This is a genomic window from Rahnella sp. CJA17(1/100), from assembly GCF_963881615.1.
GTDB lineage: Bacteria > Pseudomonadota > Gammaproteobacteria > Enterobacterales > Enterobacteriaceae > Rahnella > Rahnella aceris.
The window spans coordinates 228,064-284,829 of sequence record NZ_CAWOJA010000011.1; the positions used below are offsets into that span (position 1 = coordinate 228,064).

Sequence of the window (56,766 nt, forward strand, 5' to 3'; positions counted from 1 at the left end):
CGACATGGCCGGACATTCTTCCGAAATTGAATCGCTCGCCGCCATTCCTGCCGGTGAATTGTATAACGGCGCGAAAGTCACCAAAGTGGAAGGTGACATCAAAAATCTGCTGGGCCGCTATGGCTATGCCTATCCGCATGTCACGACGCAAAGCGACATTAATGAAACGGATAAAACCGTGAAACTGCATATCAGCGTGGATACCGGCAACCGTTATTCGGTGCGCCGCATTCGTTTTGAAGGCAATGACACCTCGAAAGATGAAGTGCTGCGGCGCGAAATGCGCCAGATGGAGGGCGCGTGGCTGGGCAATGATCTGGTGCAGAAGGGCAAAGATCGCCTCAACCGTACCGGCTATTTCGAGTCGGTTGATGTGGATACCCAGCCGGTGCCCGGTTCAGCGGATCAGGTTGATGTGGTGTATAAAGTTAAAGAGCGTAACACCGGCACATTCAACGTGGGCCTGGGTTATGGCACCGACAGCGGCATCAGTTATCAGTTGGGCGTAACGCAGGACAACTGGCTGGGCAGTGGTAATACGGTCAGTTTCAGCGGCACGCGCAACTCTTATCAGACCTATGTCGAAGTCTCGGCCACCAACCCGTATTACACCGTTGATGGCATCAGCCTTGGCGGCAAAGTGTTCTACAACCATTACGACGCGGAAGATAACGATCTGGCGGCGTATAATCTGCAAAGTTACGGCACAGGCGTGAATCTTGGCCTGCCGGTCAGCGAAAACAATACGCTGAATCTGGGGCTGGATTACGTTCACAGTACGCTGAGTGATATGGAACCGCAGGTCGCGGTCTGGCGCTATCTCAATGCCAGCGGCGTACAGCCGGGGCTGGTAACGACGTCCACCAACAGCGATGCTCAACTGAGCACCAATGACTTCTTCGCCAGTGTCGGCTGGGCGTATAACGATCTTAACCGTGGCTTCTTCCCGTCATCCGGCACGCGCGCCAGCCTGGCGGCAAAAGTGACCACGCCTGGCTCGGACGACAGTTATTACAAAATCACCTTTGATGCCAACCATTACATTCCGCTGAGCGACAAATCGGACTGGGTATTAATGGGCCGCGCCAAAGCCGGTTACGCGGCAGGCATTGGCAGCAACGAAGTCCCGTTCTACGACAACTTCTACGCAGGTGGCTCCAGCTCGGTTCGCGGTTTCTCCTCCAACACCATCGGGCCGAAAGCGGCGTATTACAAATGCAGCAGCGCGGACAGCTCGTATTCCACCTGTCCGGTGACCAAATCGACTGATGCGGTGGGCGGTAATGCGATGGCGATTGCCAGCGCGGAACTGTATGTGCCGACGCCGTTCATCAGCGAGAAATACGCCAGTTCAGTGCGTACCTCATTATTTGTCGACTCCGGTACGGTGTGGGATACGAGATGGAAAAATACCTCAGCGACCGAAGCCGCGGGTATTCCGGATTACAGCGACCCGACACATATTCGTGTTTCCAGTGGTATTGCGCTGCAATGGCAATCCCCGCTCGGCCCGCTGGTATTCTCTTATGCGCAGCCGCTGGTGAAATATGAAGGGGACAGTGCGGAGCAATTCCAGTTTAATATCGGTAAGACGTGGTAATAATAACGCTGTCTTACAAAGTTATTACTTTTTACAGACGCAATGAGAATAGAAAATAAATCTGATTCAATTATAATGCCGGCATGATGTTTATTGAGCAACCCTTAGGGTAAAACATCATGCCATTATAATATTGTTGGAGTTCTTCCTTTTAAGGGCTGCCCCTGTGCGGCCCTTCTTTTTATTCGTTTATCACAGCAGAAATAAGCGATTATTCTGCTTTGTGGTAATTCCCTTGCGCATCGGCACTTTCAAAAATCATTGAAACGGAATTGACACAATGGCGCAGATTCTTCTCAGTTAAATATTCCCCCTCAAAGACATGCCCCAGATGTGCCTTGCAGTTGGCACACACAATTTCTGTTCTGCGGCCATCGGCATCCGGCACACGTTCAACCGCACCCGGAATTTCATCGTCGAAAGCGGGCCAGCCGCAATGGGATTCGAATTTGTGTTCTGAGGAATACAGCGGCGCAGAACATCTTTTACAGACGTAACGGCCCGGTGAAAAGTGGTCGTTATACTCACCGGTATTCGGGCGCTCTGTCCCTTTGTTTTCGATGACAAAACGTTCAAAATCATTCAGTTCTCTGTTCATTATCATTGCTCCTGGCAGGTGACATTGCAGCCTTATAGTGTAGCGCTATATTGGGGCGACATATCAAGCTGCAAGTGCCCTCCTGCCATAGTGTGCTATTTCACGCCGCCGCCCAGCGTCTGCCACAGGGTGATACGGTTTTCAAAATCAGTCTGTTGCAGGGCAATCAGGTCGGTCTGCGCCGACCACAGTGAACGCTGATCGGTAAGCACCGTCAGATAATCGCCCGCACCGGTTTCATAACTGCGGCGCGCCAAATCGTAACTGCGCTGTGCGGCCGCAACATATTGCTGCTGGGCATCCATCTGTTCACTGAGCGTGGCACGGCGGGCGAGGGCGTCCGACACATCTTTAAAGGCGCTCTGGATGGCTTTTTCATACGCGGCAATCAGCCCCTTTTTCTCCGCTTCAGCGTAGCGCAACTGCGCGGTATTACTGCCGCCGGTAAACAGAGGCAGGCTCAGGCTGGGCGCGAACGACCACACATTGCTGCCGTGGCTGAACAGGTTCGACAGCGAACTGCTGCCGACGCCTGCGCTGGCAGTCAGCGAGAGCGTCGGGAAGAAATTCGCCCGCGCTGCGCCGATATCCGCATTGGCACTTTTCAGGTTATGTTCCGCTTCCAGCACGTCCGGGCGGCGCAGTAATACCGACGACGAAATCCCGGCGGGCACCAGTTTGATGGCCTGCGGTGCCAGGCTTTCCAGCGTACCCGGCAACAGATTTTGCGCCACGGTGTCGCCTGCCAGCAGATTCAGGGCGTTGATGTCCTGCGCGACCAGCGTCTGGTAGCTGGCGACACTGGCGCGTGCCTGCTGATAAATCGCCATCGAAGAGCTGACGTCCGGCCCCGAGGCGACGCCTTCCTGTTGCCGCCGTTGCGTAATGCTCAGCGAATCCGCCGCGCTTTTCAGGGTGTCCTGCGCCAGTTTCAGATTGCTGTTGTCCGCCGCCAGTGTGATCCACGCGGTGCTGGTTTCTGAAATCAGCGTCAGGCGGGTGTTCTGCGCGGTCGATTCACTCGCCAGCCAGGTTTCTTTTGCCGCTGTGCTCAGGCTGCGGTTACGGCCAAACAGGTCGATTTCAAAACTGCTGACCGCACCGTCGGCGGTGGCGCTGCTGCTGACGCCTGCATCCTGCGTCCGGCTACGGGTTTGCGAAAGTTCCGCATCCAGCGTCGGGAACAGGCTGGCGCGTTGCTCGCCATACAGCGCTTTGGCGGCTTCAATATCAGCAATCGCTTCCTGCAAATCGCGGTTGCTGGTCAGCGCTTTGGCCACCACGGCATTCAGGCGCGCATCGGCCATGATGCCCTGCCAGTCGCTCAGCACCATGGTGGCCGCTGGCTGTGCGCCCTGCGCAGGCCAGACTGCAGGCACCGGCGCGGCAGGGCGCTGATAATCGGGATCCAGCGAGATACAGCCTGCCAGCAACATGGCCAGCGAAATAATACTCAGACGAAAAATCATGCTGACTCCTGCGCGTCTTTGTGACCGGTGAAGACTTTTTTCACCAGCACGAAGAACAGCGGAACAAAGAAAATAGCCAGTAAGGTGGCGGTCACGGTGCCGCCAATAATGCCGGTACCGATGGCGATGCGGCTGTTAGCCCCTGCGCCGGTTGCGACTGCCAGCGGCATCACCCCGGCGATAAAGGCCAGCGACGTCATCAGGATCGGGCGTAAACGGGTGCGGGCAGCGGAGAGCGCGGCAGCGGTCAGGGTGCTGCCTTGTTTGAGCGCTGCTTCGGCAAACTCAACTATCAGGATGGCGTTTTTCGACGACAGACCGATGGTAGTCAGCAGCGCCACCTGGAAGTAAACGTCGTTATTCAGGCCACGCAGTTCGGCGGCAAGGGATGCGCCAAGCAGACCGAGCGGGATCACCAGGATCACGGAGAACGGCACGGACCAGCTTTCGTACAGTGCGGCGAGACACAGGAATACCACCAGAATCGAGATGGCATACAGGCTGAGCGCCTGACCGCTGGCGAGCTTTTCCTGCAGAGAGAGTCCGCTCCATGCCCAGGTTGAACCGGCGGGTAATTTATCCGCCAGCGCTTCCATTTTTGCCATCGCCGCGCCGGAACTGTAGCCGTCGGTATTCTCGCCCTGGATCTCATAGGAAGTTGATCCGTTATAGCGCGCCAGACTTTCCGGGCCATAGGTCCAGTGGGTGGTGGCGAAGGCGGAGAACGGCGTCATGCTGGTACCGTCGCTGCTGCGCACAAACCATTTATTCAGATCCGCCGGTTTGGAACGAAACTCACTGTCGCCCTGGATATACACTTCCTTGACGCGACCACGGTCAATGAAATCATTGACGTAAGTGCCGCCCCACGCGCTGCTCAGGGTGGCAGTGACATCGCTGAGCGTCAGCCCGAGCGCCACGGCTTTGTTGTTGTCGATATCCACCTGCAACTGTGGCATTTGTGGCAAATCATTGGCGCGAACCGATTGCAGTTCCGGACTTTTGGCGGCCAGCGCCAGCAGTTCGGTGCGCAGTTTGAGTAAGTCCGCGCGGCTGGTGCCGCCGGTAGCCATCAGCTCAAAGGTGAAACCGTTGCTTTGCCCGAGCCCGTCCACGGAAGGCGGCGTCATGGCGATGACTTTTGCGTCGCGGATCACCGCCAGATCCCGCATCGCGCGACCGGCTACCGCCTGTGCGGTGTTTACGGCGCCCGGACGTTCATCCCAGTTCTTCAGTGACACAAACGCCATCCCGGCATTCTGACCGCTGCCGCTGAAGTTAAAGCCGGTGATGGTGAATATGACGTTGGTATTGGCTTTCTCTTTGCCGAGGAACCACTCTGTAACACGGGAATTGACGGCTTCGGTACGGTTCGCTGTCGCCCCGGCGGGCAGGGTGTATTGCACCATGACTTCGCCCTGATCTTCAGACGGCAGGAAGCTGGTCGGCAGTTGCCACATCAGCACACCCATCAGTGCGGCCATGGCGCCGTAAATCAGCGCCATCGCCACCGGACGGCGCTGCACATGCGTCACACCATTTTCGTAGCGTTGCTCAGTACGCGAATACAAACGGTTGAAGCCGCCGAAGAAACCACGGGTAGCCTGTGGTTTATGGCGCAGAAACGCGCCGCACAGCGCCGGTGTCAGGGTCAGCGCCACCACCACGGAAAGTATCATGGCGGAAATAATGGTGACGGAGAACTGGCGGTAAATCACGCCGGTTGAGCCGCCGAAAAACGCCATCGGCAGGAACACGGCAGAGAGCACCAGCGCAATCGCCACCAGCGCGCCGGAGATTTCTCCCATCGACTTCTCGGTGGCCTCGCGGGCGGGAAGCCCTTCATCACGCATGATGCGCTCAACGTTTTCCACCACCACGATAGCGTCATCCACCAGCAGGCCGATGGCCAGCACCATCGCGAACAGCGTCAGGGTGTTAATGGAATAGCCGAACAGCGCCAGTACGCCAAACGTGCCGAGCAGTACCACCGGCACCGCCAGCGCGGGGATCAGCGTGGCGCGCAGATTCTGCATAAACAGATACATCACCACGATGACCAGCACGATGGCTTCGATCAGCGTTTTAATGACGTCTTCCACCGACACTTTAATAAATTCGGTGCTGTCTTTCGGATAGGCGACGTCATAGCCTTTTGGCATGCTGCGCTGGTATTCGCTGATGGTGTTTTTCACCAGCGTGGCGGTATCGAGCGCGTTGGCGCCCGGCGATAACATCACCGCCATACCCGCCGCCGGATGACCGTTCAGTTGTGAAGACGCGGTGTAATCTTCGCTGCCCATTTCGACGCGGGCGATATCACTGATGCGCACCACCGCGCCGCCGGTATTGCCTTTAACAATGATGTTACGGAACTGCTCCGGCGTTTGCAGACGTGACTGGGCGCGCACCGTGGCGGTCAGTTGTTGTGAGGTGGAAGATGGCAGACCGCCAATTTTACCGGCGGAGATTTGCACGTTTTGCGCTTCGATGGCCGTTTCCACATCTGACGGCATCAGGTCATACGCCGCCAGTTTGGTGGGATCCAGCCAGATGCGCATGGCGTATTCCGCACCAAACACCTGCAAGCTGCCGACGCCGCTGACGCGCGCCAGCGGATCCTGCATATTACTGACCAGCCAGTCGGCGATATCCGAGCTGCTGGTTTTGTCGGTTTTATCGTACACCGCCATGATCAGCAGGAAACTGGACTGCGACTTGGTGACCGTCACCCCGGCTTCCTGTACTTCCGTCGGCAGGCGTGATTCCGCCTGCTGGACTTTGTTCTGCACCTGCACCTGCGCGGTATCGGCATTGGTGCCCTGTTTGAAGGTGACGGTGATATCCACCGAGCCGTCGGAACTGCTGCTGGAGCTGAAATACAGCAGATTATCCAGGCCGGTCAGTTGTTGTTCGATGACCTGCGTGACGCTGTTCTCCAGCGTTTCGGCGTTAGCCCCGGAATAGGTGGCTTTGATTTTCACTGAGGGAGGCGCGACGTCCGGATACTGCGCGACCGGCAGCGTGCGGATCGCCATAATCCCGGCCATCATGATCAGAATCGCAATCACCCAGGCAAAAACCGGGCGACGCACAAAGAAGCGGGAGAACATCAGGCGGCTCCTTCTGTGCTTTTCGCAGCGGCGGCGTTATTCACTTCAACCGGTTTCACCGTATCGCCCACCGTGACTTTGTCACTGCCTTCCACCAGCACGCGATCACCCGCCTGCAAGCCTTTGACAATCAGCCAGTGGGTTCCGGTAGCCTCGCCGGTTTCGATATGACGTTGTTCGACTTTGTTGTCGGCGGTAACCACCAGAGCGGTGGCATCGCCCTTGGCATCCCGTGTCACACCTTGTTGCGGTGCGAGCACGGCATTTTCGACGACGCCTTCATCCACGTCAGCGCGGATAAACATTCCCGGCAGTAAAACGTGTTGCGGATTCGGGAACACGGCGCGCAGCGTGACCGAACCGGTGGCTTCATCGACCGCCACTTCGGTCAGTTCCAGACGACCTTTTTCGGGGTAGGTTGAACCGTCTTCAAGGGTGAGCGTGACACTTAAAGCATCGCTGTTCGTTGCCAGTGCGCGTTTACGCAGACTGAGCAAATCGGCGCTGGAACGGGTGAGATCCACGTACATTGAATCGAGATTTCGTACCGTCGCCAGCGCGGTGTCCTGCGCGGCAGAGACCAGTGCGCCCGGTGTAACGGAGGAAATGCCGATACGACCGGCAATCGGCGATGTGACCCGCGTCCAGTCGAGATTGATTTTGGCCGATTCCAGCGATGCGGCTTTTTCATCAACGCTGGCGCGGTCTTCTGCACAGGCCGATTGCGCATCTTCCGCATCCTGCTGCGACACGCCTTGCTCTTTCACCAGTACGGCATAACGGCGGGCTTTCTGGCAATCCGAGAGCACCAGCGCTTTGGCGCTTTTCAGTGCAGCGGCAGCCTGATCATACGTCGCTTTATACGACGACGGATCAATCTGATACAGCGCCTGACCGGCTTTAACCCAGTCGCCTTCGGTGAATAAACGTTTTTGAATAATACCGCCGACCTGCGGCCGCACATCCGCCGTCAGTGTGGCGGTGGTCCGGCCGGTTAATTCGCTGACCAGATTGAACGATTGTGCTTTTAGCGTGACGACGCCCACTTCAGCGGGCGCGGCAGTGGGCTGAACCGGTGGTGAATTATCGCAACCACTCAGCGCGATAAGTATCAATAAGCAGGAGAATCTTAAAGGCATTTTGGTGTCCGTAAATAATAAATAATATAATTAAAGGCAAAGGAGTCCCGGCTGTTTTATCGAAATAAAACAGTCAGGATCCCGTTAAAATTATTTAAAGATGTGCCGTTGTTTATAAATCAGGAATCATAAATCATGAATTTTCTTCGTGACCTCATTAATGTATTTAACCATCTGCTGATATATTTCCGGCGTGACCTCACCGTTATAGGCTTTCGTCCGTACGGTGATTTTTAAATTCTCAATGGCGTAAATCATTTCAGGTGCGGGCGGCGGGTTATTTTCAATCACGCGCTTTTTCATTTTTTCTTCTATGGCGCGGATTTCGTTTCTTCTTGCCGCCAGATATTCAGAACCGGCCGGTGTCATGGAAAACTGTTTTTTCCCGCCTTCTATTTCTGCGGCGGTGGCAAAGCCGTTGTCAACAATATGCGCCAGGATCGGGTAAATCACGCCGGGGCTGGGGATGTACACCCCCATAGAATAGCCTTCGATGGTTTTGATAATTTCGTAGCCATGCACCGGGTTTATCTGGATCAGATGCAACACAAACAGCGCCAGTTCCTGACGGGTGAACAGTTTGCTTTTACGCCGTACAGCAGGTTCGGTTTCGCTCATGATTTTTCTCCTTCACTGATTCCCGACGACCTCAAGATATATCTTACAAGTTTGCAGGGCAAGACAGTGGCGGAGCGGGAAACTAACGTAAGGAAAGTGTTAATGTGTTGTTTTATAATGACTAAATCATGATGGCGCTCTCAGGTTCGCCCCTGTTGCTGACACTTCTTAACAGTTCAGAACAGGGGTAACTGATTGATCTTGAGATAAACGGCGGAAAGATGCCGTAAACCTATTTTTGCCGTGTAAGCATTGCGAAAAAGTCCGGTTTTCAGCGGCAGTGGCGGCTTTTTATGGCATCTGAAACATCGGCGGCCAGTGCCGCAATCAGTTTCTGTTGCGCGGTGATAAGTTCCGGCACACCACCCGTCACGGCAATCTGATGCTGTGAGCGACAGGTCAGCATTTTTTCATCTGCGCCAAAACGCAGTTGCCAGCGGGCTGTCAGGCTGGCGTGACGTTGCGGCCAGGCATCCAGTTGCTGCACGGTTACGCGCAGGGTGATAACCGGTTTATCGGGCGGCGGTGTCAATTCGCGGATGTCAATTGTACTCAGCGAGCGTTCAAGCTGCGCCGACAGCGCACTGCGTATTTCCTCCGGCAGCGGCGCGGCCCACAACGCGCTATCCGATATCACGATTTCGCCGTCACTTTTACGTATCACCAGTTGCGGCTGATTAAGCTGTTCAGGCACGGTCACCGGTTGTACGCGCAGCACAAATGCAGCCGGTGGTATCGCAGACGGCGCATTCTCCGCTGGTGTGATCAGGGTGTAATAATGAGGCGCAGGAGAGGCGCAACCGCTTAACCCCAGCAGGAGGCAAACCCCGGTTATCACGCGGATGACATTCATGGTTGCTCCTTATTTTCACTGTTTCTGCCAGCGATCAGCGCCTGTGGCTGGCGCGTGAGCAGGCCGGTGAGGGTGCGCAGGGAATATAATGTTCGCTGGAATTCGGCCAGCGTTTGCAACAGCGGGGAGTCCGCCGCCAGCAGGGTTTGTGCGCTGCCCATCGTCTGATCGAACTGGCGCAGGGTTTGCGTGGTTTGTGGCAGAACCTGACGGTTCACCTGAATCAGCGTCTGATTGAGGTTGCCCAGTGTGGCATTCAGATTGCTGCCAATCGACTCAATGGGCATTGTCGATAACTTGCCAATCAGTGTCGCGAGCTGTTCCTGCAGGTGATCAAAGCCGCCATTGAGTGTGGGGATCTGCAACGGACGCGCAGTCATATCAAAAGACACCGGCAGCGCCGAAGGCACAAAATCGAGCGAGATATACAACTGTCCGGTGAGCAGATTGCCGGTGCGCGCCTGCGCCCGCAGTCCGTGTTTCACCATGTCGCGCAGGAACGTGGCAGCCTGCTGCTGGCCGTCTTTTTCAGGTTTGGGCAGTTTCTCCTGCACATGCCCTAAGCGGTTCGGATACACCTCAATCGTCACCACCGAGATAAACCGTGAAGCGGCAGGGTCGTAATCGAGCTCAATCGCCGTGACTTTCCCGAGCTTCACGCTGGAAAACTCCACCGGCGCGCCGGTTTTCATGCCGCGCAGCGACTGCTGGAAGCGCAACTGCAACACCTGCGGCGTGCCGTCCGGCGGGGTCATTGCCGAGGCCTGATCGTCTGCCAGCGTATATACGCGGTGGCTGGCTGCCGGTTTTGCCGTGCTGTCGTCGGGCGGATTGGCAAACGCGATGCCCCCGGCAATCACCGATGCCATGGTCTGTGTTTTGATCTGCAAACCTTCAGAATCGAGCGATAAATCCACGCCGCTGGCATTCCAGAAACGGGTGGCGGAAGTGACGAACCGGTCATACGGCGCATCGATAAATACGTTCAGGCTGACGCCTTTGCCGTCAGGGCGCAGCGCATAGGAAGAGACCCGCCCGACCGGCACGCGGCGGTAATACACCGCCGAACCGATATCCAGTGAACCCAGATCGTCGGCCACCACTTCAAACTGTTTGCCGGGCATCCCGTTGATCACCGCCGGGGGTGATTCCAGTCCCTGAAAGTCACTGCCGGATTTCTGCGATGTGCCGGTATCAAGGCTGATATACGCGCCGGAAAGCAGGGTATCGATACCCGATACGCCGCCCATGCCGATGCGCGGACGCACGACCCAAAAACGGGTGTCCTCCCTGGGCAGATTTTCGGCGTTTTTCATCAGTGAAACGGTGACCAGCACGCGGCGGCTGTCGGGGCTGAGCGAAATCGATTTCACCCGCCCGACCGTGACGTCTTTGTATTTCACTTCGGTTTTACCGGCTTCTAATCCGCTGGCGGTCTGAAAAGTAATGGAGATTTCCGGGCCGGTATCCGCCCAGACCTGTAACAGCAAAAACAAACCCACTGATGCCGCTATGGCGGGCACCAGCCAGATCAGCGAGGGGCGAAAACGGCGCGGGACAATGTCCGGCGGGGGTGAAGCGTGTTCAGTCATTATTCTGATTTTCCCAGAGCAAACGCGGGTCGAACTTCAGGGCAGCCAGCAGGGTGAAGATCACCACTGCGCCAAAAAAAACAATACCGATGCGCGGTTCGGCAGTGCTGAGGCCGGGGAACTGCACCAGCGCTGCGATCATCGCGACCACCATCACATCGAGCATCGACCAGTAACCGATATGTTCCGTCAGGCGGAACAGGCGCGAGCGACGAAGCTGACCGGAAGCGGGACGTCGTTGTACCGCGATCAGCAGCCCGCCGAGGATCAGGAACTTGGCACACGGCACGACAACGCTGGCGGTAAAAATGATTGCTGCGATGATGTAATCACCGGCATTCCAGAACCCGGCAATACCGCCCAGAATGGTGCTTTCACTGCCGCGACCGGCAAAACTGTTGTACATCACCGGCAGTAAATTGGCGGGCAGATACAGCAACAGCCCGGTGAGCAGCAATGCCCATGACTGGCTGAGGCTGTCCGGCAATCGCGGATGCAGCGGCGCATGGCAGCGCGGACACGGCAACGCCCGCACGCCAGGCATCTGTTCGCAGGCCAGTCCGCAGACATGACAGCGCACGATGCCCTGCGTTAATGCGTGCGGAACCGGCGTCATTCGCGCTGGCCTTTCAGCGTTTTGAGGCTCCACAGCGGGTGGAAATCCTGATGGTTGATCACCGGTAATAACAGGCACAATCCGAGCAGCGCCCATGTGCCGGGGCCGGGGGTGATTTGCACCAGCCCCGAGAGTTTGATGGCGGCGATAAGAATGCTCAGCAACGCCACTTCTGCCATGCTCCAGGGCGCCAGCCCGGCCAGCAAACGCATCGCAGAAGCGAGCCCCGGCGCGGCTTTTTTCCGGCAGGCGTGCCATAACACCCAACCCAATAAGAGAATTTGCAGACACGGACAGACGATGATCAGCATGGCCAGCGGAATGGCCAGTGGCGATGCGTAGCTGTACGCCAGCGCCATCGCGGTTTGCCACAACGTTGCCGCCTGCACCTGACCATGAAACTGAATTTCCAGCACCGGAAAGGCATTGGCGATAATGAAAAACAGCGCGGCGGTGACCGTCAGCGCAAACCATTGTTCCAGACTCAGCCAGCTTCCCCGATACAGTACGGCACGGCAACGCTGGCAACGTGCGGCCTCGCCGGACCGCACAGGTTTTCGGGTATACAGACTGTCGCAATGTTTGCAAACGACCTGCTGCGGATAGATTTTCATGGTGATGTCCTGTGTCCTGCCGTCACTTATTTCAGTTGTGCCTGCAACTGTTCCGCGCCTTTATCCAGCCCGGTTTCGGCCGCACTCAGCGCACCCCAGGTCGCGCCAATGTTCAGCGAGTTCGGGTATTGCTTCGCGATATAAGCCTTCAGCAACTGATTGGAGGGGGCGTCATAAATTTCCACCGCATAACTCACGGAGCCGGTGAATGAACCCTGTTTGCCGCGCACTGACTGCACGATGTTGTACGGCCCGCCCATCAGATCAAAGCGGGTGAACGTGCCCAGAAACGCGGTGGTGGTTTGCGCGCCGGTGAGCGTCAGCCGGATGCGTAAGGTGCCGGGGGTAATAGCGTTGGTCAGCGGGAAACGCCCGCCGACACTTTTGCCGAACTGCTGCTGCATGTACGCCGCCAGTTGCTGTTTTTGCTCCGCCGTGACGTCATCAAACTGGGCATCCTTGCCCTGATAAATCACCACCGGATCGAGGATCGCGCGGCTGTATTTATTCCAGTCCGTCGGGGTGTTGTAGCTGTATGCGATATGGCCTGAATCGTCCTGGGTATCAGGTTTCATTTGTGGAGAAGAGGTGACCCCGGTGTAGGGCACAGGCTGGGTACTCGCGCACCCGGTGAGAAAACCCAAAGAAATCAAAGCCGCCAGAGAATAGCCGTAAACGGATGCAGACATTTTTCCTACCTTTTTAAGAATCGTCACGGGACGTCGGTTTCGGTTTATTTCAAAACCGTACGGTACGGTTCATTTATGGAGTAATAAAATTCCCATGTCAAGAAAATGTACAGGTGGGTTTAGTTTTGAGGAGAAGGTCACAAGGCGTAAAAAAGGCGTCATGTTTGCACATGACGCCTTTGATGTTGTCCGTTCGGGCGTTATCGGTTAGAAATCGACGTTCACGCCCAACTGGAAGCTGCGACCCGGCATCACGGCCAGCGCTTTGTTGTACTCATCCTGATTGGTGGTTTCGGTCAGGGTGCGGCTGCTCAGGTAATCCCAGTATTTGCGGTCGGTGATGTTATAAACGCCACCGCTGAGTTTCACGTTCTTCGCGACTTTCCAGTAGGCCGTTGCATCCACCATACCGTAGCCCGGCACATTCATGTATTCGGTGGTGGAACCCGTGATTGGCGTCCCGGCATTGGTGTAGCTCTGTCGGTTAGTCGCTTCGGCTTTTTTGCCTTTCACGAAGGTGGCGGTCAGGGCGGTGCCGTAGATGCCGGATGGCGCATCCCATGCCACGCCAGCCACAAACTTCATTGGCGGCACGCTGTCGAGGTCAACATATTTGTCGCCATCGTAGCTGGATTTCGATTCACCCTTGGCATAACCCAGTGCGAAGGTGGTGCTCAGGCCATCAACGCTGCTGAACCAGGTACCGTAGTTAATTTTGGTACTCAGATCGCCACCGTAGATAAAGGCTTCATCGCGGTTTTCTGCCTGATAAATCGTATAAATATTGGAGGGCACATTGGTGAACATACCCGGGCTGCCCGCGCGGGTGTAACGGGTGTTAGCAATGAAGTTTTTGTAGGTGTTATAGAAGAGGGAAGTCTTGAAGGTCACGCCTTCCGTGGCTTCGCCTTTCATGCCCCATTCAAAGTTATTGCTGGTTTCGGTTTTCAGATTAGTGTTACCGATCAGCGCGTACTGACCACGGCCTGCATAGTTAGAACCGAGGTTCCAGGAGCCGTAAAGCTGGCTGGCATCCGGGAACTGGGCACCGCGCTGGTACTGCAGGTAAGTCATCAGCTTAGGGGTGATGTCATAGGTGAAGGCCAGTGATGGCAGGGCCTGTGTATCGGAGTTGGCTTTACCGTACAGAGTGGAAACCTGATCTTCAGAAACAATGCTGTTGGACAAGTCTGACAGGTTTTCTGCCTTGGTATTCTGATACGCGACACGCACCGCAGGCACCACAGAGAAGTTATGGCCGTCGAGGTCAAACTTGATGGTGTCTTGCAGGAAGCCGCCGAGGATATACGTCCGGCTGTTAGCTTCCGGCTGCATGATAGTCGTGAAAGCACTTTGATCCGGGCTTTCGCGGAACGGACGTTCAGTGTTGGACACGCGGCCGTTGATACCGGCACTCAGCTCATGACGACCCAGCGTTTTTAGCCAGCTGGTCTCCGCGCCGTAGGTGTTCACGTCATAGTTTGAGTAGACGTTCATCATCTGCTTACTTTCGTTTGGCAGATAGGTGTTGTCGTGTGCCTGGGTGTACTGGTAATACACTTTCGAGACGATGGCATCCAGGTAATCGTTGAATGGCGTCCATTCATCTTTCAGGCTCGCGCCCCAGCGGCGGGTGTTACTTTGCTGTTGTGCGGTACCCAGAATCGCGCTGCCAGCATTGTTCCAGGTATCGTAATGGGTGTGGTTCACTTTCTCGTAGTAATCGAGGGTGCCGGTGACTTTATGTACATCATTCGGCTGCCAGATGACTGACGTCATAATGGCGTCAGAGTGCCAGTTGGCCGGATACGCATCGAGCGTATCGCTGTTGTTGCTGGTTTCCTGGCCGTCGCGGCGGCTGATGGCGATCAGGCCCCGCAGGGTTTCGTCACCGGCGGCAGCGGTGATGCCGTTGTGCCAGGAACGATCCGAAGAATCATAATCAGACTGGTAACCGAAATAGACTTCCTTGCCCGGACGCAGGTAATCGTCGGCAGATTTTGGCAGGAAGGAAACGGCACCGCCGATGGAGGTGTTGGCGCGATCGGCTGATGTGGCGCCGGATTCAATATCCACCTGACCGTAAATATACGGGTCGATGTAATCGCGGCCAATACCAAAGGTGTTCAGGCCCGCACGGCTGACGTAGCTGCGCCCGGTAGCGTTTGGCTGCGGTATACCGTCGACGTCAATACCGACGCGGTTGCTTTCCAGTCCACGGATGTTATAGCCGGTATAACCGCTGCGGTCGAAGCCGCTTTTGCCGTTGCCGGAGCCGCCACTCGCGCCGGTCGCGGTGATCAGCGGCTCATAACGCATGATAGTGCCGAAATCATTACCGCCTTTTCGCTGCATTTCTGCCGCCGTGATGGTGGTTTTCGAGCCTGGTTTTTTATCCGGCATCGTTTCGGTGACAGTCATGACTTCTTCATTGTTCTGCGCCAGATCCTGCGCGGTACGCACCGCCGGTTTTTTTTTGATGGCTTCAGAAGATTGCGTATTGCTTGCTGTGAGATCGGTATTGTCTTTAACGGCTTCCGCTGCATTTACGTTAAAGGTGGTGGTGAGAATCGTCCCCATGAAAATGACGTTTTTCACCAAACCCTGCTGTGTAAAGGATTTGAACATTTGTTATAAGTCCTGGACTAATTTTTTTAAGTTCTGCTCGCATTTACTGCCTTTCGACAAATCAGACGCGCTGGTCATCTGCATGCAATTCTTCCGTGAAAAGGCCATTGTCCTTATAAAATATGGGTTTATTTAACATCCGCACCCATTTCGGCTTCGTGAGAATGATAATGATACTGATAATTGTTATCAACAAAATGATAAAAAAAATGTAATTCTTAACGAAATCTTTGCAATTCGTCTTTCGAAACGGGCCAGGGGGGCGCGGCTTTACAAGCCGGAAAGGCATGGTTAGAGTGGGTACAAATAGAAACTGTACCGTACAGTTAAGGAGTGAAAATGAAAGTACGTACCGAGGCCAGAAGGGATGCGATTGTGGATGCCGCGGCGGAATTATTTCAGGAGTGCGGCTACGAGCGTGCTTCGATGAATGAGCTTGCCCGGCGGCTTGGCGGATCAAAAGCCACACTTTACAATTACTTTCCCTCCAAAGAATCGCTGCTGGTGGCGGTGGTTAAAGCCTACGCCACCGGGCATCTTTCCGATGCCGTTGACGGGCTTTCCGCCCCCTTGCCTGATCTGCCGCTTGAAACGGTGCTGACCCGTTTTGGTGAAAGAATGTTGCTGGTGCTGACCAACGACGGTACCGCGCTGGCGGTATACCGGATGGTGATTGCCGAAGCCGGGCGTTCTGACATCGGTATGTTGTTTCACGATGCCGGTCCGGGTGAAGCCATCGAATCACTGGCGGCATTTTTAGCGCTGGCGATGCAAAAAGGGCAACTCGGCAATGCCGATGCCGATTTGCGCGCCCGCCAGTTTCTGGCGCTGGTGACGGCGCAAACCAATATGCGTTTGTACCAGAGCGACCCTGCGCCACTGGACGTCATCGAGATCAAGCAACTGGTGAAAAACGCCGTCGAGATGTTCCTGTACGGCGCCGTGCGCTAGCCATTTTTCCTCCGGCCACTGCAATCCGAAGCCATCCACCGCGATGGCTTTTTTGTTTTTCCTTACACTTTCCGGGATTGCGGAAAACATGACTAAGATATATCTTTCAGCAAACCTTACCGCAAAAGAGAGAACGTGATGGCACAACATCGCACTGAAACCCCTGCCGCAAATCTGCCGGTTCGTGTCAAAAATGAACTGGTTTTCCGTCATATCACGGTAAAAAACAGTGAAACGATTTCCGGCTGTTTTAAACGCATTGTATTAAACGGCGACGAGCTGAGCGGGTTTACGTCACGCGGCTTCGATGACCACATCAAACTGTTTTTCCCGGCGAATCCGGGGGATGTCATTACACCACCCACTGCAACCGAAGAAGGGATCGTGTGGGGCGAAGGGCCGCGTCCGCTGAACCGCGAATACACGCCGCTGCATTACGATGCACAGACCAACGAACTGACGCTGGATTTCTATATTCACGACGGGGGTGTCGCCAGCGAATGGGCGGCGGGTGCGAAACCGGGCGATAAACTGATCATCGGCGGGCCACGTGGTTCACTGATCATCCCGACTACCTATAAATGGCAGTTGTATGTCTGCGATGAAACCGGTCTTCCGGCAGTGAAACGCCGTCTGCGCGAGCTGAAACAGGCGGCGTCTGACGCCAAAATCACCGTGCTGGTGAAAGTGAAAGACGTGAGTTGCATCAGCTATTTAGAGGATGAACAAGACTTCAACATCGAATGGATTGTCAGCGACGGGCACAACGGTTATCAGGAAGATGACGCGGCGGTTAAAAAACTGAAAAGCCTGCCGCTGCCAGAAAGTGATTACTACATCTGGGTCACCGGTGAAGGGAAATTCGTGAAAGGGCTGAATGATTATTTTGTGGAAACCCGTGGATTGGATGCGAACCTGGTGCGTTGTGTGGCCTATTGGCATAATAAATAACGATGATGAATCATAAACACCGCCGCGAAAGAATGTTCGAAACGGGGGATATCCGCCTGCTGATGCTGCATTTTTTGCAGCGGCGTTCCGCCCACGGTTATGAACTGATCAAGGCCATCGAAGAATTATCCAAAGGTGAATACAAGCCGAGCGCCAGTATCATTTATCCGAACCTGACCTTTTTAGAAGAACAGGGGTTGATTTCGGCCAGCCAGGAAGAGGGCGGTAAGAAGCAATATGCGATTACACCGGAAGGCGCACAGTCGCTGGCTGAACAGGGAGAACTGCTCGGCTCAGTGACGGAAAAATTGCATTCGCTGGCGATTTTATCCAACAATCGCAGCATTCCTGAAATGCAGCGCGCGATAAACAATATCCGCATGGCGCTTAACCTGCGGCTGGCGAAAGGCCCCATCGCACAGGAGACACTGTATAAAATCACCGATGCGTTAGACCGGGCAACAAAAGAAATCGAGCGCAGTTAGCCGTACCTCAGAAAGCAAAAAGCCTCCGGATGGAGGCTTTACTGTCCCGGTATTGTCACTTATCTTCCGGCCACGGGGTCAGTATTTCGTAGCCATCTTTCGTCACCGCAATCATATGTTCCCATTGTGCGGACAACGAATGATCTTTAGTCACCACGGTCCAGCCATCGGGCAGGACTTTGTTTTGTTTTTTACCGGCATTGAGCATCGGTTCGATGGTAAATAACATGCCTTCCTGCAATACCAGCCCGTGACCTTGCTCACCATAATGCAGCACCTGCGGATCTTCGTGATAGCCCATGCCGATGCCGTGGCCGCAATACTCTTCCACAATGGAAAACCCTTCGCGTTTCGCCACCGCAGCAATCGCAAAGCCGACGTCGCCGAGCGTTGCGCCGGGACGTACCACTGCAATACCGGCCATCATTGCTTCATAGGTGGTATCCACCAGACGGCGCGCCATAATGCCGGGTTCACCGGCGTAATACATACGGCTGGTATCGCCGTACCAGCCGTCTTTGATCAGCGCCACGTCGATGTTAACAATATCGCCTTTTTTCAGCGCCTTATCGGAAGGAATGCCGTGACAAATCACGTGGTTGACGGAGGTGCAGGTGGTTTTCTGATAGCCGTGATAACCGATATTGGCCGGGATCGCCTGCAATTCGTTGACGATAAAATCGTGGCAGATGCGGTCCAGTTCGTTAGTCGTAACGCCTGGCACTACGTACGGCGTGATCATATGCAACACGCGCGCCGCCAGTTTACCGGCGATACGGGCTTTATCGATGCCTTCCGGCGTTTTGATCATGCGGTTATTGTTGACGAAATACCTGCTGTCTAAACCATTATTCATTGCTTGCCTTCCTGTGTGTGCCACCCACGTTTAACAGCGTGCGGATACTTCCGGTGTTTTCTTCAGATTCCATGCTGCACTGCACCAGCAATTGCGAAATCTGGCTGTGCGTCATATCAGGATGGGTTTCCATCAGCATGCCAATCTTCATCCAGTGCTCGGCCTGTGCGTTCATCGAACGCGTATAAGCCATGCTGGCAATACGCAAATTCTCGTGCATCAGTTCTGAAATCTTAATGATACCCATGGGCTTGCCTCGGTAGTATACGAATCATATATGTTTTATATACTACGCAAAGCGAAAACGAAACTCAACCGGCGAGTTTCATGACACCTTTCGGAAAATGGCGTATATTGTGTTGATTTTTCAAGCTCTTATCCCAAATTTTAAATCCAAAAGGTTCACATGAAATCTACAAGTAAGTTACTTATCGGCCTTGTCTGTGTCATGGCGCTTTCTGGCTGCGCGCGTACCGAGCCGGTAACGACGCCGCATACCACGCTGGCAACCCATAATTCAGAAAGTCAGATCAGAACCGCTATTATCGACGCAGGGCAAAAACGTGGCTGGATAATGACGGATGGCGCACCGGGCGTGATTAACGGTCATCTGAATAACCGTGAACACAAAGCAGATATCCGTATTACCTATGACACCCGCGGCTACACCATTAATTATGTCGGCAGCACCAATCTGCTGGCCGGGAAAGGCGAGATTCACCGCAGTTACAACCATTGGGTGAATAATCTCGACAATGATATTCAGATTCGCCTGGCGTCCAGTGCCACAAAATAATTAAGTGTTAAGGGGCGGGTTATTGGCTCTTAACAGAAAGTAAAACGCCCCCGCTGAACAGACGGGGGCGTTTTCGCTATATGGCCGGGTTTAGTGGCGCTTACTGGCCCGAGGACTCTTTTTTCATCGCGTCTTTGGACATGGAATCTTTCGACATGCTGTCTTTCTTCATGTGATCTTTCGACATGCAGTCTTTGCCCATACTGTCTTTCGCCATGGTGTCTTTGCTCATACTGTCTTTTTTCATGCAGTCTTTTGACATATGGCCCATGGTGTCTTTCTTCGCCATTGCGTCAGCGGCATAGGTGGTGCTCACTGCGCCCATCATCAGACAAGCAGACATCATCATTATGGTTAACTTTTTCATGGTAAATCCTTCTCTTAGGTTTGATGTACAAAGGGTGTTGTGGAGAGTGTTCAGCTTCCGCCAAACCAGTTGTAGCCCTGATCTTCCCAGTAGCCACCGGTAAATTTATTGGTAATTTCAATCACTTCGATGTGTTTCGGATTCTTGTAGCCGAGTTTGGTCGGCATTCTCAGCTTCATCGGGAAGCCGTATTGTCGCGGCAAAATCTGGCCGTCGTAGGTCAGCGCCAGCAGGGTTTGCGGATGCAGTGCCGTCGCCATATCAATGCTGGTGTAATACTCGTCGGCGCATTTAAAACTGACATATTCCGCCGTGAGATCTGCCCCGATCAGGCGCAGAAAATCACCGAACGGCACACCGCCCCATTTACCAATCGCGCTCCAGCCTTCGACACAAATGTGTCGCGTCACCTGACTGACCTGCGCCATTTTGTACAGCGTCGGCAATGACCATTCGCGTTTATCCAGTGCCAGACCGGCGATTTTCAGGCGGTAAGTGTTGCCGTCGACTTGTGGCGCGTCGTCTTCGGCGTAAAAAGCGTTAAACGGAAACGGACGGGTGATCATCGATTCGGCATACACCGGCGCGAGGCGTGTTGAACCGAACAGCCAGCCCTGCACGCGGTCATTGAAACCGGAGATTTTGCCCAGCGCATTTTCCACGCTGGCGTTATCGCTGATATCGCAACCGGTCAGCATCGCCACGCCGCCGAGTGTCAGTCCGCGTTGTAAAAACAGGCGGCGGGAGGGCGCATCCAGTTCGCGGATAATCTGTTTTTTCGCTTCCTGTAAAATCGCTTCGCTGTCGGAAGGACTGAAAATCTGGCTGAGGGTTCTTTTAACGATGTTTTTCATCATGTCTTCCTTAACGCCCGCGGATCATGGCAATCAGGGTTTTCGGCACCAGCGCCACCATCACGATATGCAGCACCACGAATCCCACCAGTGAAGCCATCGCCAGAAAATGCACATAACGCGCGGTATCAAAGCCGCCCATCAGTTCGCGCAGCAGCGGGAATTGCACCGATTTCCACACCACCAGCCCGGAAAGCACCAGCACGATGCCGTCGAACATCACGAACACATACGCCGCACGTTGCACCATGTTGTAGTGCCGTAAATCGTCGTGTTTCAGCTTGCCACGCAGGGCAGCCCGCAAATCATTGAAGATGCCGCGTGGCGTCAGCGGCCAGAATTTCTGTTTCATCCGGCCGGTAAAAATGTTCATCAGCAGATAAAACAGACCGTTAAAACCGAACAACCACATACCGGCGAAATGCCACTGAATACCACCGCCGAGCCAGCCACCCAGTGTCACCGCTGGCGGGAAATCAAAATCAAACAGCGGTGATGCGTTATAAATCTGCCAGCCGCTGGTCACCATAATCAGCACCGCCAGCGCGTTCAGCCAGTGGGTCAGCCGCAGCCACAAAGGGTGCACCGTGGCCGGTTTGGATTTTGCCTGATGAGGTAATTCCGTGTGTATTGTCATAATGAAGTCCGGCTGTCCGCCCTGTGATGTAGCGAGTATTGAGCGGATTTGTTCCCCGAGACCTCACGCAAAGTTAAATAAAATGTGATAACTCGCAGACGGTTGCTTGTGTAGACTCAAACCATTAGGAAACGCCACGTTTTGGGATAACACATGGATAAGACGAAGAAGATCCTGATCGTTGAAGATGACGGGGATATCGCAGAACTGCTCAGCCTGCATCTGCGTGATGAAGGTTATGAGATTACCCACGCCGCCGACGGCAATCTGGGGGTGGCACATCTGGAGAAGGGCGGCTGGGACGCGCTGATCCTCGATCTGATGCTGCCGGGCGTCGATGGTCTGGAAATCTGCCGCCGCGCACGCAATATGACGCGGTATACGCCGATCATTATTATCAGCGCGCGTTCCAGCGAAGTACATCGCGTGCTCGGGCTGGAACTGGGCGCGGACGATTATCTGGCGAAACCGTTCTCTATGCTGGAACTGGTGGCGCGGGTCAAGGCGCTGTTCCGGCGGCAGGAAGCGATGAGCCGTAATCTGAAAATGGATGCCGGAACGCTGAGCTTTTCCGGGCTGGTGATCGACCCGATTGCGCGTGACGTGATGCTCAATCATCAGTCTGTCGAGCTGACGCCCCGCGAGTTTGACCTGTTGTATTTCTTTGCCAAAAATCCCGGCAAAGTGTTCTCGCGACTCAGCCTGTTAAACCAGGTCTGGGGCTATGAACACGAAGGGTATGAACATACGGTGAACACCCATATCAACCGGCTGCGCATCAAGATAGAGACCAATCCGGCCGAGCCGGAACGGATTCTGACCGTGTGGGGAAAAGGCTATAAATTCGTCTCCTCTTCTGAGGCGTCACAAGGGTAAATCATGAAAAATCTCACGCTGGCGCAAAGACTGACTCTGGTGTTTATGGTGCTGCTGATCGCCTGCTGCGCGCTTTCCGGCTATATGCAGGTGCGTTCCAGCAACCAGTACAGCCAGTCGGTGATCCAGCGTCTGTCGGCCAATCTGGCGACGCAGATCGCGGCGAATAATCCGCTGCTCAGCCAGGGCGACTGGGATCCGAAAGCGGTCCATACGCTGTTTGATCAGCTGATGGCGGTGAATCCGAGCGTTGAGGTGTATCTGCTCGACAAAGACGGCAATATCGTCGGCAATGCGGCGCCTCCGGGACGGTTGCAACAGCAGAAAATCGATTTAGCACCGGTGAATGCGCTGCTGCACGGCGCGAAAATGCCGGTATATGGCGACAATCCGCGTGACCCGCAAACCCGTCAGGTATTCAGCGCCGCGCCGTTGCAGGTAGACGGTGTGACCAAAGGCTATGTGTATATCGTGCTTCTCGGCGATGAATACACCGCACTGACCAGCGACGCGCAGTATCAGTCGGCGATTTCTCTGGCGCTGCGGTCTATGGGGCTGGTGGCACTGTTTGGCCTGCTGGCGGGTGCGCTGGCGTTCCGTTGGGTGACGCGCCCGGTGCGTAAACTCACGGCGCAGATTGCACAACTCGATTCCGGCGGCATGGACGCAATTCAGGCGCTGGCGAAAACGGATACTCCGGCCGGTGCCGCCCGCGATGAAGTCACACAGTTACAACAGGCGTTTGTCGCGCTGGCAAAACGTATCGACCAGCAATGGCAAAGTCTGATGGTGCAGGATCAACAGCGGCGGGAATTTATCGCCAATATTTCTCATGACCTGCGCACGCCGCTGACCTCCCTGCATGGCTATCTGGAAACGTTGTCGGTGAAAGCTGAACATCTGACCAACGAAGACCGGCAGCGTTATCTGAATATTGCCCTGACGCAAAGTAAAAAAGTCGGGCGGCTGGCGCAGGAATTATTTGAACTGGCGCGGCTGGAATATGGCGTGGTGAAACCGCAGAAAGAACCGTTCTCGCTGAGTGAACTGGTACAGGATGTTTTCCAGAAATTTGAACTGGCGACTGAAACGCGCGGGCAAAAATTACTGGCGGATATCACACCGGGTATTCCGCTGGTGAATGCCGATTTAGGCATGATTGAACGGGTGCTGACCAATCTGCTGGATAATGCGATTCGTTTTACCCCGGAAGGCGGCGTAATCGAAATAAAACTGTGGAAACAGGAAGGGCAGGTGATGGTACAACTGAAAGACAGCGGACCGGGCATTGCGCCGGAGCTGAAAGACAGCCTGTTTGTGCGTCCGTCGATCCTCAGTACCAATAAACACCGTGCCGGCGGGCTGGGGCTGATGATCGTGCGCCGCATTCTGCAACTCCACGGCAGCGATATCCGGCTGATTGAACAACCGAAACACGGTGCCTGTTTTCAGTTTTCCGTACCTGTTTAAATTCCTGATTTTTAATTTCCGTCAGGGTATGAATGCCGTGGCGGAAATAACGTAATGTTTCGTCATTAAGTTATTGTGATGTATTCATTAGTGTTAAATAATTATTATTTTTTTTGATATAAACCAAAAAGGTTTAGCGCGTGAATTTAAACGGTACTTTTTGATCTTCGGCAGTAAATATATATTCAATCTGGCGATGAAAATAATTTTCTCATTATGTGGAATATTTATTTACCTGGATAAAAATATGTCTAAGAAAGAAAGCCACCCTCAAAATAATAACGTGCATGACCTCCGGTCTGCGATTGCATTTTTAGAAAGCCTGCCAGGCGAAATGGTCAGTACCGATGTGGAAGTGGATCCGCATGCGGAACTCTCCGGCGTGTACCGCTATGTCGGTGCCGGGGGAACCTGTGAACGTCCGACCCGTAAAGGCCCGGCGATGATGTTTAACACCATCAAAGGTTTTCCGGGGGTGCGTGTGGTCACCGGTCTGATGTCTACCCGCGAACGTGTGGGCTATCTGCTGAACTGTGCGCCGGAAAAACTCGGTTTTCTGCTGAAAGATTCGGTGAAAAACGCCATCGCGCCCGTGGTTGTGGATCGCGGCACGGCACCCTGTCAGGAAGTGACGTACCTGGCGGATGATCCGAATTTTGACCTGCGCACCTTGCTGCCTGCACCGACCAATACCGAAGAAGATGCCGGTCCGTATTTCACCATGGGCATGTGCTATGCCTCTGATCCTGAAACCAAAGAATCCGACATTACCATTCACCGCCTGTGCATTCAGAGCCGCGACGAACTGTCGATGTGGCTGACCCCGGGTCGCCATATTGATGCTTTCCGCGAAAAAGCCGAGCGTGCGGGTAAACCGCTGCCGATTTCCATCAGCATCGGCGTTGATCCGGCGATTGAGATTGCCGCCTGCTTCGAGCCACCAACCACGCCGCTGGGCTTCAACGAACTGAGCATTGCCGGTGCATTGCGCGGGAAAGCGGTGGAACTGACGCACTGTGTTTCCATCGACGAAAAAGCCATTGCCCACGCCGAAATCGTGATTGAAGGCGAACTGCTGCCGGACGTGCGTGTCCGTGAAGATCAGAACACCAACACCGGCAAAGCGATGCCTGAATTCCCAGGCTATACCGGTGAAGCAAAAGCTGCGCTGCCGGTGATTAAGGTGAAAGCGGTGACGCATCGCTGCAATCCTATCCTGCAAACCACGCTTGGCCCGAGCGGTGAACACGTCAGCATGGCCGGTATTCCGACCGAAGCCAGTATTCTGGATATGATCGACCGCGCCATGCCGGGACGTGTGTTGAATGTGCATGCGCACACCTCCGGTGGCGGTAAGTTACTGGCGGTGCTGCAATTTAAAAAATCCTCACCGGTGGATGAAGGCCGTCAGAGACAAGCCGCGCTGCTGGCGTTTGCAGCCTTCTCCGAGCTGAAACACGTGATTCTGGTGGATGAAGATGTGGATATTTTCGATACCGATGACATCCTGTGGGCGATGCAAACCCGCTATCAGGGCGACGTGGATACCGTCACTATTCCGGGTGTGCGTTGCCATCCGCTGGATCCTTCGCAACATCCAGCCTACAGCCCAGGTATTTTGCAGGAAGGTATGTCATGCAAAACTATTTTCGACTGCACAGTGCCGTTTCATCTGAAAGCCCATTTCGAACGTTCCAAATTTAAAGACGCCGATGTGAAGAAATTCCTGCCTGATTTTAAATATTAATATTATGTGCCCTTCATACTTCGCATTGCAGTGCGAAGTATGAAGGGCGGAGAGGTGAAATGAAGAGAAGGCGGATAATTGTCGGCATCAGCGGGGCTTCGGGATTTCAGTATGGAATGAAGGCACTGGAAATATTGCGCGATATCGATATCGACGTGCACCTGATTATCAGTAAAGGTGCCGAAGTGACACGTAGTCTTGAAACCGATATCGGGCGGCAGGATGTGATCCGGCTGGCCGATGACGTGCATTCCATTAATAATCTTGGGGCGTCGGTATCCAGTGGTTCTTTTAAAACCATCGGGATGATTATCGCGCCGTGTTCGATGAACACTCTGGGGTCTGTTGCTCACGGACTCACCAGTAACTTACTGACACGCGCCGCAGATGTCGTATTAAAAGAGCGGCGCAGGTTAGTATTAATGGTCAGAGAAACGCCGTTGAATCTGTCGCATCTGAAAAATATGCAGGCGGTGACGGAAATGGGCGGGATTATTTTCCCGCCGGTTCCCGCCCTGTACCATAAACCTGAAAGCGTGGATGATATTATTCACCACAGCGTGGCACGTGCTCTGGATTTATTTGACCTGAATGTTGGCAATATTAAGCGCTGGGGCGAAGACCGATAAACAGCACAGAGCGAAATACCTTAAATTTGTGGAGTTAACATGTTAATTGGACCTGTTGTTAACAGCGGTGCCATTATTCTTGGCGGCCTGTTAGGGGGCTTTCTTGGCGTAAAAATGCCAGAGCGCTTGCGAACCTCGCTGCCCCAGACCTTCGGTTTGTGCTCAATGGCGCTCGGCGTCGTACTGCTGGTGAAAATGCACAGCATGCCGGTGGTGATTTTATCGGTGATCCTCGGTGCGGCTATCGGTGAACTGTTTTATCTCGAACGCTATATTGCCCGTCTTGGGAATATGGCACGCGGTATCGCTTCGAAATTTGCGCCGGATACCGGCATGGACCATAACGTTTTTACCGAGAAATTCGTGGCGATTATTGTGCTGTTTTGCGCCAGTGGCACCGGGATTATCGGGGCGATGACCGAAGGCATGACGCATGATCCGAACATCCTGTTCGTAAAAGCCATCATGGATTTATTCACAGCTGCGATTTTTGCTACGGTGCTGGGTTATGCCGTTGCACTAATTTTTATTCCGCAGTGGATTGTGCAGTTTCTTATCGCCTCGGCAGCGGTGTCTATTTTGCCGCTGACCAATGCTGAAATGATGGGTGATTTCACCGCAGCAGGCGGTTTTATTATGCTGGCGGCCGGTTTTCGCATCAGCGGAATTAAATCTATCGCAGTAGGAAATTTATTACCGGTGTTAATTCTGGTCATGCCCATTTCCCACTACTGGAGCCTGTTTATCCACTGACGGATGTCCGCACAAGCCACTTCCCCGTGAAGTGGCTTTTTGTATACTGGGCGTCACGCGGCCAGACTGACAGGAAGGGAAAGAAAGATGGATCTCAAAAGAATGCGCTATTTCTGTACTATCGCTGAGCAGGGCTCGATCAGCAAAGCGGCGAAAGTGCTGAATATCGCACAGCCTCCGCTCGGAAAACGCCTGCATGAGCTGGAAGAAGAAATCGGTTCGCCGCTGTTTATCCGCACCAGCAAACAAATGGTACTCACTGAAGCCGGACGCTTTCTGTATCGCAAAACCAGCGACATCCTCAATCAGGTTAACAGCGTCACCAGACAAGCCATCGATATCGCCTCGCAAAAAAAACGCCCGGTGCGTATCGGCGTTTCTTACCTTTATCTGCGCTATTTCAACACCGTTTTTCTTGAGCTGTACCGCAAAAACCCGGACTGGGATCCGAACATTTTAGTGTCCGAATCGACCAGTCTGGAAGAGCTGGTGATGAACAAAACGCTGGATATGGCGATGATCCAGACGCCAGCCGACGTGCGTTCTTTCTACGTGCGTGAATTCGAGCCGATAAAACTGGTCGCGGTGGTGTCCGGCGAACTGGCGAACACGCTGCCGGAACGTACGCTTTCTTTTGCTGATCTCTCCGGTTTCCCGCTGGTGATGCTGCACCGCATGGGCGGCGAGGGGACGTATGAAGTGCTGCTCAACCGACTGTATGAAGAAGTGAAAGACGTGAATGTGATCATGAAAGTGTCCGAACCCCGGATGGTGATCGAGATGTTCCGCGACGGTCTGGTCGGTGCGGCGCTGATGCCGGGATCTGAAGTGGGTGAGAGCCGTCACTTCCGCAGCTTTGAAATCGAACAGAAGGGGAAACTTTTCCGTCCGGCCATTATTACCCTGCACACTGAAAAAGATTCTTTTTTGCCCGAGGCGTAGATTTTGTAAAGTCAGGAAAGAGTGAACTATAATCCCCACTCTTCATGCTGACTGGACGACCAGAGACTCAGCCATACTGATGCAGGGACGACCTTGCGTGTTTTAAGGACATTTTATGGCCTGGGTTTATCTGCTTTTCGCCGGTATTTTCGAAGTGGTCTGGTCGACCGCGATGAAAGAATCTCACGGTTTCACCCGTCTCATTCCCAGTATGCTTACGGTCTTCTTCATGATACTCAGCGTTGTTTTGCTGGCGATTTCCATGAAAACGCTGCCCCTCGGCACGTCTTACACCGTCTGGGTAGGCATCGGCGCCATCGGCGCTTTCATTCTCGGTGTTGTGATGTTTGGCGAAAGCCTTAATCCGCTGCGCGTCATCGCCGTCCTGCTGATTTTTTCAGGCGTAATTTTGCTGAAAGTAGCGACGAAAGGATAGAAGCGGCAACGCGGAACATGACAAAGCCGCTCTGTAAAAGGAGCGGCTTTTTTTTACATCTTACTCACTGCGCTCAAAGAGAGTCCTGAATATCTGCTGAGAAACCGGCACCAGCCCGACTTTCAGGCCAAATGGTCTAAACAGTTTGTTGATGATGTCAGGCGTGTAATTTCCCTTATCATTTTCCACTTCTGATAGCGTCTTACGTGACACTGTCACTAGTTTCCCAAAGGCGTCTTGTTTTAACCCCAGCACCGTAATCCTCAGTGCTTTTAGTGCTTGTCCCTGCGTGATTTCACCCAAAAGTAACGCCCGCATGATGTCGAGCCGGGCTTGATTTCGGTCATTGGTGCTGACGGGTTTCGTCAGGTTCGACACTCTTCGCTGGGCTTGTTTTTTTCCCGTGGAAGATGTTTCTTCCTGAGCCAGCATTTGTCCGGCGTCACGCCGCACATGATTCGCCTCATTTTGTTTAGCCCGTATTTTATCAATGGTATTTCTCGCAGAGTTTGCGGCAATCTCTGGTTCTTTCATAACAACCCCCAGCGGCGTAACTTTTCAGGAATAAAACTGAAACTTATCGCGGGCATGTTCAAAATTTGCTGCGGTATGCCACGGGCTTCCAGCCGCTCTTTCAGTCCCGACAGTTGATGTGACGTGTTTTTAAGTGCCGAAAGTAATGTTTCTGCCGGGACAAGATCATCGAGTGATTGTGCAATGCCGGGATAATCGTATTCACCGCCGATTTCCAGCGGAGCCTTCCATTTCGTCGTTCTGGCAATACCTTCCGGATCGGCTTTCATCGGCGCAAAATCGTAGATTGGTGCAAGCCGGATGCTGCGTTCATCTTTCAGGAAAGAGGTGTTACGCCCATGATTATCGCTGTTACCAAAAATAATATTGAGCAGATCTCGTCGTACCCATTCAGTCACAAACCCCGGGATATCAAAATCAAAACCTTGTTCTGTCACCATATGACTGTGTGAAATCTTATCGATCAGTGCACGGAGGGTTTCTTCATGATACAGCGTCACACCGGGCGCTTTGCGCAGGAGTGAATAGACTGATTCCATTCCGAAACGTCTGATAAGTCCTTCCTCTTCAAAAGAAATATCAAAACGCGGAAGCCAGAGTGACGGATAAGTCAGCCCTTCTTCCAGCCGCATGTTTTGCGTCGGGATCGTGTCAAACCCCATGGCTTCAAGCTCATGGTAGAAATAGAATTCTGCCCGAAGAATATTGCAGTCTACCTCTGTTCTTGCGCCACGGGGATATTTGACCAAATAGGGAATGTCCCGGTTGGCAGTGTCATTCTGGTAGGTATCAATCCAGATTTGCTGTTCCTGACTACAACGCAGCAACAGCTTTGGTGCTTCGCCCCCGGCGCCTGTCGCGCCACCGGCAGCCGCACCGCGTTGTTGTGCGTAGTCCAGAAAGTCACCCGCCCGGTTTTTAACATCTTCTATAGTGAAGAAAAGTTTTTCAGCCAGCGGATTATATTCCGGTAATGATTCTTTTATGCGCAGATTGCCAACAGGGGACAAGGTGCCATGTTTGAGCAAAATGAAATTTTGCTGATCGGCTGTCAGTCCTTCGAGATCGAGATAGTTTGCCCAATAGCGGCGACTTGAACCGCTGGGAATAATATCATCAAGAAACTTCAGCCAACCCCGCTCATCGTCACCATCAAAAAACAAAGAGACGGGGTGATTCAACGATGCGGCATGGTTATCGTCACGATCAAGGTTATCAATAGCGTAATCCGAATGATAATTCAGTTCGGTCAGACGATAGTTATTCTGCTCACTGCCGGGAAAAGTGATGTTAGCAATATCAACCCAGGTATTATTGAGGAAAGCTTGTAACGTTAAAAATTCCATATGGGCTCCCATTAGTGTATGAGTGGTATATTACTCATTATCCAATGAGAGTCCATTTAATGTTACCTAAATCACTCATTAAATGTTTTTTAAAGCAATAATGAGTGATATCCCACTCATTATGTTTTTTACCCCAATGACAAAGCCGCTCTGTAAAAGGAGCGGCTTTTGTTTTTATCTCAGGACTTCAGCAAATCATTTGTACAACACGGCAGTGCCGTGAAGACGGTTCTGACCACCGGCTTCGATGATTTTATAAGAGGTTGCACCGGCGGCAGCGGCTTTGGCTGCGAAGGTGGATTCCAGACCCTCTAACGTATTGCCAGAAGCAGATACGGTGCCGATTTCAGCGGCGAAGCTACCGAAAGAAACCGTGGCGAGTGCAGCAGCAACAACGAAAGTTTTGATAGATTTCATGATGTCATTCCTTCTCAATGTTTGTTTGGGGAAGGCCGTGTGCCTTCGATGAGAAGAAGAATAACGCCGTGGGATTAGAATGAATAGCGAAGTGATTTGCTGATATTGGTTAAAATTTCTGAACAACATGTCCGGGGGCGAAATACCCCGTGTCCGGGGCATTTAATTCAGAACCGTTCTCCCTCCAGCGTAGCATCACACAGCGCAAACACTTTGCCCCAGCCATCGCCTGAGGCCAGCAGTTGCTGGATGTGCAGGGCGACATCGCTCCTGCGCACGCGGCCGTGAGCTTCGGTTTGGATCAGGTGCGCTTTGCCGGTCGCCTCACCGTTCATCAGGCCACCGGGACGAAGGATACATCCTTCGAGCGAGCTGGTTTGTAGCCAGCTTTCCGCCAGTGATTTCTCACGAACTGCCTGGCCGAACGCCTGTTTTGCCCGTGCGGATAACGTTGGCCAACTGTCGCCGCAACCGATAGACGTCACCAGCAACATCTGGCGGATGCCGGCTTGTTCTGCGGTATCAATGATCAGCCGGTTGGCAGTGTAATCGGCAAGTTTGCCACCCAGCGTTGACACGATTTGCGCGTCCGGACCGGCCATCTGGCAGGCCTGCAATACATCTGCGGAATTGAGTGCATCGCCTTCAATGACAGTCACGCCCTGTTCACGCAATACTGCGGCTTGTTCAGGGTTGCGGATCAGTGCCACTACCGGGCGATCCTGCGCAGTGAGCTTAACCAGTTCTGCGCCGACACCGCTGCCTGCGCCAAAAATCAGCAAAGTATTCAAGGTTGTTTCTCTCTCTCAGCCAGCATGGCGGGAAGGGCACGAAAAGCATTCAGCTGATCGGCAAGAAGCTGGCGATGGCTGTCGCGCCCGACGAAAACCTTGAGCATGGCATAACCGCAAGCGTTTAAAAACCAGACACTTGCTGTGCTCATTCCCATAAATGGCCGTTCAACCAGCGCAATATGCTGGCAGTGTGTGGCACGGATATGGCCGCTCATTCCGTGTGTGCCGCGCAAATTAAAGTAGCCGTGACGATGCGTGCCGGTAGGCAATTCGCCGTGGAATTCAAGGATCAGATCCTCGTTATTCACCAGCGTTGTGACCTCGCCCCATGCCGTGATGTTGTCCCAGACCGCATCAAAATGCGTGCCTGCAAACAGATAACTTCCCGGCAGATTGCGGATCACCTCCAGCGGCGTGATGGCATATTCCCGGGCGATATCTTCGACAGTGCCGTCGGGCTGCGTGGCTAAAAAGTCGATCAGGGACTGAAGGTTATCCGTGTGCATGTGCGTCATTCCGTAAGGTCAGTTGAGGGATCAGTGTTTGTAAGGCCTGCAACATATTGCTGGCCCAGAACCGCCCGGCAGGCGTGAGATTAAAGCGCGGGCCTTCGCTGTGCATCAGGCCGCACTGTTGCCATTGTTGTAACAGGGGTTCAAGCGGGTAGGGGTCTTCAACAATACGGCTGAGATCATAACGGCCCGCTTCGATGCCGCCCTGCAAATCCAGCCGCCAGCGGTGCTCGCGGGTCGTTGACGCTGTCATCATCATGATAGGTTTCAACCCGGCGTCCAGTTGCTGGTAATACGCTTCCAGACTGCGCGCCGTCATATACGACTGACCATCCAGATTGCCGCCCGCCCCGCTGCCAAAGGCCAGACAATCCGCGCCTTTTTTGATCAGCAAATTGTAGAGATTGCGTTCGCGGGTGTTGCGCGCCCAGTGACTGTTGCTGATCTGATGCCAGCCATCACGCGCCAGAAACGCCTCGCCTTCGAGATAAAAATCGCGGCGCATGCTGACATCCGGCAGTGTAGTGCGTTTATTCCCGACCGCTTTGCCCAGCGGTGTGGAAGGCAGCAGGTTCAGCGCGTAAAGATCAACGCCATCCAGCGGCAGGTCGCGGATAATCTGCAAATCTTCCCGCCAGCTCTCAGGCGTCTGCTCCGGCAATCCGAACATCAGGTCGCAGACCACGGCAGCCCGGTCACGTTCGCCGAGTTTACGCAGGAAACTGATGGCTTCGTCACGGTTCGCGCGGCGCCCCATTCGCTGGCGGATGCGCGTGTCAAAGGTCTGAATACCGATGGAAAAGCGGTTCGCACCGGCATCCAGACAGGCATCAATCCGTTCATCATCAAAGTTAAGAATGCGTCCTTCGACGGTGATTTCGCAGTCCGGCGCCAGGGGTAAACTGCGGCGCAGCGTGGTGATAATCCGGTGCAGTTGTTTCGCGCTGAGCGCGGTCGGCGTGCCGCCACCAAAGTACACGGCGTGGACAGGGGCGGACTGATGCAGCGGCGAACCGGCTTCCTGCTCAATTTCGCGGATCAGATAATCGCAGTATTGTTCTGTGGCTTGCGCTTCCAGCTTGTTCTGGTAGAACCCGCAGAATGTGCAGTGCGTGGCACAAAAAGGGATGTGCAGATAGACCAGGCGCTTATTGGCCGCAAGTGTGCGCATGCAGAGCGCCTGCCACTGAGCAGGGACATCCTGCGGGGCGACGGGCTGCTGAGGTCGCCATGGCATCACTGCCCGCCGGTCGGGAAATGGCAGCCCCTGATCAGCGGCATAAAAACGCGAGAGGTCTAAGCTCATAGGGTTCTTCTTCTCCTGAAGAATCAATCATTCCCGAGCATTAAACGATAATGATTATCATTCGATCAAACCTAACCCACGTTTTAGATGATCTGTATCAAGTTAAAAAGGATTACTGATCCAGTTCTGACTTACATTGATGCAACGCGGCATCCATATCCCGATACGCCCAGTCCTGAACGTTATGTGTACTTACTGAGCGGCCAATAGACCCCACAGTGGCTTTATCAATCCAGTAGATACCCGCTGTTTCTCCATTCTTACTTACGGTCATTTCTTTCATTATATTGGCTGCATCATTTTCGGGTGTTCCGGTTTGATAGCCTTTTTGATTCAGGTTCTGACGTAAACAATAAGCAATGTCCCAGGGATGATTATTAATATAATCCACTGAAAAATTCTTTTCACCCGCACATGCTGATATCAGAAATATCAGCGTGAGTAATATTGGTTTCCTGAGCATAGTTATTCTCATCTCATTTTGCATTAGAGCTATTCCGGTTATTGATTCTCTCTTTTACCGGGCATGATGATATTGCTGTGCATATACCTCTGCGGACGCCCGATAATGAATATTATCGCGTTCCGGTACGAACACCAACAATTTAAAATTAGAAAATATGTGCATGGATTCAGCGTAATGTACGCATAAAAAATTCTTTATCCGGATGTTAAAATATTAACATCATCCTTATTTTTCAGCATCCCGTTGTCAAAGCGTTGAATTTAAGGACAGTATGAACCCATAACATGAGCCACCAGAATACGCTTATGTGAAAGCGGGTGGTTAGAAAATAATGATATATTTATTAGCCTGATAGCGTGTTTTTCGGATATTTAGCGTTAAAATTCAACAGGAGTTATGATGAAAAAAGTATTAAGCGTAGTGGCTGTTATGGGCATCATGTTTGCTGTCAGTGCCTGTTCCAGTGACTATGTCATTTCAACCAATGACGGGCATATGATTACAACACATGGCAAGCCGGTGAAAGACAAAGATACCGGTCTGATCTCTTATAAAGATACTGATGGCAGTGTTCACCAGGTTCATCAGGGTGACGTAAAAGAGATTGTCGAAAAATAAGTGCGCTGGCACAGGAACCGCCATTAATATTATTAATGGCGTCATCTGCGGGGTAAAAATATATATCTCTTTCTCAGAAAGTTATAGCCGATTGCCAGCCCGAAACGTATAAATTTCCTTTTAGGGTCTGGTTTAAGGGGAAATAGAGCACGTTTGCTGACACCGCTGATGTTGCTCGACGAGCCGACCACCTATCTTGATATCAGCCATCAGGTTGAGCTGATGAACCTGCTGCGCAGTCAGAATCAGCAGGGGAAAACGCGGGTGGCGGTGCTGCACGATTTGAATCAGGCCAGCCGCTATTGTGATTATCTGGTGATGATGGCGGCGGGCAAAATTATCGCGCAGGGCACGCCGGAAGAGGTGATGACACCCGAATTACTGGCGCAGGTTTTTGATATCGATGCGCAAATCTACCCTGAACCGGCGTCGGGCAGGCCGATGTGTATTGTGCGGTGAAATGGGGTGTTATAGATTGTGGCGCGAGCGTCATGCTTTTTTGTCATTCAAACTTGTAAAATCTCGTGTTAAGTTAAATTTAAGGATGATGCTTCATGACCTTGCATGGAAAATTTGTCGTTAATGATGTGTGTTTTTTACCACTGAAGAGGTTCGGCGCAGGTACTTTCACCCTTCAGCATCGCAGTGATTTTATGGCTATTCGTCAGGCCTTGATGTCTACCCGGCAGACAGAATTACCCAATGGTTTAATGAGTTATGGAATGATAGAGGTGATCCTGAATGGGCAGGCGTCGTGTGACAACGGGATTTAGAATATTAATTGCAGTGGGCATTTACGTTCTGGTTTTTCTTATTCTGCGGCCTTCATACCCTGTGACTAAAGAACAATATATCTTCTGGAATGATACAGCCGCGTTATTTGGAGAACCAGACGTTGAAGGCTTTATCGGATTGACGCTATTTATTATTTGTCCTGTTATCACAGTTATTTTGTATCAGGTGATCGTCAGGCTTTTACACTGGCATCTGAACAAACCCGATAAATGATGAATCCGCGGACATTATCAACGCGGCGAGATTAAACCCGCCGCGCATTTTCAAGATTTCTCCTTCTTTCTACTCCCATGCTCTGCCGCGTAAAAATATGGTTTTTCGTTGCCATTGTTTTCTCTCAGGTTGTGTTTATCAGCTACACTTTTGACACCCCTACAGCGCCAATCAAAAGAGCGCAAGATAACGAGAAAACATCATGATCATTTCTGCATCAACGGATTACCGCGCCGCGGCAAAAAGTAAACTGCCGCCATTCCTGTTTCATTACATCGACGGCGGCGCTTACAACGAGCATACGCTCAGACGTAATACCGCCGATCTGGCCGACATCGCCTTGCGTCAGCGCATCCTCAAAAACATGTCCGATCTCAGTCTTGAGACACAACTGTTTGGCGAAAAACTGGCGATGCCCGTCGTGCTGGCACCGGTCGGTCTGACCGGTATGTACGCACGACGCGGCGAAGTGCAGGCTGCCCGCGCGGCGGCGAAAAAAGGCATTCCTTTCACGCTTTCCACCGTCTCTGTCTGTCCGATTGAAGAGGTTGCACCGGCCATCGACCGGCCGATGTGGTTCCAGCTTTATGTGTTGAAAGACCGGGGTTTCATGCGCAATGCGCTGGAACGCGCGCAGGCGGCGGGGGTTAAAACACTGGTGTTTACCGTGGATATGCCGACGCCCGGCGCACGTTATCGCGATGCGCATTCCGGCATGAGCGGTCCAAACGCCGCTGCACGCCGCATGTTGCAGGCGGTCATGCATCCGCAATGGGCCTGGGATGTGGGGCTGAATGGCAAACCGCATGATCTGGGTAATGTTTCCGCTTATCGCGGCAAACCCACCACGCTGGAGGATTATATCGGCTGGCTGGGCGCGAACTTCGACCCGTCGATTTCATGGAAAGATCTGGAATGGATCCGTGAGTTCTGGAAAGGCCCGATGATTATCAAAGGGATTCTGGATCCGGAAGATGCAAAAGACGCGGTGAAATTTGGTGCTGATGGCATTGTGGTCTCCAACCACGGCGGCCGTCAGCTTGACGGTGTGTTGTCCACCGCCCACGCACTGCCGGCTATTGCAGACGCGGTGAAAGGTGACATCACCATTCTCGCCGATTCCGGCATTCGCACCGGTCTGGACGTGGTCCGCATGATTGCGCTCGGTGCAGACAGCGTGCTGCTGGGCAGGGCGTTTGTGTATGCGCTGGCGGCGGCGGGCGAGGCTGGGGTCATTAATCTGCTGAACCTGATCGAAAAAGAAATGCGGGTAGCGATGACACTGACCGGGGCGAAATCCATTGCTGATATCAGTGGCGATTCGCTGGTTTACGGACGGAATCAGGTGCATCGCGCGACCTTGTAAAATGCAGAGGGCGCAACTTCCGTTTGAAGCCACGCCCTGTTTCATTCCCCCACGCAATAGCCGTTTCTGCCCGCATGTTTGGCGTCATACAGCGCACCGTCGGCACGTTTGAGTAATTCCAGCGAAGTCATGCCCGGCGACCATTGCATAATGCCCTGGCTGACCGTCACCGTGTCTGCCACCTGTGATAAGGCGTGCGGGATAGCCGCCTGCGTTACGCTTTGCCTGATGCGTTCCGCGACGACCTCCGCATCGTCGGCGGTGGCGCTGTGCAGCAGGATCACAAACTCCTCACCGCCATAACGGGCCACCAGATCGGCCGGTTGTCTTACGACCTGTTTGAAACACTCCGCGATGCCCACCAGACAAGTATCTCCGGCCTGATGGCCGTAATGGTCGTTGTATTTTTTGAAATAATCCACGTCAATCATGATCAGGGAAAAGGTGCCGCCCTGACGTTCCGTTTGCGCAATCAGTTGTTCAAGCTGATTATCAAGCTGGCGGCGGTTCGCTACGCCCGTCAGCGGATCATAATGCGCCAGATTATCCAGCTTGCTGACCAGCAACTGGTTGTCGCATTCCCGCCTGACAGAAAGGACAAACCAGCGGCTGAGCATAATACGCGCGCTTTCAAACAGGGCGCTGACGACAATCATCGCAGCGATTTCCAGAATCGGAATATCCTCTTTCAGCAGTACCAGATGAAAAAATAATGAAAACCACAGCGGTAATGTGAAGCTGTAAAGGATCGGCATGGTCGGGTACAGCGCAATCAGCGCCGTAAAAATCAGCATACAGAACAGCGGGAAGACCAGTTGTTGCTGCGTGTCACTGGCCAGCATGAAATGAAACACCACGGCCCAGAATAAACCGACCAGAAACGCCAGTATCATCGCGGGCGTACGTGAGCGTATGAAGCGCAGCACGGGCAAAAGAATGATAAAAAATACCAGGAAAATCAGGGCTAAATTATCCAGCACCGGACCGGAAACCGCCACGTCGGCGTTCGGATCCAGTAATACCCTGAACTGATGACGTCCGAATAAAAAAAGCACAAAACCAAGATTGGCGAGCAGCAACCAGATAGCGCTGATGCGCAGTGACGCTTTTTTATAGTGATCCAGCAGGGCGTTAAACGCTGTGTCTTGCCGCGTGTGAGTGGTTTTTTGCATGGTTTTCCTTAACGTCGTCTTCGTGGATAGTGTAGACGAAGAAGAGTTTTTACTCCTCCCCCTGCGGAGGCCGGGAGGGGTTTTAAGGACGAAACGATGGCCAAAGCAGACATCAACTTCTTGATTTTTTTATAATACCCCAACCCTCACCTTCGCAGGGGAAGGCGTTGTCCGGTGTTCCCAGACAGGCAGCCAGTTGTTCCGCAGTTACTCCCGCGATGATCATCTCATTCACGGGGGGCGCAAAGGCAAACTCCCCTAACCATTGCTGCCTCGCCGCTTCCAGCCTGTCAGCGGGCCGCGCGCTAAGCGATTCCCGCAACACGCAGCGCTTTTCTTCCAGTGCCTCCGGGGTAATGCCGTCAATGATGGCCGGGATCTGCGCGATAAACGTATGGATAAACCCCAGCAGTGTTTCTGCGCTATACGTCGGCGATTGTAATGCAAACAAAATGCCGGACTGGCGGGCGGTCTGATGGAAACGGCAACTCACTACGTATCCGACATTTTTTTCGACGCGCAATTGCTGGAAGAATTTGGGTTCGAGGAACGACGCTAAAATCTGCGTGGCGGCCAGGCATTCAGCGGTGTTTTCCGCCAGCGGACAGAATAGCAATACCGCAGCATCGTCTCCGGCGGTCGTGAATTCATGCACTCCGCCTGACGAGCTGCTGACCACTTCCGGCAGTTTTGCCAGCAGGGTGCGTATCGCGATATCCGATGCCAGCTGATGCTGTTCCTGCTCAAACAGCCGTTTGCCTTGTGCCAGCGCGGCGGGAGAAGGCGTGCGCAGCAGTTCGAGCGCCGTGGCGAGCGTGCGCGTCGCCCATGCCTGAGAGCCGCTAAGTTGTAATAATCCGTTGCCCTGCGCACAGGTAAACACCAGAGAATGACCTGCATGGGCAGATTGCGCGTAAAGGGCGCGCAGGCTGGCGCGGGCGATGCACGCCTGAAGTAAGGTGAGCGGGGCACCGGTGGTCAGGATGCTTTCCCCTGTTTTAAGCGTGATTCCGGCGGACGGGAGGTAAAACCTAAAAGGTGATTTCGTGACGTTGTCACATTGTGATTGCCATTCTTTAAAACTGACCGGCAGGGTGAAGCCTTTTACCGGGGTGTTTTGACCAGACACATCCGGCGCAATCCACAGCCGCGTCATGTTTTCCGGCTTTAACTCACTGAGCAATATCTGCCAGCCGTTATGCGCGGCGGGCGGGAAATCCAGGGTGCGGGCGCGCAGTTGATCCAGCGGCGTCAGGCGGCTGAAATCGCGATGCGCGAGGGCAGTGTAATGTTGCAAATCCCCGGTGCCTAAAGCATGAATCTGTTGCAGCCAGTGGCAGAACAGTGTTTCCACACGTGCACATAAAGCATGCGTGGTATCGCAGACGAGAAATTCAATACTGAGAATAGCGTCACGGGCGGATGCGTACGGCAGCGAAACCTGCACGCTGTCTGCCAGCGCCTGGGTTCGAAGTTGATCCAGCAAACTGCCCGGCGCTTCATCCGCCAGGAACTGACGCAATAACGTCAGCGCGGGCGAGGGCGTGACCGGGAACGAAAAACGCAGTCGTGGTGACCCGTCAAGACGCAATTGCAGATGGCGTTCGTCGCGCAATACCAGAGGCTGAGCAGGCGCTGGCTGAGAACCGTTGCAGGCAACAAAGGCATTGCCGTAACGCTCTGCCAGCGTGGTCAGTTCAGCGACAGATTGCGGCCCCTGTAACCACAACGTGAGCTGCCCTGCGGTGAAGAATTGCTGATGATAGTCCGTCAGTGCCTGTTGCAGAGCGGAAATATCCTCTCCGAAAGCGGTACGGTTACCGACGTGAAAATCATGCAGTTGTGCCGGAGCCGCAAAGGCCAGACTCAGGGCCGCATCACAAAGGGAATCCGCATGACCGGTCAGCATGCGGTATTCGGCGTCGATCACCGCCACTTCCTGCTGCACGGCCTCCGTTGCCAGCAAAGGTTGCGCCAGCATGTCCGTCAGACGCGCCAGACCGTCTGCAAACTTTGCCGGTGTCATATCGAAAAACCACGCCGTCGAGGTGGCGTGCGTGCTGGCGTTGAGTCGCGCCCCTTCGGACTGCGCCCACATCATCAGCCGGTCATCGCCCTGAAACTGATGGCTTCCGGCAAACACCACATGCTCAAACAGATGCGCCAGCCCGGGAAAGTGCTGCGGTTCGTGATGGCTTCCGGCATTGAGATGAACCAGCGCGGCGGCGCGGGAAGCCTGCGGGTCATGAAGAATATTGGCCCGCAATCCGTTAGCCAGTGTCAGGGTGTGTACGGCTGGCAGCATCAGACCCTCAGCCTTTAAAAATCAACTGCGAGTTCGCGCGGTTGCGGAACTGCAACTGATTGATCTGAATGTTGGTGCAGTTGGCCTGTTCGCGAGCTGCCAGAATTTTGCCATGATGTTCGGATTTGGAGCACACCGGATCGGCGTTGTCGGCGTTGCCGGTGAGCATAAACGCCTGACAGCGGCAGCCGCCGAAGTCTTTCTCTTTTTCAGAACAGGAACGGCAGGGTTCCGGCATCCAGTCGAAGCCGCGGTATTTGTTAAAGCCGAACGAGTCGTACCAGATTTCCTGCAAGGTATTTTCCAGTACAGACGGGAATTCGACCGGCAACTGACGCGCGCTGTGGCACGGCAGCGCCATACCTTCCGGCGTCACACTGAGGAATATCGCTCCCCAGCCGCCCATGCAGCCTTTCGGACGTTCTTCGTAATAATCGGGCGTCACAAACAGCAGGTTGGCCAGATTACCGGTGCCCGCCATTTTCTCGCGATACTGATGCACCACATTTTCGGCGCGGGCGATCTGCTCGCGGGTCGGCAATAGTCCTTCGCGATTAAGTTGTGCCCAGCCGTAAAACTGACAGGTCGCCAGCTCCACGTCATCGGCTTCCAGCTCGATACTCAGGTCGATAATCTTGTCGATCTGGTCGATGTTATGGCGGTGCAGCACGAAGTTCAGCACCATCGGATAACCGTGGGCTTTCACCGCTTTTGCCATCTCCAGTTTTTGCCGGAAGGCTTTGGCGTTACCCGCCAGTGCGGCGTTCAGCGTTTCGTCGCTGGCCTGAAAACTGATCTGAATATGATCCAGTCCGGCTTCGGCAAACGCATCGATTTTCTTCTCGGTCAGCCCGATACCGGACGTGATCAGGTTGGTGTAAAAACCGAGATCGCGGGCAGCGCGGATAAGCTCAGGCAAATCTTTACGCACCAATGGCTCGCCGCCGGAGAAACCGATTTGCACTGCGCCCATTTCCCGCGCTTCTTCGAACACTTTGATCCACTGTGCGGTGGTCAGCTCTTTTTCCTGTTTGGCGAAATCGAGCGGGTTCGAGCAATACGGACATTGCAACGGGCAGCGGTAGGTCAGTTCGGCCAGCAGCCACAACGGTGGTTTGACCGCAGGTTTAAGCAGGTTCACGGAAGGTAATCCACTTTTGAGCATGGGCCTGAGCGAAGAAATCTTTGACGTCATCATTCACGCCACCGGCTTCCGGGAAGCGGGCATTCAGCTCATCGATGATATTGGCAATCGTCCGCTCGCCGTCGACCAGTTGCAAAATGAAGGTCGCGCTGTCGTTAAGTTTCGCCATCCCTTCCGGATACAGAATCACGTGGCAGTCCTGCGTTTTCTCAAACTGCATGCGGTAGCCGCGACGGAACATCGGCGTGTAGTGTTCGGTAATGGTGATCACAGAAGTCGTCCTTTATGCCAGACCGCCTGTTGCGTCACGCTGTGGTACGGCGGGCGGTTCAGTTCGTAAGCCATGCTCATGGCATCGAGCATGCTCCACAGAATGTCGAGTTTGAATTGCAGGATTTCCAGCATGCGCTGCTGTTTTTCGACGGTATCGCAGTATTCCAGCGCCAGTTGCAGGCCGTGTTCCACGTCGCGATTCGCCTGGCTCAGACGGCTGCGGAAATAGCCATAACCTTCTTCCTCAATCCATTTGTAATGCTGCGGCCAGGTATCGAGACGAGCCTGATGGATTTGCGGGGCAAACAGTTCGGTCAGTGAGCTGCAGGCGGCTTCCTGCCAGACGGCGCGGCGGGCAAAGTTAACGTAAGCATCGACCGCAAAACGCACGCCCGGTAACACCCTTTCTTCTGAAAGCAGCACATCACGATCCAGACCGACCGCTTCCCCCAGTCGCAGCCAGGCTTCGATACCGCCTTCACTGCCGCCGTATCCGTCGTGATCGAGAATACGCTGTACCCATTTGCGTCGGGTTTGCGCATCCGGGCAATTGGCCATAATGGCCGCGTCTTTCAGCGGAATGCTGGTCTGATAATAGAACCGGTTCGCTACCCAGCCCTGAATTTGCTCGCGCGTCGCCTGACCGTTATGCATCGCAATATGGTACGGATGATGGATGTGATAAAACGCGCCTTTGGCCCGCAGCGCCTGTTCAAAAGCTTCCGGCGTCATCGGTGACGTCCGGTTTGAAGATGTCGTCATAATCGTTTTACCTAAAGTTCGATGCGCATCCCGTCCCAGCTGACTTCGATGTTTTGCTGCGTCAGTGCCTGCCGCTCGGCAGAGGCTTCATTGAGGATCGGGTTGGTATTATTAATATGGATGAGAATTTTGCGTTCTGCCGGAAGGGAAGACAGCAGGGCAATCAGCCCTTGTTCTTCGGCAAGGGCCAGATGGCCCATGTCTTTGCCGGTATTGCGGCCGACGCCGGTGGTCGCCAGCTCGTTGTCCTGCCACAGCGTGCCGTCAATCAGCAGGCAATCGGCTTTATGCAGCCACTTCAGCAGTTCATCATCTGGCTCGCCCAGACCCGGTGCGTACAGCAGCGAGGTGCCGGTTTTCGTGTCTTCAATAAACAGCGCGATATTGTGGCCGGGGAGCGGTTTGCCGCGGTATTTCGAATAAGGCGGCGCGTTACTCAGCAGCGGAATGGCCGTGAATGTCAGATTCGGGCACACGGCCACGGAGAAGCGCTTCTCCGGCGCGATAGCGTGGTGTTGCAGGCCGCCATTCCAGTGCGAAAGCATGGTGAAAATCGGGAAGCCGGTGGTGAGATCTTCATGCACTTCCGGCGTACACCACACCTGATGCGGGCAGCCTTCGCGTAAATTCAGCAGGCCGGTGCAGTGATCAATCTGGCTGTCGGTCAGGATGATGGAGCCGATGGCGGTGCCGCGTAAAACGTCGTGTTTTATCAGTTCCGGCGTGGCGGCAATCTGGTGGCAAATGTCCGGCGAGGCGTTACACAGCACCCAGTCGGTGCCATTGTCGCTGACGGCAATTGACGACTGGGTCCGCGGAGAGGTTTTCATGGTGCCGTTGCGAACGCCCTGACAGTTGCTGCAATTGCAGTTCCACTGAGGGAAGCCGCCGCCTGCCGCGGAACCAAGTACGATAATCTGCATGTGAGAACCAGGGGGAAAGGGAAGGAAGATGCCCACAGTTAACCGTGGGCACAAGGGCTTAGCGGTTAGAAATGTACAGCGTCACTTCTAAGCCTAAACGCAGGTCTTCGAAAGAAGGTTTAGTCCACATAATTACGTCCTCTTGGTGATTACAGTTTTAAGTTCACTGCCGCTTTAATTGCGGCAGGTGATCGGCTTATTGTCAAATATCGCTGGTTTGGCTAAGAAAATGTTGCGATGAGCTCAAACCGATATTGCCCTGTAAGCCACAGGGATTAGCGCAAAATGCCGGATGAAAAACTATTCACCCCACGTTTGCTTTAATACTTTCAGCCAGTTACGGCAGGCGATTTTTTCGATCAATACGTCGCCGTAACCCGCATCAGACATGGCCTGAATCAGTAACGGCAATCCGGCGACATCGCCGAGGACATCCGGCACGTTGATGCCGTCGAAATCCGAACCAAAACCGACATTTTCTTCGCCCAGTTTACCAAGAAGGTTATCAAGATGTTTAACAATTTCGGTGATTGGGGTGTCACCGTTACGTTTTCCATCTGCCCGCAGAAACGCTGTGCCGAAATTAACGCCAACAAAGCCGTCGCTTTCCGCGATGGCAGCCAGTTGTTTATCGGTCAGGTTTCGCGGTTGCGGGCATAGCGCATGCACATTTGAATGGGTGGCAACCAGCGGTGCATCGCTGAATTTTGCTGTCTGCCAGAAGGCCTTTTCGTTCATGTGCGAGACATCGAACAAGATCCTTTTCCGGTTACACTCACGCAGCAATCCAAGCCCGGCGGGCGTCAGGCCTTCACCGGTATCCGGCGAACCCGGAAAATCGCCTTTCACGCCGGTCCCAAACTGATTGGGTAAATTCCACAGAGGCCCGATACTGCGCAGCCCTTTTTCATACCAGAATTCCAGCCGCGAGAAGCCATCTCCCAGCGCTTCCGCGCCTTCAATATGCATCACCATTGCCAGCACGTCGTGAGCGATACACTGCGCAATTTCGGCGACCGTCCGGCAGATTTTTGCCCGCCCGGATGACTGTGTTTCGATCCGTTCCAGCAGTGAAATCTGTGCCTGTGTGATGGCTAACGCGTCATGAGGCACAGCCGGAGAATTTGGCTTCAGTTGTGGCATATACGAAGCAGGTGGTACGAAAATGGCAAATAAGCCACCCGCGAAGCCACCGAGGCGACAACGCCTGAGATCGAGATGTCCTTCCAGTGAGCCATCAAGAAACAGGGCAGCAGGATCTGCTGCATCATGCAGCCACAGGCGCAGTAACAGGTCGTTATGACCGTCGAAAACAGGGGGATGTGGAATGGTGTTCATGATGTTAATGGTACTTTATAAAAGCACGAAAATGTATGCGGAATATGTAATGGTTTGTTTGGGTGATGTTAAGTGATTTGACTGACTTGTTTTCATGTGGAGGTGAAAGAAAAATACGGCTTTGACCTTTTGTCTGCTGGTCAGGCAAATCTCAGTCAGCTCCCTCCCCTGCGAAGGGGAGGGTTGGGGTGGGGTATTAAGGTCAAAATCCAATAGTTAAAGTGTGCTTTTACAAAGAATTAGCCATTAAAACCCCCTCCCAACCTCCCCCTTCGCAGGGGGAGGAGCAAACAGAAAAACATTCTGCATTTGAATTATTGCTGCGGCCTCAGCAAATCAGAAACTATAGCTCGCCGTCACCGACACATTCCTTGGTTCGCCGTAGACCACATACTGGTTCACGCTGGTGTCATATTCTTTGTCAAACAGATTATTCACGTTGGCCTGCACCGCCAGTTGTCTGGTGACCTGATAACGACTGAACAGGTTAACCAGCGCGTAGCTGCCTTGTTCCGCATAACGGGTGCCGTTGCCGCTTGGCCCCGGAACGGTATCCCAGACGTGGGTCTGCCAGTTCACGCCACCGCCGACGGTCAGATCCTGCAACATCGGCAGACGGTAGCTCGAGAACAGTTTTAGCTGGGTGCGCGGCAGTTGCGGATTAACTGCATCGCCATTTTCATCTTCTGCAATGTAACGGGTACCGCCGAACGTCATCTGCCAGTTATCGGTCAGCGCGCCGTTCACTTCAAATTCCACGCCGCGGCTGACGGTGCCGTTTTTGCCTTCATAGGCGGTATCGGTTGTGCCAGGAATAATGCGGCCGGTGCTTTGTGCCACGTTATCCAGCTCCGCGCGGAAGATAGAAACCGACGCGGTCAGACGGCTGTTAAACCAGTCAGATTTTACGCCCGCTTCGTAGTTTTTGCCGATGACCGGTGAAAGGTAGCCGCCGTTGATATCGCGGTAAGTTTGCGGCTGGAACACTGAGGTGTAGCTCGCATAGGTCGACCAGGTATCGTTGATGTCGAACACCAGACCGGCGTACGGCGTGATGTTGTTCTTTTCGATCTGGTCGGTGAGCGTGTGAGAATTCCAGTTGGTGTAGCGTGCGCCAACGATCAGGTGCAGCGGATCCGCCAGTGAAAGACGCGTAGCCACGTAAGCCGATTTCTGACGAATAACATTTTCTTCCGCCAGCGCGCGCGGACCCCAGTCAGTTTCAGGGAACTGACCGTTGAAATCGTTAAAATTGCCCAGTTCTTCGGTTGAGATATTGGCAAATGAACTGTAATAGGTGTTCTGCTGTTTGCTGTAGCTCACACCGGTCATCAGTTCATGCTGACGGCCAAACAGTTCATACGGGCCGCTGGCAAAGGCATCCGCACCATCGACTTTACGTTTACCGGTGTTATAACCGGTTCCCGCCACCACCGGATAACCGGCATAAGCGGATTCGCCGACGCCGGTGGTTTTATCGAATGTCCCGTCGATATACATCATCTTACTGTCGATATGGGATTCGGTATGGGTGCCGTTCAGCGTGGCCTGCCAGCCGTTATCGAACGACTGCTTCAGGGTGGTGAACAGCTTAGTCGTTTCTTTATCGCTGTACGCCCAGTCCGGTGCGGAGTTAAAGCCGCGACGATAATCGGTTTTGCTGCCGTCCAGATACCAGCGCGGCATACCGCCCCAGGTCGGGCTGTCGGTGTTGGTTTGCTGGAATTCGTAGCCTGCGGAAAGCAGGGTGGAATCGGTGAGGTCGGCATCCACGGTGGCATAGACGAATTTTTTGGTGGCGCCGTAGCGTTCAACGTAGCTGTTTTTGTCCTGATAACCGGTGATCAGGCGGCCACGTACGCTGCCGGATTCGTTCAGCGGTGTGGATAAATCCGCCACGTAACGTTGTTTATTCCAGCTACCGTAAGTAGCAGAAACATTGCCGGTGAATTCTTTGCTGTCGGCGTGTTTACGCACCTGATTGACGGAAGCTGACGGGTTGCCGGGGCCGGTCATCAGACCGGTTGCACCGCGCACCACTTCGATACGTTCATAAATCGCCGTGTCAGACTGGGAATCACCCAGATCCCAGCGCGGGTCGAAGGTGGTCGGAATGTTATCGACCATGTAGTTGTCGATCAGAAAGCCACGCGCGTAATAAGTACGGCGGTCGAGATCCGAGACGCTTTCCTGAATACCGGTGGTGTTTCTCAGCACATCACCCAGAGATTGCAGTTGCTGATCCTGCATACGTTGCTTGCTGATGATACTGACGGATTGCGGAATATCACGCGCCGTCAGGGCCATTTTTGTGCCCGCAGTGGTGACCGGAACACTGTAATCGGTGGCGGCAGTCTCCGCGACCCCTGCGCTATTATTCTCACCGGTCACGACAACGGTATCGCCCGCCGTTTTTTTAGCGGGAGTTTCTGCGGCATAAGCAGAATGCAAAGACGACGAAATTAACAATGCGATCACTGAAAGTGAAAGTTTCTTTCCTGAATTATTATGAATATTTTGCTTATTGTTCCTGACAACGCAATTCCCTGAAAAGACACACATAACTATTCTCCACACGGTTATTTTATTATTTTTAAGCCACGGCATTTTTGTATGAATACGGCTTTATCTGCATGAGCAAATCCCGCCAGAATCCCCGGGAACAAGGGCTGGACAAGATAAAATGGTCATGGTTAATAAAGCGAATGAGAATAATACGCATTGGGTTTAACGATGTAAATAAATATTACAGACAGGGGGAGGAGCAAAGATAAAACACTCTGTTGTTGAATTTAAGATCCTGCGGGCGATTCAGAAAGCTTGCTGAATGAGAGGTTGCAGACCTGAGGCTGCAATCCCGAAATGAAGGCACCGCGCAGCGGCAAGATTTCCAGCCTGTCGCTGTGCTACCTGAAACATAGCCAGCGAGCGATAGCGCGTGTTGAAAAAGCGAAGGGAGATCCAAGAGGGAAAAAGCACTTTTCCCTCTTGGGCGGTTTCGGCGCAGCGCGTTAAGTGATCGCCGCACTTGAGAAACCGAAATTGTCCGGGTCCGGACCTCACGGTGAGTGAGACCAATTTGCCATTAAAAACCCACCTTTTAGCCATTAAGAAATCTAGACATCTAAACGTTCGTTTTGTAGAGTGTCACTACCTGCCGGATTAACGTTTGATTCGGCTAAGAAAAATACAACGGCGGTGACACAATGTTCAGTAACGTTAAAATCCTCGACGGCGGCATGGGGCGCGAACTGGCCCGGATGGGCGCTCCTTTTCGTCAGCCTGAATGGTCTGCGCTGGCACTGATGGAGGCTCCGGAGTTTGTGCGAGCCGCTCACGATGCTTTTATTGCTGCCGGTTCTCAGGTCATCACCACCAACAGTTACGCCGTGGTGCCGTTCCATATTAGTGAAGATGTTTTTGCGGAGCAGGGCGCGGCGCTGATTGCGCTTTCCGGCAAGCTGGCGCGGGAAGCAGCGGATGCTGCACCGGCTGATGTGCTGGTCGCGGGTTCACTTCCTCCGGTTCTCGGGTCTTATCGTCCGGACCTGTTCGAACCGGTGGCAGCCAAAAAATTACTGCAAGTGCTGGTGAATAATCTGACGGACAGCGTCGATGTCTGGCTGGCTGAAACGCAAAGCTCTGTGGCGGAAGTCGAAGCCGTGCGTGATGTGCTCGGCGATGACCCGCGTCCGCTATGGCTGTCTTTTACCTTGCAGGACAATCTTGATGAAAATGGCAATGCGCTGCTGCGCTCCGGCGAATCAGTTGATGATGCCGTAAACGGCGCATTACGGATTTCTGCCGGTGCGGTGCTGTTCAATTGCAGCCGGCCTGAAGTGATGGCGACGGCGGTGAAATCCGCGCGTGCCGCACTGACGGCGCAGGGATCTGCGCTTGATATCGGCGTGTATGCCAATGCTTTCGAACCTTCCGATAATCAGCGCGGTGCCAACGAAGGGTTGAGCAAAATGCGTCAGGACACTGATCCTGCCGGATATCTTGATTTCGCGAAAGACTGGGTGGCGCAGGGTGCCACCATGGTCGGGGGATGTTGCGGGATCGGGCCGGAACACATCGCCGCGCTTAAGCAGGCCTTCGCTAAATAACATCCATAAAAAGAATAAAACGCACATTAATTCTGAAGATGCATTCTTCGCAGACAGGGGAAAAACATGATTGATCGTCGTTCGTTTATCAAAAGTGCGGGGGCACTTTCCGTTGCTGCGGCTACCCACTCTTTGTGGCTGGGCAATGCCTTTGCTGCGGAGGCAGAAAAGCCGAAAAAAGGCGGGCATCTGGTTGTCGGTGTGGATAACGCTTCCAGCACTGACCGTCTGGATCCGGCATTCTGGTTCGAAACTTACATGTATTTCGTCGGTTCTCAGATGTTTAACAATCTGGTGGAAATCGACGAAAACGCCAGACTGGCCCCATCACTGGCTGAAGCCTGGGCCTCAACCGACGGCAGCAAAACCTGGGTGCTGAAAATTCGTCAGGGCGTGCAGTTCCACGATGGCCGCTCGCTGGGCGCGAAAGATGTGGTGTACTCCCTGAATCACCATCGTGGTGAGAAATCCACCTCGCCGGTGAAAGGTTATCTCGATACCGTCAGTTCAATTGAAGCCACCGGCGACCATGAAGTCACGATTAAACTGACCGCGCCGGACGTTGAATTCGTCTGGCTGCTGAGCGCCGTGCATTTCGCCATTACCGCTGAAAATGAAAACTTTGACAAAGGCATCGGTACCGGCGCATTTATCCTTGAGAAATTCCAGCCGGGCGTCTCTACGCTCACTAAACGCAATCCGAACTACTGGAACAGCGAACGCGGGCATGTCGATTCTGTCGAAACGCTGGCGATGAATGATTCAACGGCCCGTGTGGCGGCACTGGTCAGTGGTTCGGCACAATTGATTAACCGTGTGAATCCGCGCATCGTCAGCCGCATCGAACGTATGCCGAACCTGAAACTGGTGCGCGCCAAAGACAGTATGATTTATACCTTCCCGGGGCTGTCGAATCTGGCGCCGTTCGATAACGTTGATGGCCGTCTGGCGCTGAAATACGCCATCGATCGTCAGAAAATTATCGATACCGTGCTCGGCGGCTACGCCAGCGTGGCGAACGATAACCCGATTTTCCCGTCGAACCGTTACTTCGCGAAAGACATTCCGCAGCGGCCGTACGACCCTGAAAAAGCCCAGTTCCACTGGAAGAAATCCGGGTTCAGCGGCCCGCTGACCCTGAACGTTGCCGATGCCGGTTTCCCTGGTGCGGTTGATGCCGGTCAGCTTTATCAGCAATCCGCCGCCAAAGCTGGCATTAATCTGAATGTGGTGCGCGTGCCGGACGATGCGTTCTGGAATGATATCTGGCAGAAGAAAGCCTTCGTGTCGTCGAACTGGGCGAACCGTCCGACCGCCGATGCGCTGCTCTCGCTGGTGTTCACCAGCCAGTCTTCATGGAACGAATCCGCGTGGCACGTACCGGCTTTCGATGCGATGGTGAAAGCCGCGCGCGGTGAAGCGGACGAAGCGCGCCGCAAACAGATTTACCATGATATTCAGGTGATGCTGGTTGATCAGGGCAGCGAGATCATTCCGCTGTATGCCGATGCACTCGACGGTTGTTCCGCCAAAATCAAAGGGTTCACGTCCGTTCCCGGGATGCCGCTGAGCGGTAACCGTGCGGCAGAGAAAGTCTGGATCGAAGGCTGAACCGGGTAAAAATATGTCTGACTTATCTGCACAACAGAAAGCGACTCAACGGCCTGCGGGCCGTTTTTCGCAACCTCATTCCAGCTTGCTGAGCATGGTGCTGATACGCCTGTTTTATGGCGTGCTGGTGGTGCTGGCAGTTTCCGTGCTGATTTTTGCCGGTGTGCAACTGCTGCCGGGCAATGCTGCGACGGCGATCCTCGGCCAGAGCGCCACGCCGGATGCCATCCGCGAACTGAACTTGCAACTGGGGCTGGATAAACCGGCAGTCAGCCGTTATCTGAGCTGGTTGGCCGGTGTGTTGCACGGCGATTTTGGCACCAGTTTCTCCACCCGTGAAGCCATCAGCGGCCCGCTGTTTACCCGCCTGGGCAACACGTTGTTTCTGGCCGGATGTACCGCCGCGATTGCGGTTCCGCTGGCGCTGCTGATCGGATTTATTTCCGTTCGTTATCAGGGCAGCGTAATTGATACGCTGCTCAACGCCATCACCCGCGCAACCGTCGCGCTGCCGGAATTTTTCTCCGGCTATCTGCTGATCCTGATTTTTGCCATCACGCTGGCATGGGCGCCGAGCAACAGCAGTATTACGGCGGATATGCCGCTGGCAGCTAAACTCTCCGCCATTTCCCTGCCGTGTGCCACGCTGGTGCTGGCGATCCTCGGCCATATGAGCAACATGACCCGCGCCGCGCTGATTGCCGCGCAAAGTTCGGCGTATGTCGATACCGCGTTGCTCAAAGGGCTGTCGCCGTCGCGCATTTTGTGGCGTCACGTATTGCCCAATGCCGTGGGGCCGATCATCAACGTCGTGGCGATCAATCTGGCATATCTGATGGTCGGTGTGGTGATTGTTGAGAACGTATTTGTTTATCCGGGACTCGGGCAGTACATGGTCGACAGCATCAGCAAACGTGATATTCCGGTGATGCAGGATTGCGCGTTGCTGCTGGCTGGCATTTATATCCTGCTGAATTTGCTGGCGGATGTGATGGCACTGGTCGCCAATCCGCGTTTACGCCACAACCGCTGAATCTTAGGAATTGCTGTAATGCCTGCATTAAAACCTGCTTCGATACTTGGCCTGCTGGTGCTGAGTCTGTTTATTCTGATCGCCATTTTTGCGCCGTGGCTGGCGCCTCACGCGCCGGATCAAACGCTCGGGATGTCCTGGGATTTACCGGGACCGGATTCCATTCTCGGCACGGATAATCTCGGACGTGATTTGCTCTCCCGCCTGATCTGGGGAACCCGCGTTTCCCTTGGGGTGACCGCGCTGGCGGCGCTGGTGGCGTTTATCGTCGGTTGTACGTTCGGGTTTATTGCCGGACTGCGCGGCGGCTGGTTGGATCAGGTGATTTCCCGCTGCAACGATATCGTCATGGCTATCCCGACGCTGATCCTGGCGCTGATTGTGCTGGCCGTCTTGCCAAAAACCATTCTGGTGCTGACGCTGGTGCTCGGCTTGCTGGAATCGACCCGTGTGCTGCGCGTGGCACGATCCCTCGCGGTGGATATTGGCGTGATGGAATTTGTTGATGTGGCGCGGTTGCGCGGCGAAAGCCTCGGCTGGATCCTCTGGCATGTGATCTTACCCAATGCGCTTCAGACGCTGATTGCCGAATTCGGCCTGCGTTTTATTTTTATTCTGCTGTTTCTCTCTGCGCTGTCATTCCTCGGGCTGGGTATTCAGCCACCCACCGCCGACTGGGGCGGACTGGCGCGCGATAACAAAGACGGTATTTTGTTTGGCGTCTGGGCGGCGCTGGTGCCGGGTGGCGCCATCGCGGTACTGGCGCTGGCGGTCAACGCCGTGGCGGACTGGCTGATGAGCGGTGAGCGTCGTGTGTGGGGGAAAAAAGCATGAATGAGCACTTACTGCATGTCGAAAACCTGTGCGTGGTGTCGCAGGGTAAAAATCCGCGCACGCTGGTGGATGACGTCTCTTTCACGGTGAAGCAAGGCGAAGTGCTGGGGCTGATCGGCGAATCAGGCGCAGGTAAATCCACCATCGGACTGGCCATTCTCGGGCACTGTCGTCAGGGGATGCGCATTCAGTCCGGCAGAATTACATTCAGCGGGCAGGAACTGACACAACTTTCTGACCGCCAGTTGCGGCAGGTGCGCGGCAGGCAGATTGCTTATGTCGCGCAGTCTGCCGGAGCGGCGTTTAACCCGGCGATCACGCTCGGTGAGCAGGTCATTGAAGCGGCGCTGAAACATAAAGTTTATCCCCGACAGCAAGCGCAGGCCAAAGCCATTGCGCTGTTTGAACAACTCGGCCTGCCGGATCCACAGGCATTTTATCAGCGTTATCCGCATCAGGTTTCCGGCGGTCAGTTACAGCGCGCGATGATTGCGATGGCACTGTGCGCCGGTCCTGAGTTGTTGATTTTCGATGAGCCGACCACCGCGCTGGATGTCACCACGCAGCTCGGTGTGCTGAAAGCCATCAGCGATGTGATCCGCTTTTCCGGCGTCGCGGCGATTTACATCAGCCATGATCTGGCGGTCGTTGCGCAGATAAGCGATCACATCATGGTATTGCAGCACGGTAAAACGGTTGAACAGGCGGAAACGGCGCAACTGCTGAGCCAGCCGCAACAGGATTACACCCGCCGTTTGCTGCATGCGCAGGGCGGGAGCAAAACGCCGCAAACCGGCGATGCGCCGGTGGCGCTGGATATCCGCAACATCAGTGCGCGCTATCATGCGCAGCCGGTGCTGCAAAACATTTCACTGAGCTTGCCGCGCGGGCGCACGCTGGCGGTGATCGGCGAATCCGGCTCGGGAAAATCTACGCTCGGCAAAGTGATTTGCGGACTGCTCACGCCGCAAACCGGTGAAGTCAGTCTGAATCAGCAAGTATTACCTGCCAGTTTGCGCCAGCGCAGCCGCGTTCAGTTGCGCGATGTGCAACTCATTCATCAGATCCCCGACACGGCGCTGAATCCTAAAGAGCGTATTGGCAGCCAGATTTCCCGTGTGCTGGCCTGCTTTACGTCGCTGAACCGCAGCCAGCGTGAGGCGCGGGTCAGTGAATTGCTGGCGCAGGTCGGATTACACGCTGAACTTGCGATGCGTTTCCCTGCCGCACTTTCCGGCGGGCAGAAACAGCGTGTGTGTATTGCGCGGGCGCTGGCGGCTGAGCCAAAAATTATCGTTTGTGACGAGCCAACGTCGGCACTCGACCCGTTAGTCGCCCGCGATGTCCTCGCGTTACTGCGCCAGATCCAGCAGGAAACTGGCATTGCTTACCTGTTTATCACCCACGATTTACAGGTGGTACGTGAAGTGGCGGACGAAGTCGCGGTGCTCAGGCAAGGCGTGATTGTGCGCCACGGCCCGGTGGCATCTGCACTCGCTGAACCTCTGGACGATTACACCCGCGAGTTACTGCGTTCGGTGCCTGAAATGCGGGTGGGCTGGCTGGAGGAAATGTTTGCTAATTAATACTTGTCCTCCTGCCCGGCGGTTTTGTTGTGCTCCTCCCCTTCGCAGGGGAGGAAGCAAAATGGTCATCCTTATTTACACTTTCGCAATATTAACGTCACTAAAGATTCCCTTATTTATACCGATAACCCTTTTGAATTAAATAAATCATTAGAAAGTCGTTCCGCTATGTAACCAATATTTTGAATTTTTTTTCATGGTATTTGTTTTATTGGCCAGGAAATAATGGAAATAAAATGTTTAAACTGATCAACAATATGCGTGTCGGCGCCCGTTTAGGGGCCGCATTCAGCCTTGTCATTTTGCTTTTAGTCATTGTCAGCGGGATTGCAATCACCAAAATAAGCAGCATTAACACCAGTATTGAACAAATAATCAGCGACCGGTACGTGAAAGTCCGGCTGGCATTTGATGTTCGCGACGGCGTAAACGATCAGATTAAATATCTGCGGGGTATCGTTATCGATACTAAAAATCCTGAGCAGAATAAAAAGCGTTATTTACAACTGGATGACACGGTCAAAAAAACCAATTTAGCGATGGATAAAATCGCCGCGATCCAATCCACCGTGACGGGCAAGCAGAAAATTAAAACGTTGCAGGAAGCAGGTGAAACCTTCGAAACGGCGAAAGAGCAACTGATTGCCTTAGCCCGTGCCGGTGACATGGACGGTGCGACCGAATTTGTTCTGCGCAAACTCACCACCTCGCAAAATGCGTATCTGGATCTGGCAACCGCATTTGCCAACTCTCAGGATCAGCAGTTGCAGGCTGAAGGTAAAACAGCGATAGCAGATGGCGCCACCGCCATTCAGCTGACGCTGATTTTCTCCGCGCTGGCGATTTTAATGGCGGCGGCGCTGGGCTATTTCCTGACGCGTTCGATCACCCGTCCATTGCATACCGCAGTGAAAGTGGCAGAAAACGTGGCGGCAGGGGATCTGACCACACAAATCCAGGTGATGTCGCAGGATGAAACCGGGCAGCTCATGCAGGGGCTGAAAAATATGAATGAAAACCTGCTGAAAATTGTGACCGAAGTGCGTGCCGGCACCAATGCCATCACCAGCGCGTCCAGCGAAATTGCTGCCGGAAACCTCGATTTGTCTTCCCGCACTGAACAGCAGGCCAGTTCGCTGGAAGAAACTGCGTCGGCGATGGAGCAGATGACCGCCACCGTGAAGCAGAACGCTGATAACGCGCGTCAGGCTAATCTGCTGGCCGCGCAGGCTTCCCGCGTGGCGGTGCAGGGTGGCGAAGTGGTGGGCGAAGTGGTGAATACAATGGAAGGCATCAACACTTCCTCGCGTAAAATCGTCGATATCATTGCAGTGATTGACGGCATTGCTTTCCAGACCAACATTCTGGCGCTGAACGCTGCCGTTGAAGCAGCGCGTGCCGGTGAGCAGGGCCGTGGATTTGCTGTCGTGGCTTCCGAAGTGCGCAACCTGGCGCAACGTTCTGCCAGTGCCGCGAAAGAGATCAAAGTGCTGATCGACGATTCGGTGGCGAAAGTGGATAACGGCACGCAACTGGTTGCCAAAGCCGGGGCTACCATGGCGGAAGTGGTGTCCAGCGTAAAAAATGTGACTGACATCGTGGGCGAAATTGCGATTGCCAGTAACGAACAAAGCACCGGCATTGAAGAGATCAACAAAGCCATCACTCAGATGGATGAAGTCACCCAGCAGAACGCCGCATTAGTGCAGGAAGCTTCGTCGGCGGCATACTCGCTCAATGAGCAGGCTGAGCGTTTATCCCAGGCGATCAGTATCTTTAAAGTCAGCGCCGGTTCGGCAACGGCGGCGGTGCGTAAAGCCGGGCAGACAAAATCTCCCGCCTTGCTGTCAAACCGTCAGCCGGTTCCGGCCGCTGATCAGGGCAACTGGGAAACGTTCTAAATCTCCTGTTAGTTTCTCAAAGTTTTCCGTTTCATGTTTAAAACCTGACAATTTTTGTCGGGTTTTTTACTTTCTGCCTCAGCTTTTGCCATAATCCCTTCGCCAATATAAAGGAGAAGGCTTTGATGATGAAAAATACCCTGCGTAAAACTGTGCTGATGGCGGCGGCTGTAGTGCCAATGCTCGCATTCAGTGCGGTGTCATGGGCGCAAACGGCGACAAAAATGACGTCTGTGCAGCAGCAACTTGCGGCGCTGGAAAAAGACAGCGGCGGTCGTCTTGGTGTGATGCTGATTAATACTGAAGACAATTCCCAGATTGCTTACCGCGCCGATGAACGTTTTGCCATGTGCAGCACCAGCAAGTTCATGGCCGCGTCAGCCATTCTTAAACAGAGCGAAACGCAAACGGAGTTGCTGAACCGCCGCGTCAGCCTCAAAAAATCTGATCTGGTAAATTATAACCCGATCACCGAAAAGCATCTCGATACCGGCATGACGGTAGGCGAACTGGCTGCCGCCGCCTTGCAGTACAGCGATAATACCGCCATGAATAAACTGATTGAGCAGCTTGGTGGCCCGCAGAAAGTCACGGAATACGCCCGTACGCTCGGCGATAAAACGTTCCGGCTGGACCGCACTGAACCAACGCTGAACACCGCCATTCCGGGGGATGACCGCGATACCACTTCACCGCGTGCGATGGCTCTGAGTCTGCAACACGTCACGCTGGGCAGCGCGCTGGCTGAACCGCAACGCGCGCAACTGGTGGAATGGATGAAAGGCAACACGACCGGCGCGATGAGTATCCGTGCGGGGCTGCCTGCGACCTGGGTGGTCGGCGATAAAACCGGCAGCGGCGATTACGGCACAACCAATGATATTGCGGTGATCTGGCCGGATAATAAGGCCCCGCTGATCCTGATTACCTATTTCACCCAGCCGCAGAAAGACGCGAAATCCCGCCGCGATGTGCTGGCTTCTGCCGCGAAGATTGTGACGCAGGGTTATTGATTTACGTTGAAAAGGACAAAGAAAAGGGCCCGCAAGAGCCCTTTTTGATTGCCGTGTAACGGGCCGATATGGGTTATGTTTAGAAACAAGAGAAGGGAATAGAATGTCCAGGCCGT

General features: G+C 53.8%; 55 protein-coding genes and 1 pseudogene (1 of these 56 only partly in view). 24 read left to right on the forward strand and 32 right to left on the reverse strand.

What is annotated here, in order from left to right; translation table 11 throughout:
- Window positions 1-1,600: the 3' portion of an outer membrane protein assembly factor BamA gene (gene bamA / locus AACU55_RS07355; RefSeq protein ID WP_134705328.1), read on the forward strand. It extends 824 nt beyond the left edge of the window; only the last 1,600 of its 2,424 coding nucleotides appear in the window; the start codon falls outside the window, past its left edge; its stop codon occupies window positions 1,598-1,600.
- A 211-nt stretch (window positions 1,601-1,811) separates the two neighbouring features.
- Here bamA and AACU55_RS07360 read toward each other — a convergent pair whose 3' ends face one another.
- The 11 genes from AACU55_RS07360 to AACU55_RS07410 form a co-directional block, all read right to left on the reverse strand.
- Window positions 1,812-2,198 (reverse strand): methionine-R-sulfoxide reductase, encoded by a 387-nt coding sequence (locus AACU55_RS07360; protein ID WP_013578081.1) that lies wholly within the window; start codon window positions 2,196-2,198, stop codon window positions 1,812-1,814.
- Between the two features lie 95 nt (window positions 2,199-2,293).
- Window positions 2,294-3,664 carry an efflux transporter outer membrane subunit gene (locus AACU55_RS07365; RefSeq protein ID WP_134705460.1) on the reverse strand — a complete coding sequence of 457 codons (1,371 nt, stop codon included), beginning with the start codon at window positions 3,662-3,664 and terminating at the stop codon, window positions 2,294-2,296.
- Window positions 3,664-6,780, reverse strand: coding sequence for an efflux RND transporter permease subunit (locus AACU55_RS07370; RefSeq protein WP_014416644.1), 3,117 nt, complete (start codon window positions 6,778-6,780; stop codon window positions 3,664-3,666). Before AACU55_RS07370 ends, AACU55_RS07365 begins: the two co-directional genes overlap by 1 nt.
- On the reverse strand, window positions 6,780-7,919 hold the full coding sequence (locus tag AACU55_RS07375) for an efflux RND transporter periplasmic adaptor subunit (protein ID WP_134705329.1): 1,140 nt from the start codon (window positions 7,917-7,919) through the stop codon (window positions 6,780-6,782). Before AACU55_RS07375 ends, AACU55_RS07370 begins: the two co-directional genes overlap by 1 nt.
- A 126-nt stretch (window positions 7,920-8,045) precedes the next feature.
- Window positions 8,046-8,537, reverse strand: a complete 492-nt coding sequence (locus AACU55_RS07380) for a PadR family transcriptional regulator (RefSeq protein WP_119262339.1) — start codon at window positions 8,535-8,537, stop codon at window positions 8,046-8,048.
- A 271-nt stretch (window positions 8,538-8,808) separates the two neighbouring features.
- Window positions 8,809-9,390: a PqiC family protein gene (locus tag AACU55_RS07385; protein ID WP_134705330.1), complete on the reverse strand. Its 582-nt coding sequence runs from the start codon at window positions 9,388-9,390 to the stop codon at window positions 8,809-8,811.
- Complete coding sequence (locus AACU55_RS07390) at window positions 9,387-10,982, reverse strand: PqiB family protein (protein ID WP_037032776.1); 1,596 nt, start codon at window positions 10,980-10,982, stop codon at window positions 9,387-9,389. Before AACU55_RS07390 ends, AACU55_RS07385 begins: the two co-directional genes overlap by 4 nt.
- Window positions 10,975-11,598, reverse strand: coding sequence for a paraquat-inducible protein A (locus AACU55_RS07395; RefSeq protein WP_134705331.1), 624 nt, complete (start codon window positions 11,596-11,598; stop codon window positions 10,975-10,977). The genes AACU55_RS07390 and AACU55_RS07395 overlap by 8 nt, the downstream gene beginning before the upstream one ends.
- A complete protein-coding gene (locus AACU55_RS07400) occupies window positions 11,595-12,212 on the reverse strand; it encodes a paraquat-inducible protein A (protein WP_134705332.1) in 618 nt (205 codons plus the stop codon). The genes AACU55_RS07395 and AACU55_RS07400 overlap by 4 nt, the downstream gene beginning before the upstream one ends.
- Before the next feature lie 26 nt (window positions 12,213-12,238).
- Entirely contained in the window at window positions 12,239-12,901 is a 663-nt protein-coding gene (locus AACU55_RS07405; protein WP_112151443.1) for a DUF3313 domain-containing protein, read from the reverse strand.
- 207 nt (window positions 12,902-13,108) lie between these two features.
- Window positions 13,109-15,481 (reverse strand): TonB-dependent receptor domain-containing protein, encoded by a 2,373-nt coding sequence (locus AACU55_RS07410; protein WP_371687417.1) that lies wholly within the window; start codon window positions 15,479-15,481, stop codon window positions 13,109-13,111.
- 387 nt (window positions 15,482-15,868) lie between these two features.
- On the opposite strand from AACU55_RS07410, the gene AACU55_RS07415 reads away from it, so the two are divergent.
- From AACU55_RS07415 to AACU55_RS07425, 3 genes are all read left to right on the forward strand, one after another.
- Window positions 15,869-16,480 carry a TetR/AcrR family transcriptional regulator gene (locus AACU55_RS07415; protein ID WP_013578092.1) on the forward strand — a complete coding sequence of 204 codons (612 nt, stop codon included), beginning with the start codon at window positions 15,869-15,871 and terminating at the stop codon, window positions 16,478-16,480.
- Between the two features lie 138 nt (window positions 16,481-16,618).
- The gene (locus AACU55_RS07420; RefSeq protein ID WP_134705334.1) at window positions 16,619-17,431 is read left to right on the forward strand and encodes a siderophore-interacting protein; all 813 of its coding nucleotides are present in this window, start codon (window positions 16,619-16,621) and stop codon (window positions 17,429-17,431) included.
- 2 nt (window positions 17,432-17,433) lie between these two features.
- Window positions 17,434-17,916, forward strand: coding sequence for a PadR family transcriptional regulator (locus AACU55_RS07425; protein WP_240785616.1), 483 nt, complete (start codon window positions 17,434-17,436; stop codon window positions 17,914-17,916).
- A gap of 55 nt (window positions 17,917-17,971) precedes the next feature.
- Here the strand turns inward: AACU55_RS07425 and map are convergent, their stop codons facing one another.
- Window positions 17,972-18,772 carry a type I methionyl aminopeptidase gene (gene map / locus AACU55_RS07430; protein WP_051930967.1) on the reverse strand — a complete coding sequence of 267 codons (801 nt, stop codon included), beginning with the start codon at window positions 18,770-18,772 and terminating at the stop codon, window positions 17,972-17,974.
- A complete protein-coding gene (locus AACU55_RS07435) occupies window positions 18,765-19,019 on the reverse strand; it encodes a ParD-like family protein (RefSeq protein WP_013578096.1) in 255 nt (84 codons plus the stop codon). The genes map and AACU55_RS07435 overlap by 8 nt, the downstream gene beginning before the upstream one ends.
- Window positions 19,020-19,178: 159 nt before the next feature.
- On the opposite strand from AACU55_RS07435, the gene AACU55_RS07440 reads away from it, so the two are divergent.
- Window positions 19,179-19,568 carry a hypothetical protein gene (locus AACU55_RS07440; RefSeq protein ID WP_013578097.1) on the forward strand — a complete coding sequence of 130 codons (390 nt, stop codon included), beginning with the start codon at window positions 19,179-19,181 and terminating at the stop codon, window positions 19,566-19,568.
- Between the two features lie 100 nt (window positions 19,569-19,668).
- On the opposite strand, the gene AACU55_RS07445 is transcribed toward AACU55_RS07440, so the two are convergent.
- Genes AACU55_RS07445 through AACU55_RS07455 form a run of 3 tightly spaced genes read right to left on the reverse strand, consistent with a single transcriptional unit; the run spans window position 19,669 to window position 21,426 of the window.
- Window positions 19,669-19,935, reverse strand: coding sequence for a pentapeptide MXKDX repeat protein (locus tag AACU55_RS07445; protein ID WP_013578098.1), 267 nt, complete (start codon window positions 19,933-19,935; stop codon window positions 19,669-19,671).
- Between the two features lie 50 nt (window positions 19,936-19,985).
- Window positions 19,986-20,789 (reverse strand): molybdopterin-dependent oxidoreductase, encoded by an 804-nt coding sequence (locus tag AACU55_RS07450; protein ID WP_134705335.1) that lies wholly within the window; start codon window positions 20,787-20,789, stop codon window positions 19,986-19,988.
- A gap of 10 nt (window positions 20,790-20,799) precedes the next feature.
- Window positions 20,800-21,426: a cytochrome b/b6 domain-containing protein gene (locus tag AACU55_RS07455; RefSeq protein ID WP_037032786.1), complete on the reverse strand. Its 627-nt coding sequence runs from the start codon at window positions 21,424-21,426 to the stop codon at window positions 20,800-20,802.
- Between the two features lie 153 nt (window positions 21,427-21,579).
- On the opposite strand from AACU55_RS07455, the gene AACU55_RS07460 reads away from it, so the two are divergent.
- The 7 genes from AACU55_RS07460 to AACU55_RS07490 all read left to right on the forward strand — a co-directional run bounded on the left by AACU55_RS07460 (window position 21,580) and on the right by AACU55_RS07490 (window position 28,279).
- Window positions 21,580-22,302, forward strand: a complete 723-nt coding sequence (locus tag AACU55_RS07460; RefSeq protein ID WP_013578101.1) for a response regulator transcription factor — start codon at window positions 21,580-21,582, stop codon at window positions 22,300-22,302.
- A gap of 3 nt (window positions 22,303-22,305) precedes the next feature.
- The gene (locus AACU55_RS07465; RefSeq protein ID WP_134705336.1) at window positions 22,306-23,772 is read left to right on the forward strand and encodes a sensor histidine kinase; all 1,467 of its coding nucleotides are present in this window, start codon (window positions 22,306-22,308) and stop codon (window positions 23,770-23,772) included.
- Between the two features lie 247 nt (window positions 23,773-24,019).
- Entirely contained in the window at window positions 24,020-25,519 is a 1,500-nt protein-coding gene (locus tag AACU55_RS07470) for a UbiD family decarboxylase (protein WP_134705337.1), read from the forward strand.
- A gap of 59 nt (window positions 25,520-25,578) precedes the next feature.
- Window positions 25,579-26,148, forward strand: a complete 570-nt coding sequence (locus AACU55_RS07475) for a UbiX family flavin prenyltransferase (RefSeq protein ID WP_037032789.1) — start codon at window positions 25,579-25,581, stop codon at window positions 26,146-26,148.
- A gap of 39 nt (window positions 26,149-26,187) precedes the next feature.
- Complete coding sequence (locus AACU55_RS07480; protein ID WP_134705338.1) at window positions 26,188-26,901, forward strand: DUF554 domain-containing protein; 714 nt, start codon at window positions 26,188-26,190, stop codon at window positions 26,899-26,901.
- 87 nt (window positions 26,902-26,988) lie between these two features.
- Window positions 26,989-27,843 carry a LysR family transcriptional regulator gene (locus tag AACU55_RS07485; protein WP_013578104.1) on the forward strand — a complete coding sequence of 285 codons (855 nt, stop codon included), beginning with the start codon at window positions 26,989-26,991 and terminating at the stop codon, window positions 27,841-27,843.
- A 115-nt stretch (window positions 27,844-27,958) separates the two neighbouring features.
- Window positions 27,959-28,279 carry a DMT family transporter gene (locus tag AACU55_RS07490; RefSeq protein WP_013578105.1) on the forward strand — a complete coding sequence of 107 codons (321 nt, stop codon included), beginning with the start codon at window positions 27,959-27,961 and terminating at the stop codon, window positions 28,277-28,279.
- A gap of 60 nt (window positions 28,280-28,339) precedes the next feature.
- Here AACU55_RS07490 and AACU55_RS07495 read toward each other — a convergent pair whose 3' ends face one another.
- The 7 genes from AACU55_RS07495 to AACU55_RS07525 all read right to left on the reverse strand — a co-directional run bounded on the left by AACU55_RS07495 (window position 28,340) and on the right by AACU55_RS07525 (window position 33,675).
- Window positions 28,340-28,813 (reverse strand): helix-turn-helix transcriptional regulator, encoded by a 474-nt coding sequence (locus AACU55_RS07495; protein ID WP_013578106.1) that lies wholly within the window; start codon window positions 28,811-28,813, stop codon window positions 28,340-28,342.
- A complete protein-coding gene (locus AACU55_RS07500; RefSeq protein ID WP_013578107.1) occupies window positions 28,810-30,159 on the reverse strand; it encodes a type II toxin-antitoxin system HipA family toxin in 1,350 nt (449 codons plus the stop codon). The genes AACU55_RS07495 and AACU55_RS07500 overlap by 4 nt, the downstream gene beginning before the upstream one ends.
- A gap of 195 nt (window positions 30,160-30,354) precedes the next feature.
- Complete coding sequence (locus tag AACU55_RS07505; protein WP_014416648.1) at window positions 30,355-30,576, reverse strand: YdgH/BhsA/McbA-like domain containing protein; 222 nt, start codon at window positions 30,574-30,576, stop codon at window positions 30,355-30,357.
- A gap of 167 nt (window positions 30,577-30,743) precedes the next feature.
- Window positions 30,744-31,367 carry an NAD(P)H-binding protein gene (locus AACU55_RS07510; protein WP_134705339.1) on the reverse strand — a complete coding sequence of 208 codons (624 nt, stop codon included), beginning with the start codon at window positions 31,365-31,367 and terminating at the stop codon, window positions 30,744-30,746.
- Window positions 31,364-31,876: a heme utilization cystosolic carrier protein HutX gene (gene hutX, locus AACU55_RS07515; protein ID WP_134705340.1), complete on the reverse strand. Its 513-nt coding sequence runs from the start codon at window positions 31,874-31,876 to the stop codon at window positions 31,364-31,366. Before hutX ends, AACU55_RS07510 begins: the two co-directional genes overlap by 4 nt.
- Window positions 31,863-33,188 carry a heme anaerobic degradation radical SAM methyltransferase ChuW/HutW gene (gene hutW / locus AACU55_RS07520; protein ID WP_134705341.1) on the reverse strand — a complete coding sequence of 442 codons (1,326 nt, stop codon included), beginning with the start codon at window positions 33,186-33,188 and terminating at the stop codon, window positions 31,863-31,865. The genes hutX and hutW overlap by 14 nt, the downstream gene beginning before the upstream one ends.
- Before the next feature lie 112 nt (window positions 33,189-33,300).
- Complete coding sequence (locus AACU55_RS07525) at window positions 33,301-33,675, reverse strand: hypothetical protein (RefSeq protein ID WP_051930969.1); 375 nt, start codon at window positions 33,673-33,675, stop codon at window positions 33,301-33,303.
- Between the two features lie 378 nt (window positions 33,676-34,053).
- On the opposite strand from AACU55_RS07525, the gene AACU55_RS07530 reads away from it, so the two are divergent.
- From AACU55_RS07530 to lldD, 5 genes and pseudogenes are all read left to right on the forward strand, one after another.
- Window positions 34,054-34,272, forward strand: a complete 219-nt coding sequence (locus AACU55_RS07530) for a YgdI/YgdR family lipoprotein (RefSeq protein ID WP_013578112.1) — start codon at window positions 34,054-34,056, stop codon at window positions 34,270-34,272.
- 159 nt (window positions 34,273-34,431) lie between these two features.
- Window positions 34,432-34,731: pseudogene (locus tag AACU55_RS07535) on the forward strand (iron dicitrate ABC transporter ATP-binding protein); the annotation flags it as partial.
- Between the two features lie 95 nt (window positions 34,732-34,826).
- A complete protein-coding gene (locus tag AACU55_RS07540; protein WP_037032799.1) occupies window positions 34,827-35,045 on the forward strand; it encodes a hypothetical protein in 219 nt (72 codons plus the stop codon).
- Complete coding sequence (locus AACU55_RS07545) at window positions 35,014-35,280, forward strand: hypothetical protein (RefSeq protein ID WP_072012245.1); 267 nt, start codon at window positions 35,014-35,016, stop codon at window positions 35,278-35,280. The genes AACU55_RS07540 and AACU55_RS07545 overlap by 32 nt, the downstream gene beginning before the upstream one ends.
- A 202-nt stretch (window positions 35,281-35,482) precedes the next feature.
- Complete coding sequence (gene lldD, locus AACU55_RS07550) at window positions 35,483-36,646, forward strand: FMN-dependent L-lactate dehydrogenase LldD (RefSeq protein WP_013578113.1); 1,164 nt, start codon at window positions 35,483-35,485, stop codon at window positions 36,644-36,646.
- A gap of 41 nt (window positions 36,647-36,687) precedes the next feature.
- Here the strand turns inward: lldD and AACU55_RS07555 are convergent, their stop codons facing one another.
- The 9 genes from AACU55_RS07555 to fhuE all read right to left on the reverse strand — a co-directional run bounded on the left by AACU55_RS07555 (window position 36,688) and on the right by fhuE (window position 47,125).
- Window positions 36,688-37,818: a sensor domain-containing diguanylate cyclase gene (locus AACU55_RS07555; protein WP_134705343.1), complete on the reverse strand. Its 1,131-nt coding sequence runs from the start codon at window positions 37,816-37,818 to the stop codon at window positions 36,688-36,690.
- Between the two features lie 112 nt (window positions 37,819-37,930).
- On the reverse strand, window positions 37,931-40,123 hold the full coding sequence (gene pqqF / locus AACU55_RS07560; RefSeq protein ID WP_134705344.1) for a pyrroloquinoline quinone biosynthesis protein PqqF: 2,193 nt from the start codon (window positions 40,121-40,123) through the stop codon (window positions 37,931-37,933).
- A gap of 7 nt (window positions 40,124-40,130) precedes the next feature.
- Entirely contained in the window at window positions 40,131-41,264 is a 1,134-nt protein-coding gene (gene pqqE / locus AACU55_RS07565; RefSeq protein ID WP_037032803.1) for a pyrroloquinoline quinone biosynthesis protein PqqE, read from the reverse strand.
- Window positions 41,251-41,508, reverse strand: coding sequence for a pyrroloquinoline quinone biosynthesis peptide chaperone PqqD (pqqD, locus tag AACU55_RS07570; protein WP_037033221.1), 258 nt, complete (start codon window positions 41,506-41,508; stop codon window positions 41,251-41,253). The genes pqqE and pqqD overlap by 14 nt, the downstream gene beginning before the upstream one ends.
- A gap of 26 nt (window positions 41,509-41,534) precedes the next feature.
- The gene (pqqC, locus tag AACU55_RS07575) at window positions 41,535-42,302 is read right to left on the reverse strand and encodes a pyrroloquinoline-quinone synthase PqqC (RefSeq protein WP_037032804.1); all 768 of its coding nucleotides are present in this window, start codon (window positions 42,300-42,302) and stop codon (window positions 41,535-41,537) included.
- 11 nt (window positions 42,303-42,313) lie between these two features.
- Complete coding sequence (pqqB, locus tag AACU55_RS07580; protein WP_037032805.1) at window positions 42,314-43,225, reverse strand: pyrroloquinoline quinone biosynthesis protein PqqB; 912 nt, start codon at window positions 43,223-43,225, stop codon at window positions 42,314-42,316.
- Window positions 43,226-43,283: 58 nt separating this feature from the next.
- Entirely contained in the window at window positions 43,284-43,355 is a 72-nt protein-coding gene (pqqA, locus tag AACU55_RS07585) for a pyrroloquinoline quinone precursor peptide PqqA (protein ID WP_013578120.1), read from the reverse strand.
- A 170-nt stretch (window positions 43,356-43,525) separates the two neighbouring features.
- Complete coding sequence (locus AACU55_RS07590) at window positions 43,526-44,563, reverse strand: dipeptidase (RefSeq protein WP_134705345.1); 1,038 nt, start codon at window positions 44,561-44,563, stop codon at window positions 43,526-43,528.
- Between the two features lie 336 nt (window positions 44,564-44,899).
- Window positions 44,900-47,125: a ferric-rhodotorulic acid/ferric-coprogen receptor FhuE gene (gene fhuE / locus AACU55_RS07595; protein ID WP_134705346.1), complete on the reverse strand. Its 2,226-nt coding sequence runs from the start codon at window positions 47,123-47,125 to the stop codon at window positions 44,900-44,902.
- 644 nt (window positions 47,126-47,769) lie between these two features.
- Between fhuE and AACU55_RS07600 the strand changes: the two genes are divergently transcribed.
- From AACU55_RS07600 to AACU55_RS07630, 7 genes are all read left to right on the forward strand, one after another.
- Complete coding sequence (locus tag AACU55_RS07600) at window positions 47,770-48,672, forward strand: homocysteine S-methyltransferase family protein (RefSeq protein ID WP_134705348.1); 903 nt, start codon at window positions 47,770-47,772, stop codon at window positions 48,670-48,672.
- Between the two features lie 69 nt (window positions 48,673-48,741).
- Window positions 48,742-50,283 (forward strand): ABC transporter substrate-binding protein, encoded by a 1,542-nt coding sequence (locus AACU55_RS07605; protein WP_173362124.1) that lies wholly within the window; start codon window positions 48,742-48,744, stop codon window positions 50,281-50,283.
- Between the two features lie 94 nt (window positions 50,284-50,377).
- Window positions 50,378-51,316 carry an ABC transporter permease gene (locus tag AACU55_RS07610; protein ID WP_051930984.1) on the forward strand — a complete coding sequence of 313 codons (939 nt, stop codon included), beginning with the start codon at window positions 50,378-50,380 and terminating at the stop codon, window positions 51,314-51,316.
- Between the two features lie 18 nt (window positions 51,317-51,334).
- Window positions 51,335-52,150 carry an ABC transporter permease gene (locus AACU55_RS07615; protein WP_013578126.1) on the forward strand — a complete coding sequence of 272 codons (816 nt, stop codon included), beginning with the start codon at window positions 51,335-51,337 and terminating at the stop codon, window positions 52,148-52,150.
- Window positions 52,147-53,736: an ABC transporter ATP-binding protein gene (locus AACU55_RS07620; RefSeq protein WP_134705349.1), complete on the forward strand. Its 1,590-nt coding sequence runs from the start codon at window positions 52,147-52,149 to the stop codon at window positions 53,734-53,736. Before AACU55_RS07615 ends, AACU55_RS07620 begins: the two co-directional genes overlap by 4 nt.
- A gap of 236 nt (window positions 53,737-53,972) precedes the next feature.
- Window positions 53,973-55,637, forward strand: a complete 1,665-nt coding sequence (locus AACU55_RS07625) for a methyl-accepting chemotaxis protein (protein WP_013578128.1) — start codon at window positions 53,973-53,975, stop codon at window positions 55,635-55,637.
- A gap of 125 nt (window positions 55,638-55,762) precedes the next feature.
- Complete coding sequence (locus AACU55_RS07630; protein WP_013578129.1) at window positions 55,763-56,650, forward strand: extended-spectrum class A beta-lactamase RAHN-3; 888 nt, start codon at window positions 55,763-55,765, stop codon at window positions 56,648-56,650.
- Window positions 56,651-56,766 lie beyond the last annotated feature (116 nt).

Excerpts from the sequence above, each read along its gene's own strand:
- AACU55_RS07540 (WP_037032799.1), top strand. The coding sequence starts at position 34,827 with ATGACCTTGCATGGAAAATTTGTCGTTAATGATGTGTGTTTTTTACCA.
- AACU55_RS07385 (WP_134705330.1), bottom strand. The coding sequence starts at position 9,390 with ATGAATGTCATCCGCGTGATAACCGGGGTTTGCCTCCTGCTGGGGTTA.
- AACU55_RS07400 (WP_134705332.1), bottom strand. The coding sequence starts at position 12,212 with ATGAAAATCTATCCGCAGCAGGTCGTTTGCAAACATTGCGACAGTCTG.
- AACU55_RS07505 (WP_014416648.1), bottom strand. The coding sequence starts at position 30,576 with ATGAAATCTATCAAAACTTTCGTTGTTGCTGCTGCACTCGCCACGGTT.
- AACU55_RS07445 (WP_013578098.1), bottom strand. The coding sequence starts at position 19,935 with ATGAAAAAGTTAACCATAATGATGATGTCTGCTTGTCTGATGATGGGC.
- pqqB (WP_037032805.1), bottom strand. The coding sequence starts at position 43,225 with ATGCAGATTATCGTACTTGGTTCCGCGGCAGGCGGCGGCTTCCCTCAG.
- AACU55_RS07440 (WP_013578097.1), top strand. The coding sequence starts at position 19,179 with ATGAAATCTACAAGTAAGTTACTTATCGGCCTTGTCTGTGTCATGGCG.
- AACU55_RS07360 (WP_013578081.1), bottom strand. The coding sequence starts at position 2,198 with ATGAACAGAGAACTGAATGATTTTGAACGTTTTGTCATCGAAAACAAA.
- AACU55_RS07380 (WP_119262339.1), bottom strand. The coding sequence starts at position 8,537 with ATGAGCGAAACCGAACCTGCTGTACGGCGTAAAAGCAAACTGTTCACC.
- AACU55_RS07425 (WP_240785616.1), top strand. The coding sequence starts at position 17,434 with ATGATGAATCATAAACACCGCCGCGAAAGAATGTTCGAAACGGGGGAT.
- AACU55_RS07405 (WP_112151443.1), bottom strand. The coding sequence starts at position 12,901 with ATGTCTGCATCCGTTTACGGCTATTCTCTGGCGGCTTTGATTTCTTTG.
- AACU55_RS07590 (WP_134705345.1), bottom strand. The coding sequence starts at position 44,563 with ATGAACACCATTCCACATCCCCCTGTTTTCGACGGTCATAACGACCTG.
- AACU55_RS07610 (WP_051930984.1), top strand. The coding sequence starts at position 50,378 with ATGGTGCTGATACGCCTGTTTTATGGCGTGCTGGTGGTGCTGGCAGTT.
- AACU55_RS07525 (WP_051930969.1), bottom strand. The coding sequence starts at position 33,675 with ATGCAAAATGAGATGAGAATAACTATGCTCAGGAAACCAATATTACTC.
- AACU55_RS07620 (WP_134705349.1), top strand. The coding sequence starts at position 52,147 with ATGAATGAGCACTTACTGCATGTCGAAAACCTGTGCGTGGTGTCGCAG.
- AACU55_RS07625 (WP_013578128.1), top strand. The coding sequence starts at position 53,973 with ATGTTTAAACTGATCAACAATATGCGTGTCGGCGCCCGTTTAGGGGCC.
- pqqD (WP_037033221.1), bottom strand. The coding sequence starts at position 41,508 with ATGTTCCGTCGCGGCTACCGCATGCAGTTTGAGAAAACGCAGGACTGC.
- AACU55_RS07395 (WP_134705331.1), bottom strand. The coding sequence starts at position 11,598 with ATGACGCCGGTTCCGCACGCATTAACGCAGGGCATCGTGCGCTGTCAT.
- AACU55_RS07500 (WP_013578107.1), bottom strand. The coding sequence starts at position 30,159 with ATGGAATTTTTAACGTTACAAGCTTTCCTCAATAATACCTGGGTTGAT.
- pqqC (WP_037032804.1), bottom strand. The coding sequence starts at position 42,302 with ATGACGACATCTTCAAACCGGACGTCACCGATGACGCCGGAAGCTTTT.
- AACU55_RS07470 (WP_134705337.1), top strand. The coding sequence starts at position 24,020 with ATGTCTAAGAAAGAAAGCCACCCTCAAAATAATAACGTGCATGACCTC.
- AACU55_RS07480 (WP_134705338.1), top strand. The coding sequence starts at position 26,188 with ATGTTAATTGGACCTGTTGTTAACAGCGGTGCCATTATTCTTGGCGGC.
- AACU55_RS07600 (WP_134705348.1), top strand. The coding sequence starts at position 47,770 with ATGTTCAGTAACGTTAAAATCCTCGACGGCGGCATGGGGCGCGAACTG.
- AACU55_RS07490 (WP_013578105.1), top strand. The coding sequence starts at position 27,959 with ATGGCCTGGGTTTATCTGCTTTTCGCCGGTATTTTCGAAGTGGTCTGG.
- AACU55_RS07410 (WP_371687417.1), bottom strand. The coding sequence starts at position 15,481 with ATGGGGACGATTCTCACCACCACCTTTAACGTAAATGCAGCGGAAGCC.
- AACU55_RS07495 (WP_013578106.1), bottom strand. The coding sequence starts at position 28,813 with ATGAAAGAACCAGAGATTGCCGCAAACTCTGCGAGAAATACCATTGAT.
- AACU55_RS07450 (WP_134705335.1), bottom strand. The coding sequence starts at position 20,789 with ATGAAAAACATCGTTAAAAGAACCCTCAGCCAGATTTTCAGTCCTTCC.
- AACU55_RS07485 (WP_013578104.1), top strand. The coding sequence starts at position 26,989 with ATGGATCTCAAAAGAATGCGCTATTTCTGTACTATCGCTGAGCAGGGC.
- map (WP_051930967.1), bottom strand. The coding sequence starts at position 18,772 with ATGAATAATGGTTTAGACAGCAGGTATTTCGTCAACAATAACCGCATG.
- AACU55_RS07465 (WP_134705336.1), top strand. The coding sequence starts at position 22,306 with ATGAAAAATCTCACGCTGGCGCAAAGACTGACTCTGGTGTTTATGGTG.
- AACU55_RS07415 (WP_013578092.1), top strand. The coding sequence starts at position 15,869 with ATGAAAGTACGTACCGAGGCCAGAAGGGATGCGATTGTGGATGCCGCG.
- AACU55_RS07615 (WP_013578126.1), top strand. The coding sequence starts at position 51,335 with ATGCCTGCATTAAAACCTGCTTCGATACTTGGCCTGCTGGTGCTGAGT.
- pqqF (WP_134705344.1), bottom strand. The coding sequence starts at position 40,123 with ATGCTGCCAGCCGTACACACCCTGACACTGGCTAACGGATTGCGGGCC.
- AACU55_RS07375 (WP_134705329.1), bottom strand. The coding sequence starts at position 7,919 with ATGCCTTTAAGATTCTCCTGCTTATTGATACTTATCGCGCTGAGTGGT.
- AACU55_RS07420 (WP_134705334.1), top strand. The coding sequence starts at position 16,619 with ATGGCACAACATCGCACTGAAACCCCTGCCGCAAATCTGCCGGTTCGT.
- AACU55_RS07455 (WP_037032786.1), bottom strand. The coding sequence starts at position 21,426 with ATGACAATACACACGGAATTACCTCATCAGGCAAAATCCAAACCGGCC.
- lldD (WP_013578113.1), top strand. The coding sequence starts at position 35,483 with ATGATCATTTCTGCATCAACGGATTACCGCGCCGCGGCAAAAAGTAAA.
- hutW (WP_134705341.1), bottom strand. The coding sequence starts at position 33,188 with ATGAGCTTAGACCTCTCGCGTTTTTATGCCGCTGATCAGGGGCTGCCA.
- hutX (WP_134705340.1), bottom strand. The coding sequence starts at position 31,876 with ATGCACACGGATAACCTTCAGTCCCTGATCGACTTTTTAGCCACGCAG.
- AACU55_RS07460 (WP_013578101.1), top strand. The coding sequence starts at position 21,580 with ATGGATAAGACGAAGAAGATCCTGATCGTTGAAGATGACGGGGATATC.
- AACU55_RS07390 (WP_037032776.1), bottom strand. The coding sequence starts at position 10,982 with ATGACTGAACACGCTTCACCCCCGCCGGACATTGTCCCGCGCCGTTTT.
- AACU55_RS07475 (WP_037032789.1), top strand. The coding sequence starts at position 25,579 with ATGAAGAGAAGGCGGATAATTGTCGGCATCAGCGGGGCTTCGGGATTT.
- AACU55_RS07630 (WP_013578129.1), top strand. The coding sequence starts at position 55,763 with ATGATGAAAAATACCCTGCGTAAAACTGTGCTGATGGCGGCGGCTGTA.
- fhuE (WP_134705346.1), bottom strand. The coding sequence starts at position 47,125 with ATGTGTGTCTTTTCAGGGAATTGCGTTGTCAGGAACAATAAGCAAAAT.
- AACU55_RS07545 (WP_072012245.1), top strand. The coding sequence starts at position 35,014 with ATGGGCAGGCGTCGTGTGACAACGGGATTTAGAATATTAATTGCAGTG.
- AACU55_RS07370 (WP_014416644.1), bottom strand. The coding sequence starts at position 6,780 with ATGTTCTCCCGCTTCTTTGTGCGTCGCCCGGTTTTTGCCTGGGTGATT.
- AACU55_RS07435 (WP_013578096.1), bottom strand. The coding sequence starts at position 19,019 with ATGGGTATCATTAAGATTTCAGAACTGATGCACGAGAATTTGCGTATT.
- AACU55_RS07555 (WP_134705343.1), bottom strand. The coding sequence starts at position 37,818 with ATGCAAAAAACCACTCACACGCGGCAAGACACAGCGTTTAACGCCCTG.
- AACU55_RS07530 (WP_013578112.1), top strand. The coding sequence starts at position 34,054 with ATGAAAAAAGTATTAAGCGTAGTGGCTGTTATGGGCATCATGTTTGCT.